This is a genomic window from Haliea sp. (assembly GCF_040222615.1).
Lineage (GTDB): Bacteria > Pseudomonadota > Gammaproteobacteria > Pseudomonadales > Halieaceae > Haliea.
In genome coordinates, this window is the sequence record NZ_JAVKCQ010000165.1 from 1 (window position 1) to 55725 (window position 55725).

General features: G+C 63.0%; 48 protein-coding genes. 12 read left to right on the top strand and 36 right to left on the bottom strand.

What is annotated here, in order from left to right; all coding sequences use genetic code 11:
• From RJQ10_RS13545 to RJQ10_RS13590, 10 genes are all read right to left on the bottom strand, one after another.
• Positions 1–797 (bottom strand): TonB-dependent receptor plug domain-containing protein (locus tag RJQ10_RS13545; protein WP_350147471.1); only part of this gene is annotated, 797 nt, incomplete at its 3' end.
• Positions 798–816: 19 nt separating this feature from the next.
• On the bottom strand, positions 817–1986 hold the full coding sequence (iadA, locus tag RJQ10_RS13550; RefSeq protein WP_350147473.1) for a beta-aspartyl-peptidase: 1170 nt from the start codon (positions 1984–1986) through the stop codon (positions 817–819).
• Positions 1987–2007: 21 nt separating this feature from the next.
• Complete coding sequence (gene yfcC / locus RJQ10_RS13555) at positions 2008–3459, bottom strand: putative basic amino acid antiporter YfcC (protein WP_350147475.1); 1452 nt, start codon at positions 3457–3459, stop codon at positions 2008–2010.
• Positions 3449–4345, bottom strand: coding sequence for a MurR/RpiR family transcriptional regulator (locus RJQ10_RS13560; protein ID WP_350147477.1), 897 nt, complete (start codon positions 4343–4345; stop codon positions 3449–3451). Before RJQ10_RS13560 ends, yfcC begins: the two co-directional genes overlap by 11 nt.
• 234 nt (positions 4346–4579) lie before the next feature.
• Positions 4580–4897, bottom strand: coding sequence for a Rieske (2Fe-2S) protein (locus tag RJQ10_RS13565; protein ID WP_350147479.1), 318 nt, complete (start codon positions 4895–4897; stop codon positions 4580–4582).
• 51 nt (positions 4898–4948) lie between these two features.
• Positions 4949–5908 carry a methylmalonyl Co-A mutase-associated GTPase MeaB gene (meaB, locus tag RJQ10_RS13570; protein WP_350147481.1) on the bottom strand — a complete coding sequence of 320 codons (960 nt, stop codon included), beginning with the start codon at positions 5906–5908 and terminating at the stop codon, positions 4949–4951.
• A gap of 4 nt (positions 5909–5912) precedes the next feature.
• Complete coding sequence (gene scpA, locus RJQ10_RS13575; RefSeq protein ID WP_350147483.1) at positions 5913–8075, bottom strand: methylmalonyl-CoA mutase; 2163 nt, start codon at positions 8073–8075, stop codon at positions 5913–5915.
• Between the two features lie 23 nt (positions 8076–8098).
• A complete protein-coding gene (mce, locus tag RJQ10_RS13580) occupies positions 8099–8509 on the bottom strand; it encodes a methylmalonyl-CoA epimerase (protein WP_350147485.1) in 411 nt (136 codons plus the stop codon).
• A 10-nt stretch (positions 8510–8519) separates the two neighbouring features.
• A complete protein-coding gene (locus RJQ10_RS13585; protein WP_350147487.1) occupies positions 8520–11333 on the bottom strand; it encodes an ATP-binding protein in 2814 nt (937 codons plus the stop codon).
• Positions 11334–11368: 35 nt separating this feature from the next.
• A complete protein-coding gene (locus RJQ10_RS13590; RefSeq protein WP_350147489.1) occupies positions 11369–13102 on the bottom strand; it encodes an acyl-CoA carboxylase subunit beta in 1734 nt (577 codons plus the stop codon).
• A gap of 318 nt (positions 13103–13420) precedes the next feature.
• Here RJQ10_RS13590 and pabB point away from each other — a divergent pair, with 318 nt between their 5' ends.
• Positions 13421–14785, top strand: a complete 1365-nt coding sequence (pabB, locus tag RJQ10_RS13595; protein ID WP_350147490.1) for an aminodeoxychorismate synthase component I — start codon at positions 13421–13423, stop codon at positions 14783–14785.
• A 366-nt stretch (positions 14786–15151) separates the two neighbouring features.
• On the opposite strand, the gene thrH is transcribed toward pabB, so the two are convergent.
• From thrH to RJQ10_RS13635, 8 genes are all read right to left on the bottom strand, one after another.
• The gene (gene thrH / locus RJQ10_RS13600; RefSeq protein ID WP_350147492.1) at positions 15152–15769 is read right to left on the bottom strand and encodes a bifunctional phosphoserine phosphatase/homoserine phosphotransferase ThrH; all 618 of its coding nucleotides are present in this window, start codon (positions 15767–15769) and stop codon (positions 15152–15154) included.
• A gap of 82 nt (positions 15770–15851) precedes the next feature.
• Positions 15852–16826, bottom strand: a complete 975-nt coding sequence (gene cysB, locus RJQ10_RS13605; protein ID WP_350147494.1) for an HTH-type transcriptional regulator CysB — start codon at positions 16824–16826, stop codon at positions 15852–15854.
• A 119-nt stretch (positions 16827–16945) separates the two neighbouring features.
• Complete coding sequence (locus tag RJQ10_RS13610; protein ID WP_350147496.1) at positions 16946–17845, bottom strand: 5'-nucleotidase; 900 nt, start codon at positions 17843–17845, stop codon at positions 16946–16948.
• Positions 17846–17899: 54 nt separating this feature from the next.
• Entirely contained in the window at positions 17900–19516 is a 1617-nt protein-coding gene (locus RJQ10_RS13615) for a BCCT family transporter (RefSeq protein ID WP_350147558.1), read from the bottom strand.
• Positions 19516–20844: an alanine/glycine:cation symporter family protein gene (locus RJQ10_RS13620; RefSeq protein ID WP_350147498.1), complete on the bottom strand. Its 1329-nt coding sequence runs from the start codon at positions 20842–20844 to the stop codon at positions 19516–19518. Before RJQ10_RS13620 ends, RJQ10_RS13615 begins: the two co-directional genes overlap by 1 nt.
• Entirely contained in the window at positions 20841–21878 is a 1038-nt protein-coding gene (locus RJQ10_RS13625) for a 1-aminocyclopropane-1-carboxylate deaminase/D-cysteine desulfhydrase (protein ID WP_350147500.1), read from the bottom strand. The genes RJQ10_RS13620 and RJQ10_RS13625 overlap by 4 nt, the downstream gene beginning before the upstream one ends.
• Entirely contained in the window at positions 21878–22213 is a 336-nt protein-coding gene (gene yajC, locus RJQ10_RS13630; RefSeq protein ID WP_350147502.1) for a preprotein translocase subunit YajC, read from the bottom strand. Before yajC ends, RJQ10_RS13625 begins: the two co-directional genes overlap by 1 nt.
• Before the next feature lie 113 nt (positions 22214–22326).
• Positions 22327–23109: an exodeoxyribonuclease III gene (locus RJQ10_RS13635; protein WP_350147504.1), complete on the bottom strand. Its 783-nt coding sequence runs from the start codon at positions 23107–23109 to the stop codon at positions 22327–22329.
• 171 nt (positions 23110–23280) lie between these two features.
• Here RJQ10_RS13635 and RJQ10_RS13640 point away from each other — a divergent pair, with 171 nt between their 5' ends.
• Entirely contained in the window at positions 23281–24987 is a 1707-nt protein-coding gene (locus RJQ10_RS13640; RefSeq protein WP_350147506.1) for a class I adenylate-forming enzyme family protein, read from the top strand.
• A gap of 45 nt (positions 24988–25032) precedes the next feature.
• Here RJQ10_RS13640 and RJQ10_RS13645 read toward each other — a convergent pair whose 3' ends face one another.
• From RJQ10_RS13645 to moaC, 13 genes are all read right to left on the bottom strand, one after another.
• On the bottom strand, positions 25033–25737 hold the full coding sequence (locus tag RJQ10_RS13645) for a glutathione S-transferase family protein (protein ID WP_350147508.1): 705 nt from the start codon (positions 25735–25737) through the stop codon (positions 25033–25035).
• Positions 25738–25747: 10 nt separating this feature from the next.
• Positions 25748–26197, bottom strand: a complete 450-nt coding sequence (locus RJQ10_RS13650; protein ID WP_350147510.1) for a nuclear transport factor 2 family protein — start codon at positions 26195–26197, stop codon at positions 25748–25750.
• A 28-nt stretch (positions 26198–26225) separates the two neighbouring features.
• Complete coding sequence (locus tag RJQ10_RS13655; RefSeq protein ID WP_350147512.1) at positions 26226–26990, bottom strand: glutathione S-transferase family protein; 765 nt, start codon at positions 26988–26990, stop codon at positions 26226–26228.
• 14 nt (positions 26991–27004) lie between these two features.
• Complete coding sequence (locus RJQ10_RS13660) at positions 27005–27877, bottom strand: amidohydrolase family protein (RefSeq protein ID WP_350147514.1); 873 nt, start codon at positions 27875–27877, stop codon at positions 27005–27007.
• A 132-nt stretch (positions 27878–28009) separates the two neighbouring features.
• On the bottom strand, positions 28010–29236 hold the full coding sequence (locus tag RJQ10_RS13665) for a cytochrome P450 (RefSeq protein ID WP_350147516.1): 1227 nt from the start codon (positions 29234–29236) through the stop codon (positions 28010–28012).
• Positions 29237–29329: 93 nt separating this feature from the next.
• On the bottom strand, positions 29330–31504 hold the full coding sequence (locus RJQ10_RS13670) for a xanthine dehydrogenase family protein molybdopterin-binding subunit (RefSeq protein ID WP_350147518.1): 2175 nt from the start codon (positions 31502–31504) through the stop codon (positions 29330–29332).
• Positions 31501–31977, bottom strand: coding sequence for a (2Fe-2S)-binding protein (locus RJQ10_RS13675; protein WP_350147520.1), 477 nt, complete (start codon positions 31975–31977; stop codon positions 31501–31503). The genes RJQ10_RS13670 and RJQ10_RS13675 overlap by 4 nt, the downstream gene beginning before the upstream one ends.
• Positions 31978–31981: 4 nt before the next feature.
• The gene (gene bcp, locus RJQ10_RS13680) at positions 31982–32458 is read right to left on the bottom strand and encodes a thioredoxin-dependent thiol peroxidase (RefSeq protein WP_350147522.1); all 477 of its coding nucleotides are present in this window, start codon (positions 32456–32458) and stop codon (positions 31982–31984) included.
• A 45-nt stretch (positions 32459–32503) separates the two neighbouring features.
• Entirely contained in the window at positions 32504–33049 is a 546-nt protein-coding gene (locus RJQ10_RS13685) for an NUDIX hydrolase (RefSeq protein WP_350147560.1), read from the bottom strand.
• 27 nt (positions 33050–33076) lie between these two features.
• The gene (locus RJQ10_RS13690) at positions 33077–33556 is read right to left on the bottom strand and encodes a flavin reductase family protein (protein ID WP_350147524.1); all 480 of its coding nucleotides are present in this window, start codon (positions 33554–33556) and stop codon (positions 33077–33079) included.
• A gap of 41 nt (positions 33557–33597) precedes the next feature.
• Positions 33598–34065 (bottom strand): molybdenum cofactor biosynthesis protein MoaE, encoded by a 468-nt coding sequence (locus tag RJQ10_RS13695; protein ID WP_502880242.1) that lies wholly within the window; start codon positions 34063–34065, stop codon positions 33598–33600.
• A 12-nt stretch (positions 34066–34077) separates the two neighbouring features.
• Positions 34078–34329 (bottom strand): molybdopterin converting factor subunit 1, encoded by a 252-nt coding sequence (gene moaD / locus RJQ10_RS13700; protein ID WP_350147526.1) that lies wholly within the window; start codon positions 34327–34329, stop codon positions 34078–34080.
• Entirely contained in the window at positions 34329–34817 is a 489-nt protein-coding gene (gene moaC, locus RJQ10_RS13705) for a cyclic pyranopterin monophosphate synthase MoaC (RefSeq protein ID WP_350147528.1), read from the bottom strand. The genes moaD and moaC overlap by 1 nt, the downstream gene beginning before the upstream one ends.
• A gap of 179 nt (positions 34818–34996) precedes the next feature.
• On the opposite strand from moaC, the gene RJQ10_RS13710 reads away from it, so the two are divergent.
• The 9 genes from RJQ10_RS13710 (at position 34997) to RJQ10_RS13750 (ending at position 48867) form a co-directional block, all read left to right on the top strand.
• On the top strand, positions 34997–36010 hold the full coding sequence (locus RJQ10_RS13710) for an LLM class F420-dependent oxidoreductase (RefSeq protein WP_350147530.1): 1014 nt from the start codon (positions 34997–34999) through the stop codon (positions 36008–36010).
• Between the two features lie 65 nt (positions 36011–36075).
• The gene (locus RJQ10_RS13715) at positions 36076–37368 is read left to right on the top strand and encodes a spinster family MFS transporter (protein ID WP_350147564.1); all 1293 of its coding nucleotides are present in this window, start codon (positions 36076–36078) and stop codon (positions 37366–37368) included.
• A gap of 75 nt (positions 37369–37443) precedes the next feature.
• Entirely contained in the window at positions 37444–38418 is a 975-nt protein-coding gene (locus RJQ10_RS13720) for a MarR family winged helix-turn-helix transcriptional regulator (protein ID WP_350147532.1), read from the top strand.
• Between the two features lie 322 nt (positions 38419–38740).
• Positions 38741–40906 carry an arylsulfatase gene (locus tag RJQ10_RS13725; protein ID WP_350147533.1) on the top strand — a complete coding sequence of 722 codons (2166 nt, stop codon included), beginning with the start codon at positions 38741–38743 and terminating at the stop codon, positions 40904–40906.
• Between the two features lie 159 nt (positions 40907–41065).
• Positions 41066–43465: a TonB-dependent receptor gene (locus RJQ10_RS13730; RefSeq protein WP_350147535.1), complete on the top strand. Its 2400-nt coding sequence runs from the start codon at positions 41066–41068 to the stop codon at positions 43463–43465.
• Positions 43466–43487: 22 nt separating this feature from the next.
• On the top strand, positions 43488–44735 hold the full coding sequence (locus RJQ10_RS13735) for a hypothetical protein (protein WP_350147537.1): 1248 nt from the start codon (positions 43488–43490) through the stop codon (positions 44733–44735).
• A gap of 1 nt (position 44736) precedes the next feature.
• On the top strand, positions 44737–45579 hold the full coding sequence (locus RJQ10_RS13740) for an oxidoreductase (RefSeq protein WP_350147539.1): 843 nt from the start codon (positions 44737–44739) through the stop codon (positions 45577–45579).
• Positions 45580–45604: 25 nt separating this feature from the next.
• Positions 45605–47467, top strand: coding sequence for a DUF3604 domain-containing protein (locus RJQ10_RS13745; RefSeq protein WP_350147542.1), 1863 nt, complete (start codon positions 45605–45607; stop codon positions 47465–47467).
• A gap of 32 nt (positions 47468–47499) precedes the next feature.
• Positions 47500–48867 carry a phosphotransferase family protein gene (locus tag RJQ10_RS13750; RefSeq protein WP_350147544.1) on the top strand — a complete coding sequence of 456 codons (1368 nt, stop codon included), beginning with the start codon at positions 47500–47502 and terminating at the stop codon, positions 48865–48867.
• Positions 48868–48900: 33 nt separating this feature from the next.
• On the opposite strand, the gene RJQ10_RS13755 is transcribed toward RJQ10_RS13750, so the two are convergent.
• Together RJQ10_RS13755 and RJQ10_RS13760 are read right to left on the bottom strand one after the other, a co-directional pair.
• The gene (locus RJQ10_RS13755; RefSeq protein WP_350147546.1) at positions 48901–49320 is read right to left on the bottom strand and encodes an SRPBCC family protein; all 420 of its coding nucleotides are present in this window, start codon (positions 49318–49320) and stop codon (positions 48901–48903) included.
• Complete coding sequence (locus RJQ10_RS13760; protein WP_350147548.1) at positions 49320–51095, bottom strand: N-acyl-D-amino-acid deacylase family protein; 1776 nt, start codon at positions 51093–51095, stop codon at positions 49320–49322. The genes RJQ10_RS13755 and RJQ10_RS13760 overlap by 1 nt, the downstream gene beginning before the upstream one ends.
• 158 nt (positions 51096–51253) lie before the next feature.
• On the opposite strand from RJQ10_RS13760, the gene RJQ10_RS13765 reads away from it, so the two are divergent.
• On the top strand, positions 51254–53206 hold the full coding sequence (locus RJQ10_RS13765; RefSeq protein ID WP_350147550.1) for a pyrroloquinoline quinone-dependent dehydrogenase: 1953 nt from the start codon (positions 51254–51256) through the stop codon (positions 53204–53206).
• Between the two features lie 11 nt (positions 53207–53217).
• Here RJQ10_RS13765 and paaE read toward each other — a convergent pair whose 3' ends face one another.
• Genes paaE through paaC form a run of 3 tightly spaced genes read right to left on the bottom strand, consistent with a single transcriptional unit; the run spans position 53218 to position 55627 of the window.
• On the bottom strand, positions 53218–54309 hold the full coding sequence (gene paaE / locus RJQ10_RS13770; protein WP_350147552.1) for a 1,2-phenylacetyl-CoA epoxidase subunit PaaE: 1092 nt from the start codon (positions 54307–54309) through the stop codon (positions 53218–53220).
• A 9-nt stretch (positions 54310–54318) separates the two neighbouring features.
• A complete protein-coding gene (gene paaD, locus RJQ10_RS13775; RefSeq protein ID WP_350147554.1) occupies positions 54319–54852 on the bottom strand; it encodes a 1,2-phenylacetyl-CoA epoxidase subunit PaaD in 534 nt (177 codons plus the stop codon).
• A gap of 7 nt (positions 54853–54859) precedes the next feature.
• Positions 54860–55627: a 1,2-phenylacetyl-CoA epoxidase subunit PaaC gene (gene paaC, locus RJQ10_RS13780; protein ID WP_350147556.1), complete on the bottom strand. Its 768-nt coding sequence runs from the start codon at positions 55625–55627 to the stop codon at positions 54860–54862.
• Positions 55628–55725: the final 98 nt, after the last annotated feature.

Here is a 55725-nt window from a genome sequence, read left to right on the forward strand (position 1 = left end):
TCTGTCTGGTCGAAGAAGGTAAAAAACAGATCATTGAATGAGGGGAAGAACCCTTGCTGGCTGGGTCGCACCGAGTCACGGCTGACCGCGCGGTCGCGGGCGAAAGTCGCGGAGCGGTCATAGTAGTCCACCAGCGCCATCAGGTGATGGCGCTCGTTGCCGGCGCCCGCCAGCAGATTGAGATTGCGCCGGCTGTCATCGGTGCTTTCCCAGGAGTCGCCGTAGGAACCGGAAATCTCGATGCCCTCGTAATCCCGACGCAGCACGTAGTTCACCACCCCCGCAACAGCGTCGGCGCCGTAGGTGGCGGAGGCGCCGTTGGGCAGGATCTCGATCCGCTCAATGGCCGCGGCGGGGATCGAGTTGATGTCGATAAACGAAGCCTGGCCGTTGGCGAAGGCGCTGACAGAGGCACGGCGGCCGTTGATCAGGGTCAGGGTTGAGCCGGTGCCGAGACCGCGCAGGGACACCGAGGAAGCACCCACCGGGGTGTCCCCGGAAAGCGCGCCCGCGGTAGAGGTGGAGAAGGTGCCGGTGCCGCCACCGGTGACGGTCAGGTCCTGCATCAGTTCACCGATACTCTCCGCCCCGGAGGTGAGAATATCCTCGCGGTTGATCTGTATGGCCTGTACCGCGCCTTTCAGGTCCAGACCCTTGATGTGGGTGCCGGTGACCAGCACCTCTTCCAGCGCTGGTGCCCCGGACTGGGCTGTGGCTGGCAGGCTCAGCGCCGCGGCGGCAAGACTGCAGGCGATGGCGAGAGGGCGCGGACTCAGGTGTCTAGGTGTGCGTTGCATGGGTAGGCTCTCCGGAAAGTCAGGATTGAACGGTAATGGGAGTCACGGTGAGGTCGTTGTCACGCAGCAACCACTGGCCCCGGCACATGACATCGTCGAGGCGCCCGGTTGCGGGGTCGAACAGCAGCAGGTCGGCGTCCGCGCCGGGGGCAATACAGCCCTTGCGCGCAAGGCCCAGAGCGCGGGCGGGATTCGAGGTCATGGCCGCCAGCACCGGCTCAGGATCAGTCACGCCACGCCGCAGCGCCTCGCGCAGCAGCGCCAGCAGTGCCCCCGGTCCAGCCTGCTGCAATCCGCACAGCTCACCGGCCCGGTACAGGGGCAGGGATCCGCCGGCGTCCGAAGACAGGGTGATGCAGGCGGGATCCACGCCGGCCTCCAGGGCCTGCAGCAGGGCGTCCAGTGCCGGCACTTCCCCGGCAGCGATAAATTCCGGGGTGGTCGACGCGGTAAAGTCGATCGTGGCCCCGTGGCGAGCAAGGTCAAACGCTTCCAGCAACAGTGCCTGATTTCGGTTGCAGTGGGTTGGAATGAAACTGTTCGCCGGCAGGGCCGAGTCCGCCAGCGCCGCACGCAGGGGGCCAAGACGCTGTTCGCCCTCGCCCACATGCACCAGTACCGCGCCCCGCTTGCCGGCAATGGTCGCGCCGAGGCGGCTTTCCGACGCCAGGCGACGCAGCTCCGCCGGGCTGGGCTGGGTGCCGCGGTGATCAGCGATGGCAACCTCGCCGACGCCGATCACCGGCTCGATCAAGACCAGGTCCCGGGCCACATCCCCGGTCAGGGTGACCGGCGGCACCCGGTAGGAACCGCTGTACATGTAGGCATCCAGTCCGCGGACGCGCAGTGCCATGACGCTGGCATACAGCACCTCCAGACTGCGGCCCAGGGCATCGGTCCCCAGCGCGCCGATGGGGCAGGTGACCCCGGCGCGGACAAAGTCCGCCAGCGACACCTCGGCGGTGCGGTTGCCAAAGCCGCCCTCACCACCGCCGCCGCAGGGGTGGGTCAGCAGGTCGACGAAGCCGGGCAGCAGCCAGCGACCGCCGGCGTCAAGGCGCCGCACCGCTGCACCCTGAAGATCAATCTGCGTGGCAACCGCGGCGATGCGCCCGTCGGCGACCAGTACCTGCTGCAGGCCCAGCGGCCGGGGTGCGTGAACCAAAGCGTTGTCAATCAGAGTAAGCATCAAATCTCCAAACCGGAATCGCTACTGGTAGCCAATGGCGCTGGCAACGAGGATTGCCACGCTCGCCAGCACTAGCAGCACCAAGAGAAACACTGCGCTCGCTCGCAGCCACTGCAACCAGTCCACGCGCGCGGCGCCGAGGCTGGCCATGAGCCCTGCCGAGGTCGGCACCGCGATGTTGGTCAGCCCGTCCCCCAGCTGGAAGGCCAGCACGGCGATCTGGCGGCTGACGCCCACCAGGTCGGCCAGCGGTGCCATCAGCGGCATGGTCAATGCCGCCTGGCCCGACCCGGAGCTGACGAAGAAATTGAACAGGCCCTGGCCGAGCAGCATCAGCCAGGCTGCTAGCATTGCCGGCAGCCCGTCGAGCGCCGAACTGGCGTGGTGTAGAAAGGTATTCAGCAGGCTCGGCGCGGTCGGGTCGTCGCCACCGAGCAAGAACACCATGCCGCGGGCAAAACCGACCACCATCGCCGCCGGCAGCAGCTCCATGGCGCCGCGGCGAAACGCCTCCACAGCGGCGTTGGCGGTGAGATCGTTGAGTCGAAAGAGACAGCCGAGTGCGCCGGCGAGAATACCCAGCACCGCGAACTGGGTTGCGATCTCGGGCAGGTAGTAGCCGGCGGCGACCACGCCCCAGATCAGCCAGGCGATGGTCAGGAACAGGGCCGCGAGAACCCAGCGATCACCACGCTGGAGGGGCACATCGACATTGTCCGCGGTCACAGCCAGCCGCAGTTCCGGTTTGGCCCGGTGGCGGGCGGCATAGCGCAGGGTCAGCAGGAGGCCACTCGCGGTAAACACGGCCCACAGACCAAGGCGGAATTCCATGCCACTGAGTAGCGGCAGATCCGCGATACCCTGGGCGATGGCAAGGCTGAACGGATTCATCCAGGAGGTGGCAAAGCCAATCTGGGTCGCGACATAGGTCACCATCACGGTGGTCACACCGCCATAGCCCAGGCGCCGCATAACCGGCAGCAGCATCAGCACAAAAGGGGCTACCTCCTCGCCCATGCCAAACACCGCACCGCTCAAGGAAAACACCAGGAACAGGCTGCTCAGGAGCAGCTTGCTGTTGTCACCACACAGTCCGGCAACCCGGCCGATGCCGCGATCTATAGCACCGGTAGCCATCACCACGCCGAAGGCACCGCCGGTAATCAGAATAAAGGCAATGATGCCCACCGCGCCGCCGCTGCGACTGCCAGACACCAGCCCCTCATACAGCGCGTTGAACAAGCCAGGCTGGCCATCGCTGGCAAACAGCGGCAGGCCGCCACCGGGGACGCTGCGAAAGCTGTCCGGTTCAATCAGGGAAACGACCCGACCATCGCGGAGCACTTCCTCAACCGCGAACACCCCGCGATCAACCAGAAAACTCAAAGCGTACACCAGCAGCGCAATGGCACCCAGAATCAGGTAGGTATCGGGCATCCGCGAGGACGCATTGCTCCCCGCATCACTCGCCATCGACGACATTGCTCCCCTGGTCGAGTATCCGATTGATACGGGACAGGGCCTCCACCGCCTCATCCTTGTGATGACTGCCGATTTCCACGATCAGGGCATTGAGCAGAACGTCTACGGCAGCAGTGGTGCTGGTAAAGGTCATGCCCTGCGCGGATACCAGCAGCGGATGGGTGGCGAGTGCAACCGCCGGCGCTGTCGCGCGGTCGGTAATCGCAACCGTTGTCACGCCACGCTGCCCGGCTTCCTGCAGCACCTCAAGAGTGTCTCGCGAGTAGGGAGGGAAAGAGAATGCCAGTACGACATCCGTTGCCCGCAGGGTAGCGAGCTGCTCCCGCGGTGATGTGTAGCGGGTTCCTAAGCTGTTGGCACGCAGGCCGTGCTCGGTGAACAGATAGGCGGCGAGATCCGCCAGATGGGCAGAGATACCCAGACCAAAGGTGAAAATATGGTCGCCGCGAAACAGGGCCGTGGCCGCGTCGCGGAATTGGGTCCGATCCAGTTCCTCCACCGTGCGCCCGATATTGTGTACCGCCAGCCGTGCAACAGCCGCCAGAGCGTCCTTGTGAATATCTTGCCCCTGCGGAGCCGCAGTACCGGGCACCTGCAGGGCCCGCTCCTCCCGCAGGGTTTCGACCAGCGCCATCTTCAGGCGCGCGTAACCGCTGTAGCCAATGCGCTGGGCAAAACGGACTACGGTCGCCTCTGATGTGCCGGTAGCTTCGGAGATCTCCAGAATCGACAGGAACGGTGCCTCCGAGAGGTGATTGAGCAAGTAATCGGCGATGACTCGCTGCTGCCGGGTCAACTCGCCGGAGTGCTCAAGGATGCGCTGGCGGAGCCCGCCACCATCCTCTTGTCGCATCTTTTTTGATGGTTTATTTTTCATAGATTGATCCTATATGTAGTTTTTATTTCAGTCAAAGAAATTATCGCTTCAGGTTAATATCTTATATTTCATTTATTTCCAATGTGTTACAGACTTTTATTAATTTATTTTGTCATTATTAAAGGCGGAAATATGCCAAAATACTGAAATTTCTATTTCAATATTGGCCGTAGAAACCGATGGAAACCGCCAAAAGCACTGATCCGGTGAATCCCGAATGGGGGACCGATGGGCTCAGTCGGGCAGCAGTAGGCCCACTTCACTACCCTCGTACACTACGGGCCAGGTCCTGAGATGTCGGCAGGGCTCCTCCGGGGCGTGCAGGAGCCGCCCGTCCGCAAGCGAGAAAAGGTAGCGGTGCAGTGGACACTCCAGCACACCGGCCTCGATGCGGGCGCTGTCGAGCGGGTGTTCGCGATGGGGGCAGCGGGGTTCGATCAGGTACAGCTCACCGTCGTGCTGCAGCAGCAACAGCGCCAGTGCGTCAAACCGAAACTGGCGCCGGTAGTTATCATGCAGGTTGATCAGTTTTTCCAGGGGCTGGAAACGCATACTGGTGAATCCGCTAGCATACTGCTGTTGAGCATAGCAGCTGGGCGCAACCTAGAGCAGGTCAATCAGCCGTCGTGCCGCCAGATAGGGGGTGGTAATGCCCTCCTCCACCGCCTGCTCCAACTCGGGCAACAGGGACCTGATGCGCGGATTCTGCTGCAGGCGCTGCAACAACAGCTCGTTCAGCAATTGCCGCATCCAGTCGCGGTTCTGGCGCGCCCGCTTGCGCTGGAACGCTTCCGCCTTCAGGGCCTGGAAATAGTAATCCACGATCATGCCCCAGACCGCATCGATTCCCTGGTTTTTCAGCGCCGAGCAGGTGACCACCTGCGGCGTCCAGAAGCTGCTGTGGCGCAGCAGGTGCATGGCGGACAGGTAGTGCTGGCGGGCCTGCTTGGCGAGCATCACGCTGTCACCGTCGGCCTTGTTGATCACCAGGGCGTCCGCCAGTTCCAGAATGCCCTTCTTGATCCCCTGCAGTTCGTCACCGCCGCCCGGCAGCATCAGCACCATGAAGAAGTCGACCATCCCGGCAACCTGGTACTCGGACTGCCCGACCCCGACAGTTTCCACCAGGATCACGTCGTAGCCTGCGGCCTCGCACAGCAGCATGGTTTCCCGGGTTTTCTGCGCCACACCGCCCAGGGCGCCGGCGGACGGCGAGGGGCGAATAAAAGCCTCATCGCGTCGCGACAGCTCTTCCATGCGGGTCTTGTCACCGAGAATGGAACCGCCTGCAATGGGCGAGCTGGGGTCTACCGCCAGTACCGCGACTTTCTTCCCCTGGCTGATCAGGTAGAGGCCGAAGGTCTCGATAAAGGTCGACTTGCCGACACCCGGCACACCGGAAATGCCCACCCGGATACTGTTGCCCGTAGCGGGCAACAGTGCCTCCAGTACTTTCTGGGCCTCCTCCCGGTGGGTTTCCAGGGAGCTTTCCACCAGCGTGATGGCTTTGGCCAGGGCGCGGCGGTTACCCCCGCGCAGCGCTTCGAGATCAATACCGGCCACGGTCTCAGGCCGCGCCCTGGGCCTCGTTGACAGCGTCCAGCACGTCCCGGGCACAGACCGGGATCGGGGTGCCGGGGCCAAAGATGCATTTGACCCCGGACTGGTACAGGAAGTCATAGTCCTGGCGCGGAATGACACCACCCGCGATGACCACGATATCTTCCGCACCCTGCTTGCGCAGTTCCTCCACCAGCTGGGGGATCAGGGTCTTGTGCCCGGCGGCAAGCGACGATGCGCCGACCACGTGGACATCGTTCTCGATCGCCTGCCGCGCCACTTCCTCCGGGGTGGAGAACATGGGCGACAGGTCAATGTCGAAGCCAACATCGGCAAATGCGGTGGCCACCACCTTGGCGCCACGATCGTGGCCGTCCTGGCCCATCTTGCACACCAGCATGCGCGGGCGGCGGCCGTATTTGGCGACAAACTCGTCGATATCCATGCTGATTCCCTGCCAGTTGTCGTCCTGCTGGAAGGCAGAGCCGTAGACGCCGGAAACGGTCTGGGCCTGGGCGTTGAAACGGCCGAACTCACGCTCCATGGCAAAGGAGATCTCCCCCACCGTGGCCCGGCGCCGGGTCGCCTCAATGGACAGTTCCAGCAGATTGCCTTCGCCGCTGACGGCGGCCTGGTAGATCTGCTCGAGGATGTCTTCTACCGCTGCCTCATCGCGATTCTCGCGGACCTGCGCCAGCCGCGCCAGCTGCGATGTACGCACTGCGTCGTTGTCGATCTGCAGCACGTCCACCTGGCTGGCGTCGTCGGTGCGGTACTTGTTGACCCCGACGATAACGTCCTCGCCCCGGTCAATACGGGCCTGCTTGCGCGCCGCCGCTTCTTCGATCCGCAGCTTCGGCATGCCGGTCTCAATCGCCTTGGCCATGCCACCAGCCTGCTCGACCTCATCAATGAGCTCCCAGGCTTTGTCGGCGATGGCCTGGGTCAGACTCTCCATCATGTAGGAGCCGCCCCAGGGGTCGACCACCTTGGTGATACCGGTCTCTTCCTGGATGATCAGCTGGGTGTTGCGGGCGATGCGCGCGGAGAACTCGGTCGGCAGTGCAATGGCCTCGTCCAGCGCGTTGGTGTGCAGCGACTGGGTGCCGCCAAAGACTGCCGCCATGGCCTCGATAGTGGTGCGCACCACGTTGTTGTAGGGATCCTGCTCGGTCAGCGACCAGCCTGAGGTCTGGCTGTGGGTGCGCAACATGGAACTCTTCGGATTTTTCGGCTCGAACTCGCTGACGATCCGCGCCCACAGCAACCGCGCCGCGCGCAGCTTGGCGATTTCCATGTAGAAGTTCATGCCGATGCCCCAGAAGAAGGACAGGCGCGGCGCAAACTGATCGATATCCAGGCCCGCCGCGAGAGCGGTACGGATGTACTCCTTGCCATCGGCCAGGGTATAGGCCAGTTCCAGCGCCGCGTTGGCACCGGCTTCCTGGATGTGGTAACCGGAGATGGAAATGGTGTTGAAGCGGGGCATGTTGCGGGAGCAGTAGGCGATGATGTCGCCGATGATCTTCATGCTCGGCGCCGGCGGGTAAATGTAGGTGTTGCGCACCATGAACTCTTTCAGGATGTCATTCTGGATGGTGCCCGCCAGCTGCTCCTGCTTCACACCCTGCTCTTCCGCCGCGACGATGTAGCCCGCCAGGATCGGCAGCACCGCGCCGTTCATGGTCATCGACACCGAGACCTGCTCCAGCGGAATGCCGTCGAACAGTATTTTCATGTCCTCCACCGAATCGATGGCGACGCCGGCCTTGCCGACATCGCCGGTCACCCGGGGGTGATCGGAGTCGTAGCCGCGGTGGGTCGCCAGGTCAAAGGCCACCGACACGCCCTGGCCGCCGGCCGCGAGGGCCTTGCGGTAAAAGGCGTTGGATTCCTCGGCGGTGGAAAAGCCTGCGTACTGCCGGATGGTCCACGGCCGGCCCGCATACATGGTGGCCTGGGGGCCGCGCAGATAGGGTGAGAGCCCCGGCATGGTGTTGGTGTACTCGAGATTTTCCAGATCCTCGGCCGTGTACAGGGGCTTGACGTCGAGGCCCTCCGGCGTGTTCCAGGTCAGCGCCTCGATGCCTTTGCCCTTCAGGCCCTTCTCCGCTTCAGCGCGCCAGCTCTCGGGGTTGGCGCTGGCCGGGTCGTAGATCTTGTCGCTCATGGTAAAGTCTCCGCGGGGCCCGCTCAGTGTTCGTCGGCGGGCTGGTTGATTTCGATCAGGACGCCGTCACAGCTCTTCGGGTGAATGAAAATTACCCTGGAGTTGTGCGCGCCGGGGGTCGGTGCATCCGACAGGAACTGGTAGCCCTTGGCCTTCAGCCGTGCCACATCCTCCTCAATGTTGTCGGACCGAAAACACAGGTGATGCAGACCGCCGCCGCGCTTTTCCAGGTAGGTGGCGATAGGCCCCTCGCCGTTGAGCGGGTGCACGAGTTCGATATTGGTCGGGGGCAGCGGAAAAAAGGCCGTGGAGGTCTTGGCCGGTGCCACATCCTCGGTGCCCTCGAAGGGCAGGCCGAAATCCTCCATGAACCGCTTGATGGCCTTGTCGAAATCCGGCACTGCAATGGCGATATGGTCCAGCGCTGTAATCATGGTCTGCCTCTCAAAGTACTTGCTGCAGGAAGCCGGCGGTGAGCTCGCGCTTGCGGGCGGCGATCTGTTCCGGGGGTACGACTTCGATTTTCTCGTCCGGGGTGATCTTGAACAGGGGCTGACCCTTGTGAATGATGACCCCGTCGGACTCCACCAACACCTTGTCGATCGTGCCGGCAAACGGTGCGTAGACCTTGTTGAACATCTTCATGACCTCAACGATATACAGCGGGTCGCCGGCCTCGAAATGCTCACCCTCGGACACATACAGTTCGTGCTGGGGCGACTCGCGGCCATAGAACATGCCGCCACTCTCGGCCAGGATCTCGTCGCCACGGGCCGCCACCGGCGGCACCAGTACCTTGGCCATGCGGGCCTGGTGTTCGGGATCCAGCAGGTCTTCCGGGATGTGGATACTGAGGTCATCGTTCACAGATAGCTCATAGTATCCGGTGGCCTCGGCGATACTGGGCAGGACCGCCATGATGTCGACACCGGCCTGGAAACCCAGGTGTGCAGAGCGCACCTGGCTCCAGCTGGCGTCGGTAAAGCCCGCGGGCGCGATGTCGTTTGCCAACAGGGATTGCAGCGCGATCCAGTCGGGCGCATCGACCCGGTTGTTGAGCTCACTGTAGAAATCCAGCGCCTGCTGCAGGATATCGTGGTCGTGGTCCCAAATCATGCTGGCGGCAGGAGCGCCCGGGATATAATCCATGTGCAGGAAATGGTAGGTGTCCGCCAGCAACTCGATGGGGTTCTCATTCCAGCTCAGCTTGCCGTCGATCACGGTGTAGCAATCGCGGTTGATACTGAGCCAGCCACTGAGCACGTGGGGTTCATCCAGCAGACGGTGCAAGGGCCGCAGCATCAGGGTCTGCTTCAACTCCATCGCGCTGTGCAGCGCCTTCGCCGCCGCTTCACCGAGACCCTTCAGCCTGGCGCGGGAGATCTCCCGCCAGGCAAAATCCAGGTCGATATTGTTGGCCTGGTCCTTGAGCTCACCGACGGCGGTCAGGTAGGGCACGATGAAACGCGTGGTTGGCCGGGCGTTGATGTTCTGGCCGATAAACCAGTTCACCAGACCGTAGTGGAATTCCAGGTTGGTGGCGAGATCCTTGCCGCGCATGCGCGTGCGGCGGATGGTTTCCGCCATTTTCTCGTAGGTTTCGAGGCGGGTTTCGCCTACCGTCAGCAGCAGGGCAATATTGGAATCGTAGGCCCCCGCCAAGGTGTATTTCATGAACACATCGGTGTCGGGGTTGTGCAGGCTGATGCCCTGGTCGTCGCGGATTTCCCCTTCCACGGCATCGCTCCAGTACTCGATCACGCCGCCGGCGGAAGGCTGCAGTGCCTGGTTGGTGGCGTTGAGGCGCGCCTCCACGCTGTCATCATGGCGCAGAACCCGGGTCGGTTTCGGCAGTTTCGGCCCGTGGGCAGCCAGCAGCACCATGGCTTCCACCAGGGACTCGACGACAAAACTGTCGTTCGCATCGTCGGGATTGCTGAAGCGCAGCGCATAGCACAGCTCGGTTACCCGGTGCTCGACCTGGATGCGGGTATTCATCTCCATGAAGAAGTGCTTGTCACCGTCGACGATGCACTCGAACGTGGACACCGAATCGAGACCGACGGCAGCGCCAAAGCGGGCGGCTTCGTCTTCCATTTCTTCCAGGGTCACCAGGTCCTGGCGCAACACCCTGGCCTCAACATCCTGGCCAGCGGCCTCGGCCTGCTCTACCGCCCGGCGCAGGGATTCCACCGTGACGGACACTTCCAGCAACTTCTGCTCGTGCATCTGTAGCGAGCAGTCGCGACCACCCATGGTGATACACCAGTCACCGTTGCCGATGACCTGGATTTCCTGGTGACGGGTCGTTTCAATATTCAGCTCCACCAGCACGTTCTTGTTGTCGCCAACGCCGGTGGTCTTTACTTCATTGAGAATCTCCCGGACCAGTTCCGCAGTGCGCTCCGCCTGACCGATGCCGAGAATGCGCTGACCTTTGCCGCCGCCACCGCTGATGGCCTTGAGCCGCACCCGATTGCGCGGATAGTCCGCCTGCATGCGGCCCACGGCCTCGGTGAGCGTTTCGCAGAGTTCATCAACCGTGTACAGGTCAATGCCCTTGCTGTAGGACGCGGCCAGCACCTTGTCGGCCTTGTCTTCAATGCTGATGGACTCATCGTCGAGAATTTCCGGGGCAACCGCCAGGCCTTCCGCCTCGCACAGGGCCGACAGCGCAGCGACGTCCGGGTATTTTTTCAACAGGGTCAGGGCCGTGCCATTGTCGATCCCGGGCGTAACCGAAACGCCGGATTTGAGCGCGGTGCGCTTGGCTTCATCCTTCAGGCCCGCGTCGTGTACCGTACGGGAGCATGGACCGATGAAGTTGAGACCGGCGCGCTCCATGGCCGCAACCATGGTCTCGTCCTCGGCCATGAAGCCATAGCCGGCGAAGATCGCATTGTAATTATTGTCGCGGGCAATGCTGATGATCTGCGCGATGCGCTGGTCGCGCTCTTCCTTGTTGGCACCGGTGTAGTCCGGTACCCGGTGCACCCGGTCAGGCTGTGTCAGGGAGCGCAGCTCTGGGGCCAGTGCGTTCTGGTAGACGATGGAATCCTTCTCGGACAGCAGGATGCCAAAATGGGAGATTCCCATTTCGCTGAAGACATCCATCGCCTCCTTGCGGATCGGGCCCCGGCAGATGATCAGCGGCCGCAGGTCGCTGCAGTCAAACTGCGCCACCCAGGGTGAAGGCTGCCGCGCGAGGCGACGGTCGCGGTGAATCAGGGGGTTGCGCAAATAATATTCGTTGGACACGCGATCTTTCCTCAGTCTGTCTTATTGGAGCGGGCTTAGTGGAACTCACGCTGCACGGACGTGAGCGGCTCCGGCGTATAGTGGCGCAGGCAGAAATCCATGTGCTCGGCAAGCACCTGACGCAGGTCCGATGGCATCACGATCTGGGAAATGGAGCCCAGGCTGAGGGCCTCATTCGGATTCATCAGTTCCTGCTCATAGCGCTGGGCCAGCAACTGTTCCTCGGAGCGCACCCAGGCATTGACCAGCTGGGTGGCGGCAGTTTTGGCCTGCTCCGGCGCCAGACCAGCACTTACCTGTGCCCTGGTCTCGGCGGCGATCTTGTCCGCCACACTGGCGCGAATCTTGCGCAGTTCATCCTTGTAGACGTACTCGACACCCGCCGGACCCATCACCGCCACCCGGGTGGTCGGCAAGGCGACAACAAAATCTGCCCCGGTGGGGTAATTGTTGTAAGAGGCGTAGGCGCCGCCGAAGGCGTTGCGGACCAGCACCAGGAAGCGCGGCGTGCGCAGATCGACGATCGCATCCAGCATGGCGCGGCCAGCCTGGACGATACCGCCGGCCTCCTGTTCCTTGCCGGGCAGGAAGCCGGTGGTGTCTTCGAGGAAGATGATGGGGATGTTGTACAGATTACAGAAGCGAATAAAGCGCGCGTTCTTGTAGGCAGCGGCAATGTCGATCTGGCCCGAGGCCACCGCCGAGTTGTTGGCCACAAAACCGACCACGTTGCCACCCAGGCGACCGAGCGCGGTGATGGTGTTGCGTGCGCGCTCGGCCTGGATTTCGATAAAATCGCCGTGATCGCACAACTGCTGGATCAGAATGCTGATGTCGATCGGCGTGTTATAGCCGGTCGGTGAATTGAAGGCCTTCTTCAGCAGGATATCGATGTCCCAGGTCTTGCGACTCACGGGATCCGACGACGCCAGAAAAGGCGCCGCGCTGCTGTTGTTGTCGGGCAGGTAGTTCAACAGGGCGCGCACCTTGCGCAGGGCCGCGACTTCGTCCGGAACCACGAAATCGGTTACGCCACTCTGGCTGTGCACGCCGGGGCCACCGAGTTCGTCCGGGGTCACGTCCTCGCCGAGCACGGATTTCACTACACCGGGGCCAGTGAGTCCGAAAAAGGTGTCATTGGGCTGGATCAGGAAGCTGCCCTGGCGCGGCAGATAGGAGCCACCACCGGCATTGAAGCCGAACATGCACATAATGCTCGGGACCACGCCGCTGATCTTGCGCAGGGCAGTAAACGCGTCGGCATAACCGTCGAGGCCGCCGACGCCCGCGGGAATGTAGGCGCCCGCCGAATCGTTCAGGCCGACCAGGGGAATTCTGCGCTTCGCCGCCAGCTCGAACAGGCGCGCCAGTTTCTTGCCATTGGTAGCGTCCATGGAGCCGGCGCGCACGGTGAAGTCATGGCCATAGATAGCGACGTCGCGGCCATTGACCTTGATCAGGGCAGTAACCAGGGAGGCGCCGTCGAGATTGGGGCCCCAGTTCTGGTACAGCACGGTGGGTGCCTCATCCGCCAGATGGTCGATCCGCTCCCAGATCGTCATCCGGTTCTTCTGGTGCTGGCGCTGGATATTGCGCACACCCGCTGCTCGCAGTGGCCGCTGCTGCAGCTCCCAGCCAGCCTTCAGCGCCTTCTCATAGAGACCGGGCTCCGACGCCAGCTGGCCCGGCACCTTGAACTCCCGCTCATCCTCGGTGGCAAACGGGTTGTTGAGAGATGCAATCAGGTCGGTATCAGTGCTTGTCTTCATTTTGTTTTCCATGCTGTTGCAGGGCCGGCTTGTGGCAAGCCGGCGACTGCCTTTACCCTCTTGTCGAGGTTCCCGGGTTTACATGTGACGGCGGCCGGGCTTAGGATGAATCCCCGGCTCAAATTCGGCGCACCACATTAATTCCAAGGCGTGGGAATGTCAATTTAACGGCCCGCTAACGCGACAGCGAAAGATACTGCATATGCCCTGCCTTTTACCCTCCCACCCCGCGGATTGCGTAGTTTTCCGGCGCTGTAATTACGCAAATAATCAGCGTCAACATTGTGCTGCGGTGACACCCCCTGCCGGTGACGGCCTGTGAGCCTGCACTTCGATGAGCTCGCCTGGCAGCCCGACAGCGCGCGCCTGTTCACTGCCCTGCGCGACCTGCCGGTTCCAGCCTGGCTGGACAGTGCCCAGCCCTGGGCCGGCAATGGCCGCTATGACATCCTGGTCGCAGACCCCGGGTCAGACACCCCGCTGGCACCGGCCGCGGCGGCCCCCGCAGCAAGCTGGCGCAGCTATTTTGACGATCTGGCCCGCTACCACCGGGAACGCTATACCGGAATCGCGCCGGCGGGCCAGCGCCTGCCCTTCTGCGGCGGCCTGCTGGGCTACCTGGGCTACGAGCCCGGCAACGCCCTGCACGGGATCGAGCACCCGCAGGCCAACAGCGTATCCACGGCTGCCGCCCACATCGGCGCCTACGACTGGTGCATCATCCAGGACCATCTGCTGCAGCGATCCGTGCTGGTTTCCCTGCCCTGGGTGAGCGCCGCGACCCGCAGGGAGCTTCGCCAGCGGCTGGCATCCGCACAGCCTTTCGGTGACGATGACACTTTCCGGCTGCAAGGGGGCTTTGTCACCGGGATCACCCGCGACGATTACCGGGCGGCGTTTGCCCGGATCCAGGCTTATATCCAGGCCGGGGACTGCTACCAGGTGAACCTGGCGCAGCGCTTCGAGGCCCCCTGCAGCGGCGATCCCTTTACCGCCTACCGGGTGCTGCGCGAAGTCGCCGCGGCGCCTTTTTCCGGCTATCTGCAATTCAACGCGCAGCAGGCTCTACTGTGCCTGTCGCCGGAACGGTTCCTGTCCCTGCAGGGCCAGCAGGTGGAAACCCGTCCCATCAAGGGCACCCGCCCACGATTCGCGGATGCGGATCGCGACCTGCGCAGCGCCCGGGAGTTGCGCGAAAGCCCCAAGGATCGCGCCGAGAACCTGATGATCGTCGATCTCCTGCGCAACGATCTCGGCCACAGCTGCGTGCCAGGCAGCATTCGCGTCGACCAGCTGTTTGCCCTGGAAAGCTACCCCACCGTGCACCACCTGGTCAGCACTATTCGCGGCGAACTGGCGCCGGATCGCAGCCCCTTCGACCTCCTGCGCGACAGCTTCCCCGGCGGCTCCATCACCGGCGCACCCAAGCGCCGCGCCATGCAGATCATTGCCGAACTGGAGCCCTACAGCCGTGAGGCCTACTGCGGCTCACTGCTCTATATCAGCGCGGACGGCCACATGGACAGCAACATCGCCATCCGCAGCCTGGTCGCCGACAACGGCAGCCTGCGCTGCTGGGGCGGCGGCGGGATTGTGGCGGACTCTGAGGCGGACCAGGAGTATCAGGAGACCTACGACAAGGTCGGGCGATTCCTCAGCACTTTGGAGCAGCGGTTCAGGTAGCTGCGGGTCGAACCCGGTAACTCCTGGTTGGTGGAAATACAATTCGACAGTCCGAAATTCAGACTCCGGATCAGGGCGCCCTGTGGGTGAGGGCCGCCCTCTATCACCGAGTACATCGAACCGGAAAAAATCGCCGTTCCGCACCGATCTCAAGGTTCGCCACCGAAAATCCTGAAGCAACTACTGTAGTGAAGCGCTGTGGCTGCTGCTGGTTCGCTGGACCGTTGAGCGCATGGATGCGCGATACGAGCCTACATGGATGTACTTGCGGCGAGTCCAGCGAACCAGCAGCAGGCATAGTGCGACTTCTGAGCGCCAGGCGCTACGCGCCGGTAACCCGGCCCGGCCCGGCCCGGTCAGGTCAGGTCAGACTGCGAGGGGCCTGTTGCTGGCATCCACGAACGCCTGCTTCAGCGCCGGAAAGTCGTGCACCGCCTGGAACTGCGGAAACTCGTCGATCACGTTCTGCGGCGCGTGGAACAGGAGGCCGACATCGGCCTCGCCCAGCATCGTGGTGTCGTTGTAGGAATCGCCGGCGGCGATGATGCGGTAGTGGAGACTGTGCAAAGCCTGCACGGAGGCGCGCTTGGGGTCTTTCTGCCGCAGCTTGTAGTCGACCACCCGGCCGCTGTCGTCCACCTCCAGCCGATGACAGAACAGGGTCGGCCAGCCAAGCTGGCGCATCAGTGGGGCGGAGAATTCGTAGAAGGTGTCGGAGAGAATGATCACCTGGAAACGCTCGCGCAGCCAGTCAAGGAAATCGGCGGCACCGGGCAGCGGTTCCAGGGTGGCGATGACCTCCTGGATGTCGTCGATCCTGAGGCCGTGCTGGTCGAGGATACGCAGGCGCTGTTTCATCAGCACGTCGTAGTCGGGAATATCCCGGGTGGTGGCGCGCAGCTCGGGGATACCGGTGCGTTCGGCGAAGGCGATCCAGATTTCCGGTATCAGTACCCCTTCGAGGTCCAGGCAGGCCAATTCCACGTGTCGTTCTCCCAACTCGGATGCGAAAGCGGGACAATCTACCCAAGGGGGCCAGCCGCCACAAGCCGGACGAGCGAAAAAATCAGTAAACCGGCAGCTCGATGTGGGAAAACAGTTCGTCGAGCTCGGTCTTGCTCGGATGGGAGAAGGCCTGCTGCACCACTTCCCGGGTCAGGTGCGGAGCAAAATCCTCAATAAAGTCATACATATAGCCCCGCAGGAAGGTGCCGCGGCGGCAGCCGATCTTGGTCACACTGCTGGCAAACAGCCTGGTCGCGTCCAGGGCCACGAGGTCGGCATCGGCGCGCTCATCGTAGGCCATGGCGGCCACGATCCCGATCCCCAGGCCGAGCCGAACATAGGTCTTGATAACATCGGCATCGGCGGCGGTGAAGACCACCCTGGGAACCAGCCCGCGGGCGACGAAAGCCTCATCGAGCTTGGAGCGACCGGTGAATCCGAATACGTAGGTCACGATCGGGTGCTCGGCGACGTCCTCCAGGGTCAGCTCCGAGAGCTGGGTCAGGGGATGGTTGCGCGGCACCAGCACACAGCGGTTCCAGCGGTAGCAGGGCATCATGATAAGGTCGCTGAACAGCTCCAGCGCCTCGGTGGCGATGGCAAAGTCGACGGTCCCATCCGCTGCCATCTCGGAAATCTGCATCGGCGTGCCCTGGTGCATGTGCAGCGACACATCGGGGTAGCGTTCGATAAAGGAGCGGATGGTCGCCGGCAGCGCGTAGCGGGCCTGGGTATGGGTCGTGGCGATGGAGAGGCTGCCCTTCTTCTCGTTGGAATACTCCTGGGCCACCTGTTTGATGCTCTCCACCTTGCGCAGCACCTCCCCAGCCGCCTGCAGGATCGCCTCTCCGGCGGGAGTAACGTGGGTCAGGTGTTTGCCACTGCGGGCAAAGATCTCCACCCCCAGCTCGTCCTCCAGCAAGCGGATCTGTTTGCTGATGCCGGGCTGGGAGGTGTACAGGCTCTGCGCGGTCGCGGAAACGTTGAGCTCATGGTGGGCGACTTCCCAGATATAGCGCAATTGCTGCAGTTTCATGGCCTGACAGTCTCCCCTGAGCGCGGCCCGCAGTTGCGGTGGGCCTGTGACGCTTATGAAGAATAGTATTTAGGAAGAAGATTTGCCAACAACAATGGAATAACGGATGGAAATTTGCCTCAGTTGTTCGCCACCCCATGGGGCACATGCCCGGTGGCGATGTGGGGACTGGCCAGCTGGCAGTGGGTTTCCTGATCATCGAAGAACACATCCGCCTGGTAAGCGCGCAGGAACTCGGTCTTGTTCAGCCCCCCCAGAAAGATGGATTCGTCGATGCGGATATCCCAGGCGCGCAGGGTGCGGATAACCCGCTCATGAGCCGGCGCTGAGCGGGCCGTCACCAGTGCCGTGCGAATCGGCGCCTCGGTGGCGGGAAAGGCCTGCTGCAGACGATGCAGCGCGGCGAGGAACGGCTTGAAAGGGCCGCCGCTCAAGGGGGTCCTGGCCGCAGCCTGCTCGCTGGCCGTGAACGCCTCCAGGCCCTCCGTCTTGAAGACCCGCTCGGCTTCATCCGAGAACACCACCGCGTCACCGTCGAAGGCGAAGCGCAGCTGGTCGGAACTGCTGTTGCCACCCTTGTTGGATACCAGGGTCGCCGCGGCCACCCCGCAGTTCAGGGCGTAGCGGACATCCTCCGCTTCATTGGACAGGAACAGTTGACAGCCAAACGCGTTGATGTAGCGCCAGGGGCTCTCCCCGCCGCAGAAAGCGGCGCGGCTGATTGGCAGCTCATAGTGCTGAATGGAATTGAATACCCGCAGGCCGGTGTCGGCACTGTTGCGCGAAAGCAGCACCACTTCGACCTGGCCGTCCTCACCAAGCAGCGTATTCAGGCGCAACAGCTTTTGCACGAGGGGAAAAGCCTCTCCCGGTTCCAGCGGCTGTTCCTCGCGGGCAATCTGGTATTCGGAGTAAGCCTGCAGGCCCTCCTCCTGATACACGCGGTGGCTCTCGCCCAGATCGAACAGCGCCCGGGAGGAGATCGCGATAACCAGCTTGTTGTGAATGTCTTTCACCATGCGCGTGAGTGTACCCCTTGCGGCATGCACAGCCTAGCCGGGGCGTCGGTGGAACTACTCGGCCGGGGGTGCTCCCGGCATACCCGTGGACGCCAGCTCCGGCGCAGCGGCCTCAGCGCGCTCGGCTTCGTGCTGCTCCAGCATGCGCTGGATGCGCTCGCGCAGCAATGCCTCGTGCAGCTCGGCCTGGCGATGCTCGTTCCGCAGCGACTTGAGCAGGGACACCGCCAAAAATATCATCAGCACCATGAAGGGGAAGGCCGCCACTATGGACATGGTCTGCAGGGCGGCAAGCCCTCCGCTGAGCAGTAGCACACCCGCCACCAGCGTCTGCACCACACCCCACGTCAGCCGCAGCCAACGCGACGGCGTCAGGACACCGTTACCAGTGAACATGCCCAGGACAAAAGTGGCGGAGTTGGCAGAGGTGATAACAAACAGCACTATCAGCACCAACACCAACAACGCCAACGCATCCGCTCCGGGGAGCAGCTGCAACATGAGAAACAGCCCTGAGCTGATCTCTTCGCTTACCGCCGCGGCAATACCCGGCACCCCGAACAGTTCCTGATACAGAGCGGTGCCGCCAAAGGTGGCGAACCATACCGCGCTCAACATTACCGGCATACCGATAACACCGAGTACAAACTCCCTGATCGTACGGCCGCGTGAAATACGGGCGATGAAACTGCCTACGAACGGCGCCCAGGACAGGCCCCATGCCCAGTAGAAAATCGTCCAGCGCTCGACCCAGTCCTCGCCGGTGTAGGGGGTCATCAGCAGACTCATCCCGATAACGTTTTCGAAGTAGTCCCCGATCGCATTGGTCAGGGCAGCAGTAATGAAATCCGTGGGACCGGCAAAGAATACGAACAGCAGCAGACCCACGGCCAGCAGCATGTTGGCATCACTGATGTAACGGACGCCACTCTCCAGCGGAGTCAGCGAACACAGCAGGAAGATCGCCGCAATGCCAGCCAGAATCGCAAGCTGGGAGCTGGTGCTGAAGTCGACACCCGCCACCGACATCAGGCCACTGTTGATCTGGATAACCCCGAGCCCAAGGGTGGTCGCCACCCCGAATACCGTCGACACCACAGCAAGGACATTGATCGCGTGCCCCCAGCCACCATCAACCCGATCCCCAAGGCTGGCGCGAAAAGCCTCGCTGATCAACCCTGGCCGCTGCTGGCGGAAGCGCACATAGGCTATTGCGAGACCCACCACCGCAAAGTTCGCCCACTGGTGAAAACCCCAGTGAAACAGCGAATAACGCATGCCAAGGCTGGCAGCTTCGGGGGTACCGCCAGGCGCCAGTCCCAGGGGTGGTGCGTTGTAGTGGGTCATCGGCTCGGCCACGCCCCAGAACACCAGGCCGACACCCATGCCGGCTGAAAAGATCATCCCCAACCAGGTGGGATAGGGAAACTCGGGCACCTCCCCATCCGCCCCCAGGCGTATACGCCCATAGTCAGACAGCGCAACCGCCAGGCAGAACACGAGAAATCCGGTGGTCGCGAACAGATACAGCCAACCAAAATGCTCGGTAGTCATTTGCAGCGCCTGCTGAGCGCGCATTGCCAGCGCCGATGGCGCGACCACACCCAGGGCGACAAATGCCAGCAGTAGCAGCAGGGAGAGGTAGAAAACCCAGCCCGGACGACGGGACATCACGATCCGGTCTTGAAGTATTCCCTGCTGATGCGGAAGACCAGCGGTCCGAGCAACAGCAGCGCGATGAGGTTGGGGATAGCCATGAAGGCGTTCAGGGTGTCGGCGATCAACCACACCATCTCCAGTTCTATGAGCGTACCGACGGGAATCGCCGCCACCCACAGCAGGCGGAACGGCAGACTCGCCCGCACCCCGAACAGGAATACCGCGCAACGCTCACCGTAGAACGACCAGCCGATCATGGTGGTGAAGGCGAACAGGCACAGGCCCACGGAGACCACGTACTGGCCACCGGGCATGCCGCCGGCAAACGCCATGGAGGTGAGACTGGCGCCACTCACACCGGAGGGCAGCACGTCCATGATCACGATCACCAGACCGGTCATGGTGCAGACCACCAGGGTATCGATGAAGGTGCCGAGCATGGCGATCATGCCCTGCTGCACCGGCTGGTCAGTGCGGGCCGCGGCATGGGCGATGGGCGCGCTGCCCAGTCCGGCCTCATTGGAGAAGACCCCGCGGGCAACACCGAAGCGGATCGCTGCCCAGACCGTGGCGCCGGCAAAACCACCAGTGGCGGCGGACCCGGTAAAGGCGGACTCCACTATCACGGCAACCGCCGCCGGCACCGCACTGAGGTGAGTGATGATGACAATCAGGCCCATGAGGATATAGCTCAGAGCCATGAAAGGGACCAGCCAGCTGGCAACCCGGGCGATGCGCTTCACCCCACCGAGAATCACCGCCGCCACCAGCACCATCAGCACCAGACCAGTGGCCAGCGGCGGCACGGCAAAGGAATCCTGCAACACCTGGGACACGGAGTTGGATTGCACGGTGTTGGCGATGCCGAAACCGGCCAGGCTACCGAAGATCGCGAAGGCCCAGGCCAGCCAGTGCCAGCGCTTGTGCAGCCCGTTGCGGATGTAGTACATGGGGCCGCCACTGTAATTGCCTTCGGCATCCTGTTCCCGGAAACGCACGGCACAGACTGCCTCGGCATACTTTGTCGCCATGCCGACCAGGGCGGTGATCCACATCCAGAACAGGGCTCCTGGACCGCCCAGCACCAGGGCAGTTGCCACCCCGGCAATGTTACCGGTGCCGATGGTGGCGGACAGGGACGTCATCAGGGCGCTGAACGGGGAAATATCACCTTTACCATGCCCTTGCCGGCCGCCGAACAGGAGCGCAAATGCCCGCGGAATATTGCGCAGGGTCAGGAAGCGCAGACCGATGCTGAGATACAGGCCTGTTCCCAGTAACAACACCAGCATCACCGGCCCCCAGGCCCAGCTGTTTACGGTTGTTATTATTTCGCTCATTGCACCCCCCCCCGGGGTTCAGCCGCGCGCGCCGGCGCTGCCAAGGTGAAATTCTGCGCCTGCGGGAAAACCCCGAAGACGCCGCCTGTGTGCAGGAAAACGATATCGCGGCAGTCGCGAAAACGCCCGGCCTCGAGTTCGGTGAGCATGCCCTGGAAGGCCTTGCCGGTGTAGACCGGATCCAGCAGCAGGCCCTCCAGAGCCGCCAGTTCCGCGATCAGCGCGAACACCGCCGGCCCGGCGACACCGTAACCCTCCCCCACGTAGCCGTCCAGTACCCGGATTTCCGGGTCTACGGCCGGTACTGCCGGGAAACGGGTACGCCAGTCAGCGCTGTCCGCCGCCACCTTGTCGAGGAAGTACTGCTCGTCGTCGCAGACATTGACGCCCCACACGGTCACGGGCAGATCATGGAGACTGGCACCGAGCGTCAAACCCGCCTGGGTACCGCCGGAACCGGATGCGGTCACCAGATGGGCGCTGGCGATTTCCGCAGAGGCCAGATCTGTCTTCAGCTCTTCACAGGCGGCGATGTAGCCCCAGGCACCGAGCCCGTCGCTGCCGCCCGTGGGGATCACCAGCGCCTTGCGCCCAAGCCCGGCATAGTGTTTCTGCCACCGGGCAAGCAGGTCAGGCAACTCGCTGACGTACTGGCGTTTGGGATAGCAGTTGATGGTTGCGCCGGCCAGCTGGTCCAGCAGGAAATTACCCTCGCTGGCAGCGGGCTCATCTCCCCGCAGCAGCAGGTGTACCGAGAGTCCCATCTGGGCGCCCGCGAACGCGGTGGCGCGGCAGTGGTTACTTTGCACACCGCCGCAGGTAATCAGGGTATCGCAGCCTTCCGCCAGGGCGTGGGCGACAATGAATTCAAGCTTGCGAACCTTGTTGCCGCTGAGCAGGCAACCACTCAGGTCGTCGCGCTTGACCCAGAGCCGGTGACCCTGCCCCCAGCGCTCGCTGGCCCGGGCCAGGTATTGCAGCGGGGTGGGCCGACGGGCCAGTTCGACCCGCGGCGGGAATTCAAGCGCGGCCATCAGCCGATGGACTTGAGCGTTCCCTTCGGCAATACGGCGTGGACATGAATACGCTGGAACTTCATTTCCACATTGTTGGCGACGTTCAGCACAATGTAGTTGTCATCCAGGCTGGTGATGCGGCCCAGAATGCCGGAGCTGGTGACCACCTCATCGCCCTTGCCCAGCGCCGACACCATTTGCGCGTGTTCCTTCTGGCGCTTGCGCTGGGGCCGGATCGCAATGAAATAGAACAGCGCAAAAAGGCCGACGAGGAAGACAATCTGGAACATTTCGCCGCCACCGGCGGCGGCACCTTCGGCCTGGGCGTGGGCGCTGGCAATGAACAAACTCATGGGAACTCCTTGTTGGCGGGCAAAGCGGGAAGGTACTTGCGCGAGCTTACAGACAGGCGCAAATGTACAGTGAATCCCCTGCCCCTGCAATGCGGGCGCTCGGCGCGCCGCGGTCAGGCACGCAGCTCGAAGTCGTACTCCATGATCTGCGGCGCGTGGTCGGAAAAGCGCTGGGCCTTGTAGATATCCGCTCTCTTTACCGCGGAGGCGAGCCCCGGCGTGATCAACTGGTAGTCCAGGCGCCAGCCCACGTTCCTGTCCCAGGCCTGGCCACGATTGGACCACCAGGTGTACTGGTCCGGCTCGGAGTTGACCAGGCGGAAGGAATCCACGTAGCCCAGCTCATCGTAGACCTGGTCCAGCCATGCGCGCTCCTCGGGGAGAAATCCAGAGTTCTTCTGGTTGGCCCTCCAGTTCTTCAGGTCGATGGGCTGGTGGCAGATATTCCAGTCGGCGCAGATGACGAACTCGCGGCGCTTGCGGCGCAGCGCCTGCAGGTGCTCATAGAACTGTGCCATGAAATCGTACTTCTTCGCCTGCGCCGCATCACTGCTGGAACCCGAAGGCAGGTACAGGGAAATAACGCTGACGCCGTCATAGTCAGCCTGCAGATAGCGGCCTTCAGTATCAGCCGACTCCCAGCCCAGACTGGTTACGACCTGCCGCGGCTTGACCCGTGAATACAGCGCGGTGCCGCTATAACCCTTCTTGACCGCATCGTTATAGAAGCAATGATAGCCCTCGGGGCTGAATACCGGGTCCGCGAGCTGTTCTTCCTGGGCCTTGGTCTCCTGGATACAGACCACATCGGCGTCCTGTTGCGCCAGCCAGGCGAAAAAACCCTTGCGGGCCGCGGCGCGAATGCCATTGGTGTTACAGGTGATAATAGTCGCCACAATCCGTCCCGATCCCTACGCAGCGGCGCAGTGTAACGGAATGGACCAGCCCGCTTCAATTCGCCGCGCCCGGCCAGCTACCCTGCCCCCGGACAGCACCCTTGTGTATCATCCGTGCAGTTCCACTGCCTGCCCTGCAACCTGACGACGACCGGGAGACCCCAGATCGCCATGAATGAAGTCGCCGCAATCACTACCCGCCTGCGTACCGCCTGTGAGCAACTGACTGCTCCGGGAGCCCCCTTCGAAATGGCGTCCCGGACAGTCAACGGCGCCGAACTGCGCTGCTACCGCAATGCGCCAGTAGACCTCCGTACCGCCCTGGATGCCGGCCGTGCGCATGGCGACAGGATCGCCATCACCTATGAGGAGGAGCGCTACAGTTTCACCGAATTCTTTACCGCGGCCGACCGCTTTGCCCACTACCTCGTCAATACCGCGGGCATCAAACCCGGGGACCGCATCGCCATCGCCATGCGCAACTACCCGGAGTGGATGTTTGCCTTCGTCGGCGCTGTGTCGGTGGGGGCGGTAGTGGTGCCCCTGAACAGCTGGGGGCGGGCAGAAGAACTGGGCTATGCCCTCGGCGATGCCGGCGCCAGCCTCGTCGTGTGCGACCCGGAGCGGTTGGACCTGATACGTTCGCGTCTGCCGGCACTGGGCTGTGCCGCCATCGTGGCCCGCAGCGCCGGCACCGACACCCGTGGCGCAGACCCCTGGGAAGTCACCCAGACAGGCCCGGCAGAGTGCCCCCAGGTGGCCATCAGTCCGGACGACCTGGTGATGATCATGTACACCTCCGGCACCACCGGCAAACCCAAGGGCGCCGCCTCTACCCACTTCGCCATCGCCCAGGCCCTGTACAACTTCGAACTGATGGCCTATATGTCGGCGATGGCCAACCCGGACATCATTGGCAAGATGATGTCCTCGGGTTTCGAGCCCTCGACCCTGCTCTCGGTGCCTCTGTTCCATGTCTCGGGCTGTTATGCCGTATTCCTGCTCAACCTGCGGGGCGGACGCAAGACCAGCATCCTGTACAAGTGGGACCCGGTGGCGGCGCTTCAGGTTATCGAACGCGAGCGTATCACCGTCTTCACCGGGGTGCCGGCCATGACCATCGCCATGCTGGAGTCGCCCGAATTCGAACGCACGGATACCAGCAGCCTGTATTCCCTTGGCGCCGGTGGCACTGCCTGCCCGCCGCACCTGAAGGACCTGATCTACGGCAAGGTTCCCCACGCCTACCCCGGCACTGGCTACGGCATGACCGAAACCAATGCCACCGGCAGCAGCTGCACCGGCGAGGCCTATCGGGTCTGCCCCACCGCCGCCGGCACCCTGTCGCCCATCGTTGACCTGCGCGCAATTGATCCCGACGGCAACATCCTGCCCCCGGGCCAGGCCGGTGAACTGATGCTGCGCAGCCCCACCAATGCGCGTGAATACTGGAACCTGCCCGCCGCAACGGCGGAAACCTTCGTCGACGGCTGGGTGCGCACCGGCGATATCGGCTACATGGACGAGTACGGCTTCGTCCATGTCGTGGACCGGATCAAGGACATGGTGATCCGCAGCGGGGAAAACATCTACCCGATTGAAGTGGAGGGCGTCCTCACCGCCCACCCGCGGGTGCGCGAGGCCTCCGTGTATGGCCTCCCACACCCCGAGCTGGGGGAAGAACTGGCAGCGACGGTGTACGGCGATCCCGGCCTGAAGCCGGAGGAGCTGACTGCCTACCTGAAGGAGCACCTGGCGGGATTCAAGGTGCCTACCCAGTGGTTGCTGACCGATGAGCCACTGGCCCGCAATGCCACCGGCAAACTGCTGAAGCAGGAAATCCGCGCCCGGCACCTGCAGCAGTGGCCGCATTCCTGAGGCCACGGTTGCCGGCAGGCGCGCTGCAGCAACAGGATCGGCGCCTCAGCCCCCGGGGCCTGCGCCGGTCACCATGGAGCGGGCCCGGCGTGAAAACGCCTCCGCATCCTCGGTTTTCCTGGCATCCATGAGTTCGGCGATATCCACCGGCACCTTGACTCCGGCGCGGGCACGGGGCCGGTCGGAAATCGCCCCCATCCAGCGGGAGAGATTGTCCAGGCCCTCTATGGAGATGCCTGACCAGCGATGTGTCCTGACCCATGCCCAGTTCGCCATGTCGGCAATGCTGTAGTCCCCGGCGAGGAATTCGCTCTCGCCCAGGCGCCTGTCCAGTACCTCGAACAGGCGCCGGCCCTCGGTCTGGTAGCGGTCGATGGCGGGCTGGATTTTTTCCGGGAAGTAGCGATAGAAGACATTGGCCTGGCCCATCATCGGGCCTACCCCGCCCATCTGGAACATCAGCCACTGCAGCACGCGAGAGCGTCCTCGCACATCCGTAGGCAGGAACCTGCCAGACTTCTCCGCCAGGTAAATCATGATGGCCCCGGACTCGAACACTGCAAAGTTGTCTTCATCGCGGTCGGTGATGGCGGGGATACGACCGTTGGGGCAGATGCGGAGAAACTCCGGAGACCTCTGCTGCCCGGCGCTGAGATCAATGGTATGCACCTCGTAGGGCATTTCCATTTCCTCCAGCGCGATGGAGGCCTTGTAGCCGTTGGGCGTCGGTGCCGTGTAGAGGTCGATCATCCGTTTGCCTTCAAAGGTTCATGAAATCCGGCGCATTGAATATCCAGCTTTTTTCCTCCACGCGGCGACTGATTCGCCAGCCAGCCGGCGTACGGCGGTATTCATCCACGTACCACAGACCGATCAGGAAAACCTGCTGGCCACCGTCCGGGAGGTTCATTTCCATTGGATTGAAACACATTACGCGACCCGTTGCGCTGTCGCCGTTTACCGTGAACTGCAGATTGGCGTTCAAATGCTGGGAATTGGGGAAGATCTCGTCGGCCACGGCCTGCTTCAGGTAGGCAATAGTCTCCTCCAGGTTACCCACCGAGCCGCCAAAGGCGGAATAGTCGATGTGGGCATCCTCTGTAAACACCTCGCGCAGCGTATCGAACGACTTGCTGTCGATCAGGTGGGAGTAGAAATACACCAGATCCTGGAGTTCCAGGCGGTCGGAGATATCCTGTTGTGACAACATGGCAGCTTCCTTTTTATAGTTGCTTGACTCAGAAAACCAGCGGCAGCTTGATGTGCTGCTGGTACATGCGGTCCCGATGCGCCAGCAGGCGCGGGGTCAACCATTGCGCCATCTCCGCGGCACCCGACTCGTACATGCCCCGCAGATAGTCGGGCATGGGGTTGACCTCATGCGGCAGGGGTTTGACCATGCCCGCGAAGTTGGCCCAGTAGAAATCCACGGCGCTGACCGCCTCGCCCACGAACCACTCGCGCCCCGCTGCTTCCTGCGCGGCGAGGCGCTGATCCAGCAAGCCGGCGATGGCAGCCAGTTTGGCGCCCGCTCCCGCGGCCGCGTCTGCGCTCCAGGCATATTTGGCTGCCATGCGCACAATCCCCAGGGGCGGCTCCGGAAGACTCATGCCCGGTATGAACAGCTGCAAGCGACGCTGCCAGCCAAATCCGTCGACCCCGGCTATCAACGCCGACAAGCCCAGCACCTCGGCCCGCAGCGCGGGATCGGCGGGCAGCAGGGCCGGTTCCGGCGCCAGGCGCTCTGCCAGATGCAACAGATCCAGCCAGTGACAGACGGGGGGCAAGTCGTTGTAGACCGCCACCGGTGCCGAAGTCTGCCCGGTCCAGGACTGCAGCGCAGCATTTTCACCACCGGCCTCCTGGCGCACGGGCAAATAGCTGAGTCCCTTGAAATCGAACAGGGACTTGGCGGTTTCGCCCCAGGGCCCGGGCACACCCGCCGTCAGTACCAGGCGCAAGCCGGGAGCATCAACCGCGTCTTCAACCTCAGCATATTCCATCACAATACTCCTTCTCAGGTATCCAGTTTAAATACGCGGATCGCGTTTTCCCGCAGGAACTTCGGCCAGACTTCATCGCGGAATGGCACCTCGGGCATCTCGCTGAAAATGCGGTCCAGGGACAGGCCCATGGGGAAGTAACCCGCATACATGACCTGATCGGATCCGCGGGTGTTGGCGAAATGCACGATATCCTTCGGGTAGTGCTTGGGCGCAAAGGCACTGGTCATGTAATGCAGGTTGGGGTACTTGAGCATGAGCTTCCAGGCCACATCTGTCCACGGCTCGCAGCCGTGCCGGGTAACCACATTGAGCTCGGGGAAAAACCACAGTACCTCGTCCAGCAGTTCCACCTTTTGCGGGCCAAAGGGCAGGCGCGGCCCCGGTATACCCATGCAGGGACAGAACGGAATGTCCAGCTCCACCAGCTTGGCGTAGATCGGGTACCATTTCTTGTCGTTCACCGGCACCGGCGGACAGATCATGGCCGGGGAGGCAGTGACCGCCTTGATATCGAACTCCTCTTTCAGCGCAACGATGGTGCGCACTTCGTCCATGCCGTTGTTGGGGTTGGCCTCATAACAGGCGAAAAAGCGGTCAGGGAACCGGCGCAGGGCCTCCTTGTGCTGTTCTGCGTAGGGACCGATGCCGATCATCGCGCGCTCGATATTGTGCTTGTCCATCTGCGCGATGGTGTAGGCGACGTAGTCCTCCTGGCCATCGATTTTGGGGATGTCCTTGAACATGTACTGGGCGGGCATCTTGAACATCTCATGGCTCTGCTTGTCCATGAGCATTGGCTTGATCCACTCGTAAAAGTGGCTGTTGTCGTCGCCGGGCACGGCCAGCATCAAATCGATGACGCCAATATCTTGCGGCATGGGCATTGCGGCACTCTCCTCGAATTACAGAGCGGTCATTGTGCTCGCAGCCGCCGGAGACACCAAGTACGCACCCCGGGGCCGGACCTAGAATTCAGCCCGGGGCACAATAGCATGAACCGCCGCCGGCGCAGCCTGCTAGGCGAGGTCGAAGGCAATCGGCATGTGCTTGATGCCGTTGATGAAGTTCGAACGCAGCCACTGAATCTCGCCGTCGAGGCGCGGGTTGCGGATGCGACGCACGATCTCATCGAAGATCGCCGTGAGCTCGAGTCGTGCCAGATGCGACCCCAGGCAGAAATGCTGGCCAACACCAAACGCGCGGTGACCGTTGCGCACATCCTCGCGCTGGTTACGCAGGATGTCAAAGCTGTCGCCGTCCACGAACACCGCCTCGTCGGCGCTGGCGGCGCCGTAGAACAACTGCACCAGGTCGCCCTTGCGAATCTGCACCCCATTCAGTTCGGTATCTTCCATGGCCGTGCGCCGGAATGCGATCACCGCCGGGTTGAAACGCAGGAACTCCTCGATCGCATCCGGTACCAGCGACGGGTCGTCCACCAGCTGCTGGAACTGCCGCGGATGCTCCAGCAGCATGCGCATGCCCTGGCTGGTCACGGTGCGTGTGGTCTCGTTGCCCGCCACGATCAACATCAGGAAAAAGTTGCAGAACTCCTCTTCCGTCAGCGGCTCGTCTTCCACTGTGCCCTCCAGCAGGGTACCGACAATCCCGGATGAGGGATTCTCCCGATGCTGGGCCGCCAGCTCCAAACCAAGCATGAACATTTCCATCATGGCGTTCATGCCATCTTCCTGCGAGGTGCTCAGGTCCGGGTCGTCCATGCCCAGCATGATATTGGTCAGTTCGAACAGGCGCTGCCGCCGTTCCAGCGGCACCCCCATCAGTTCACAGATGGCGATGAGCGGCAGTTCCGCCGCGATATCCGTGACGAAATCGCAGCGACCGTTGACCACCGCGCGATCCAGGATGTCCCGGGCGATTTCCCGAAAGCGCGGCTCATAGCTTTCCACTTTCTTCGGGGTGAAGGCGGAGCGCACCAAACGCCGGAATTTCAGGTGCTTCGGCGGGTCCATGTTGATCATCAGCATGCGCATCATTTCGATTTCTTCGGCCGTCGGGTTCTGCAACATGCAGGTCCGCTCAGCGGAGGAAAACAGCTCCGGATGCTTGGACACATAGTCCAGCTCAGCCTGTCGGGTTACCGCCCAGTAGCCCGGACTGTCGCCGTCGGCGGCGTGCCAGTAAACAGGTTCCTCACTGCGCAGCTGGCGGAAGGCCTCGCGCGGCAGCCCACCGCGAAAAGTGTCGGGATCGTTGAAGTTGATATGGGGACATGTGGCCATGCTGCTCTCCTGAACCGTCTCCGGCTCGCACTGGAACTAATGACCATTAGTCTGAGGCGCCCCGGGGGCGCCGTCAAGCGGAGAAATGACCGATCAGGAAAGCCGCAAGGGCAGGCGCCGCTGCCGTACCCCGGTCGCGGCGAACAGCGCGTTGGCCAGCGCCGGCGCCGCCGGAGGGGTGCCGGGTTCGCCGACCCCGGTGGGCGGGGCATCGCTGTCCAGGAGCACGACTGTCATGGGCGGGACCTCATTCTGGCGCAGCACCGGATAGTCGTGGTAATTGCCCTGCTCGACCGCGCCATCCTTGAGGGTGATCTCACCGTAAAGTGCGGCGCTGAGCGCAAAAACGATACCGCCGATCATCTGGTCCCTGACGATATCGGGGTTGATGACCTGGCCGCAGTCAACCGCGCAGTACACATGCTCCAGCCTGGGCTTGCCGTCCTCCAGCGATATTTCCACCACCTCGGCCACCACGGAGTGGAAGGACGCGTGCACCGCCAAGCCCTGGAAGCGTCCCGGCGCCGCCTTGCCCCAATTGGCTGCCTCGGCCACCGCATCCAGCACCCTGCGCTCCCGCGAATCCTCCGCCAGGTAGCGGAGACGGAAGGCCAGCGGGCAAAGTCCCGCACTGTGTGCCAGTTCATCGACGAAGCTCTCGACCACAAACGCCGTGTGGCTGTGCCCCACAGAGCGCCAGTACCCCAGGGGAACCGGGACCGGCAGATTGTGATATTCGACATTGATCCCGGCAAAGTTGTAGGGCAACTCTTTGGCGCCCTCCACCGAGGCGAAGTCCTTGCCTGCGGCCAGCTTGCCGGCCAGCGCAGTTGCCCCCGCCGGCACCCACTGGGGCAGCATGGTCCCGGCAAGCTTGGGAAGTACCTGCTGGTTGATACTCGGCCCCACTATGCGGTGGCGCCAGTGACTGACGTCACCCCCCGCGCCCACCCGCGCCTGAATCTGTCCGGCCATCGCCGGGCGATACCAGTCGTGACGGATGTCGTCTTCACGGCTCCACACGAGTTTTACCGGCCGCTCGAGCTCGCGTGCTATCGCCACCACTTCAGCGACGTTGTCGGCGGCTGCCCGGCGACCAAATCCGCCGCCGAGAAACTGATTGTGGATGACCACGGCCTCCCGAGGTACGCCCAGCACCCTGGACGCCGCGTCCCGGGCCACATCCGGCGCCTGGGTTCCGACCCAGACCTCGCAGCCTCCGGCCGTGAGGCGGCAGGTGGCGTTGAGCGGCTCCATCGGGGCATGTGCCAGGAAGGGCACCTCGTAGCGGGCTTGCACCAGGGTGCCATCTTCGGGGCCGGTGCCCGGCTCATCGCGCACGCTGGCAAAGTCATCCCCGTCCAGCGCCGCCGCCATGGCCGCGGTAATGGCGGCGCTGTCACGCATGCCATCAAGGGGCGGGGTGAAGCGAACATTGACCTTCGCTGCAGCCTGCCGCGCTGGCCAGTAACCGTCGGCCACTACCGCCACCCCGTGCTCGGTAGCAAACACCCCTGCGACACCGGGCATCCCGCTCGCGGCGGCGGCGTCAAAGGACTCGACCGCACCATCAAACCAGGGGCAGCGCAACAACACCGCAGTCAGGCAACCCTCCGGCGCAATATCAATACCGAATTGGGCTGTGCCGTTGCTCTTGACCTCGGCGTCCACGCGCTGCTCGTAGCGCCCGATAAGCTTCAGCTCCGAGGCTGGCTTCAACATGACTCCGGTCACCGCGGGCAAGGTGCGCGCCTCCGGCACCAGCTCACCGTAGGGAATGCGCACGCCGCCGCGGTTGCTGCTGATGACAATCCCGTTGCTGGCCTGTAGCGCGTCTCGCGCCAGCCCGGTCTGGTTCATGGCGGCCACAACCAGGGTTTCACGTGCGCTGGCGCCGACCTGGCGCAGGATGTCGTAGTAGACCCGGATAGAGGCGCTGCCACCGGTAATCTGCAGCCGCATCTCGGGGTCGGCAAAGGCGCTGTGCACCGGTGCCATCTCGTAGCGGATCGCGGCCGGGTCCAGCTCCAGCTCCTCTGCCACGAGGGTCACCATGCCGGTGACAATGCCCTGCCCCATTTCCGCCTTGGGAATCTGCAGCGTAACCGTGCCATCGGTGTCGATGCGCAGGAACGCGTTGGGCCGGAAATCGGTTTCACTGCCGAGCAGCAGCGGCTCTTCCGAGCAGCCCGTTAACTGAAAGCCAAGCGTCAGCGCCCCGCCTGCCACAGATACATTGCGAATAAACTGGCGTCGGGTAAGGTTCACGCTTCCCCCTCCACCGCTGGCTCCCAGTGCGCCACGGTGGCAACGCTGAGAATAGCCCGCTGCACTTTGTGGTAAGTGCCGCAGCGACACAGATTTCCTGCCATGGCCTGGCGTATGCTCGCCTCATCGGGTGCGGGGTTGGCCGCCAGCAGAGCGGCTGCGGACATGATCTGCCCCGATTGGCAGTACCCGCACTGGGGTACATTGTGTTCCACCCACGCGCGCTGCAAGGGATGCTCGCCGCCGAGCCCCTCGATGGTCGTCACTGCCTTGCCGGCCACTGCCGCCAGCGGCAGGGAGCAACTGCGCACAGCGGCGCCATCCAGGTGCACCGTACAGGCGCCGCAGAGTCCCATGCCACAGCCAAACTTGGTGCCGGTAAGGCGCAGGTTGTCCCGCAGCGCCCACAACAAGGGGGTTTGCGGATCGATTTCGAGACTGACGTCGCCGCCATTGAGAGTAAAGGCAATCATGAGGTTAGAGTTTCAGCTCCCTGATCAGCTGCAGGACGTCATCATGGTGGGTCTTGGTGGCAACCTTGTCCATCACATGCTTGAGACGGCCGTCCTTGCCGATGATAAAACTCGTGCGCAGTATGCCCATAAACTCCCGACCCATGAATTTCTTCAGGCCCCAGGCGCCGTATTTCTCCGCAACCGCATGATCTTCGTCTGACAACAGAGTGAAGTTGAGGTCCTGCTTGTCGATGAATTTTCCCAGACGCGCGACCGGGTCCGGACTCACGCCAAGTACTACCGTGTCCATCTTGGCCAGCGCTTTCTGGCTGTCGCGAATGCCGCAGGCCTGCACCGTGCAGCCCGGGGTCATGGCTTTGGGATAAAAATACAGCACCACGTTTTTCTTGTCCCGAAACTGCTTCAGGGTCACCGTCTTGCCGTCCTGGTCGGGCAGGAAAAACGCCGGTGCCAGGTTACCAAGCTTGGGAAATGCCATTGCCTGCTCTCCTTTTGTTCGTTTTTCAGTTGGCCCCGGGACGCCTTATTCCCGAGGGCGCCTGCGCTCGATCGCCGACACCCTGACCGGAAAGTCCCCGGTGGTGACGTCGACAAAGTACTCTTGCAGTGTTTCGCGGATGACCGGGAAGGCTATCTCGTCCCAGGGGATATCCTGTTCACCAAACAGCCCGCTGTCGCTACTCTCGGGCCCCACGCCAAAAGCGCCATCCACCAACTCGCAGCGGTAGAACATGTAGACCTGACTGATATGGGGCACATCGAAAATGCGGTAGAGCTCCATGTCGCTCACCCGGGCCCGGGCCTCTTCCCAGGTCTCCCGGGCAGCGCCCTGGACTGTGGTCTCGCCGTTCTCCATAAAGCCCGCGGGGAGGGTCCAGTAGTCGCGACGGGGCTCAATGGCGCGCTTGCACAGGAGCACCTTGCCCTCGAAGACGGGTACGCAGCCCACAATGACCCGCGGGTTTATGTAGTGGATGGTTTCGCAGGAAACGCAGACAAATCGCTGGCGGTCGTCCCCTTCCGGAATTCGCAGTCCGACCTCAGAGCCACAACTGGTACAGAATTTAATCACATCCACTATCCGTTATCGTCTTGGTCAGGCGAGCGCGCGATAGGCACCGCTGTAGAACATCAGCGGTTCACCCTCCGGGCGTACCTGCATTGCATCCACGCGACCGACAATGATCAGATGATCACCACCGGGATGGGTTGCATCCAGGCTGCACTCAAAGCTCACCAGCGCATCGTTGATCAGGGGTGCACCGCCGTTTTCACCTGGCGTGAAGTGCCCGGGCTCAAGCACGTGATCCCCCTTGCGCGCGTAACGAGAGGACAGCTCCTGCTGGTTACCTGCGAGCACGTTGATGGCATAGTGCCTGGCACCCGCATACACATCGAACACCTCCGAGTTGTTCTGCAAGCTCCACAGCACCAGCGGCGGGTCCAGCGACACTGAGCTGAAAGAATTGGCGGTCAGCGCCAGCGGCTCTCCCTGCTCATTCACCGCGGTAATCAGACACACGCCGGTGGCGAAGCGCCCCAGGGCATTGCGAAACTCACGTCCATCCAACTCCATGTCCTACTCCACTGTAGTTACTGTTGTCGATAAAAATCGGTTCACTCGCAGCTCCCCTTCGGCGGTTGCCAGCGCGCGGCGCGCTCATCATCGCTGGTGCGAGCCTCCACCCATGACGACCCTGCCGGCCCGTGCTCCTTCTTCCAGAAGGGTGCCCGGGTCTTGAGAAAGTCCATAATGAAGTCACAGGCGGCAAAGGCTTCGCCCCGGTGAGCGGCACCGACACCGACCCAGACAATGGGCTCGCCGGGCGCCAGCCGCCCCACCCGGTGGACCACCGTCGCCGCAAGCAATGGCCAGCGCGCAGCCGCGTCCTCCAGAATCAGCTGCAGGCTGCGCTCAGTCATGCCCGGGTAATGCTCCAGCTCCAGGGTGGTCACCGCTGCGCCGCCCGCCCCGGCCCGAACATAGCCGGTGAATTCAACCACGGCGCCGCAGTCGGCGACCCGTAGCGACCGGTGCAGGGCGGCGGAATCAAACGCCTGCTCCTGAACCCCTGCCTTCAACACCGCAGCCACCGCTCAGCCCCCGGTCACGGGAGGGAAAAAAGCCACCTCGTCGCCCTCCCGCAGCGAGTCTGCGGGCTCCGCGACACACTGGTTCACAGCCACCAGCAGATTGGGCTGCCCGAGCGCCGCCTGCCACTGCGGGCCGCGCTGCTGCAGCCTGGAGAGCAGTTTCTCCACCGTGGCAGAGTCTGCCGACCAGGGCAATTCGAGCCTGTCGCAGCCAAGCTGTTCGCGCACCCGGGCGAAAAACAGCAGCCTCAGCATCAGGCCTCACCGACCTCGCGCTGCCAGTCCCCCGACCGACCGCCGCGCTTTTCCGCCAGGCAGATCTCGCCGATGATCATGCCGCGATCGACGGCCTTGCACATATCGTAAATGGTCAGGGCGGCCACCGACGCGGCGGTCAAGGCCTCCATTTCCACCCCGGTTTTGCCCTCCAGTCGACAGCGCGCGGTGATATTCACGGCGCTGGCTGCGGTATCCAGGGAAAACTCGAGGTCGATACTGCTCAACATCAGGGGGTGGCAGAGGGGAATGAGCTCCGAGCATTTCTTGGCTGCCTGGATGCCGGCAATGCGGGCCACAGTGAGCACGTCACCCTTGGCATGCGCCCCGGCCTGCAGCAACCGCATGGTCTCCGGCTCCATCGACACCCGCGCGGTTGCCACCGCCTCGCGCCGTGTTTCGGGCTTGTCCCCCACATCCACCATGCGGGCCGTGCCCGACGCATCCAGATGCGTTAATTCCGCCATTACCTGTTGACCCCCGTCACCTGTCGTGGCCGCGAGTGTATCCAATCAGCTGCCAGATTAACACCGACCCTGAGCGCTTGTGCCAGCCAGCATGGCCGCTTTGGCGCCTTGTCGCTTCCCCTGAATAGGGTAGAGTAGCTGCGAGACAAACACCCGATATCCGGCAAAGGACAGAGCACATGAGCAAGCTTTCCCTGGGACTGCAACTCGGCTACTGGGGCGCACAGCCGCCACCGAACCTGGTCGCACTGGCCCAGGAGGCCGAGGGTCTGGACTTTGACTCGGTGTGGGTGGCGGAATCCTGGGGCAACGACTGCTTTACCCCGCTGGCCTGGATCGGCAGCCAGACCTCGCGCATCCGCCTGGGGACCGCCGTCGCCCAGTTGTCCGCCCGCACCCCAACGGCCTGCGCCATGGCTGCCATGGCACTGGACCACCTGTCCGGGGGGCGCATGATCCTGGGCCTGGGGGTTTCCGGCCCGCAGGTCGTGGAAGGCTGGTATGGCGCGCCCTACAGCAAGCCGGTGACCCGTACCCGGGACTACGTCGAAATCATCCGCAAAGTGCTGGCCCGGGAGGAACCGGTAACCAGCGACAGCGAATTCTATTCCCTGCCTTTCCGGGGCCCCGGGGCCTGGGGCATGGGCAAGCCGCTGAAATCGATAGTACATCCACTGCGGGCCGACCTGCCTGTCTTTATTGGCGCCGAGGGTCCCAAAAACGTCGAGCAGACGGCGGAAATCGCCGACGGCTGGCTGCCCCTGTACTACTCACCCTATCGGCAGGAGGTCTACGCCGATCAACTGCGCAATGCCAAGCCCGGCTTTGAAATCCCCGCACTGGTTCTCTGCAACATCAATGACAACCTGGAAGAGGCGCTCTACCCGGTCAAGGCCATGCTGGGCTTCTATATTGGCGGCATGGGCTCCAAAGCCCGGAACTTCCACAAGGAACTCATGGCTCGGATGGGCTTTGCGGACGAGGCAGAACAGATCCAGGAGCTGTTCTTTGCCGGTAAACGCGACCAGGCCATTGCCCTGGTGCCCGACCAGTTCGCCGACGAGATTTCCCTCTGCGGCCCCCGCGACCGGATCCGGGAAAAAATTCGCGACTGGGAAAACTCACCGGTCACCAGCCTGCTGATCAACGGTGACAGCACCTTGCTGCGCGACATGGCGGAGCTCGTCCTTTGACCTGACCTGCACAGCAGTTATATTGGCGGGACATAAAAACACAAGGAACTCCGACTGTGAGCCAGATGGCACAGGATTACTCGCCCGGTTACAAACGCTTTGTCCTGGTCATGCTCACCATCGTCTACGCCTTCAACTTCATCGACCGTCAGATCCTGGTGATCCTGCAGGAGCCCATCAAGGCTGACATGGGCCTCTCGGATGCCCAGCTGGGCTTGCTCAGCGGCTTCAGTTTTGCCCTGATCTACGTCACCGCCGGCATCCCCATCGCCTACTGGGCGGACCGCGGCAACCGCCGCAACATCGTCTCCCTGGCACTGGCGGTGTGGAGCGGCATGACCGCCCTGTCCGGCTTTGTGCAGAACTACGGTCAGCTACTGGCGGCACGCATTGGAGTCGGCCTTGGCGAAGCGGGCGGCAGCCCACCCGCACACTCCATGATCAGCGACTATTTCCCCCCGGAACAGCGTGGCCGGGCGCTGTCTTTTTACTCGACCGGCATCTATGTCGGGATTCTGTTCGGCTTTATGTTTGGCGGCGTGATTGCCGAGGCGTTTGGCTGGCGCATGGCGTTCCTGGTAGTAGGCATCCCGGGAGTGCTGTTCGCCATTGTGTTGCGGTTCACGGTACGGGAACCGATACGGGGACGCTGGGACACCGCCGCAGAAACTGCCCAGCGGCCGACGTTTGCTGAAACCCTGGCGGTGCTGAAACAGCTACCATCGTTCTGGTATATCGCTGTGGGCTGCGCGTTGACAGCCTTCGTCGGCTACGGCGTAGGCAATTTCTTTCCCTCCTTCCTGATCCGCAACCACGGACTCAGCATTGCCCAGGTGGGCGTGGTGCTGGCCCTGGTCTCCGGTGTCGGCGGCGCCCTGGGCACCTACCTCGGGGGTTACCTCGGTGACCGTTTCGGCGCACGTGACCCGCGCTGGTACCTGTGGGTACCCATGTACGGCGGCCTGATCGCCTTCGGCCCCTACCTGTATGTATTGCTGACGGACAACACGACCCATCTCCTGGCCATCCTGGTGTTTACCAATATCCTCACTGCAATGTACCTGGGTCCCTGCATCGCCATGTCCCACGCGCTGGTCCCGCCCTCCATGCGCGCCCTGACCTCGGCGATCCTGTTCTTCGTGCTGAACATGATCGGGCTGGGGCTCGGCCCGTTCCTGACCGGCCTGACCAGCGATCTGCTGGCCCCCCGCTTTGGCGACCAGAGCCTGCGCTATGCCATGGTCCTGGCCTCCATGACGGGTCTGGTGGCGATCGCTCTGTTCTACCTCGGGGCCCGCAAGCTTCCCGCTGACCTGGCCAGGCGCGAAAGTGACCGCAATGCCCTGGCAGTGGCTTGACCGAGCGTTCAATGGGCCGCGTCGCATGAACACCGGGTTCGATTTCCAGTGCAACCCGCCGTGAAGGAAACCACTGTGTTACAAGCTGCGCTGGATACCGCGCGCCGAAACAACCTCGGCCACCGGCTGATCGCACTTGCCGACGATTTCTCTGCCAGGGTACTGGCAGCCTATCGCGACCAGGGGTATGCGGACATTCGCCCGGTCCACGGCGGGGTCCTGAGGAATCTCGGGCTGGAGGGCACCAGGCTCACGGTGTTGGCCGCACGCGCTGGCGTCACCCACAGGGCCATGGCGAAGCTGGTCGAGAATGTTGAATCCATGGGACTGGTGCGGAGACACCGGGATCCAACAGATGCGCGCGCCACCCTGATCACCTATACGCCGCGCGGAATTCAGCTGTTGCAGCACTCAAGCGCAATCATTGAGAAGATCTATCGGGCCTATTCCAGGATTCTCGGCGCCGATGCCCTGCTGGCCCTGGAGGTCAATCTCTACGAGTTCCTGACCGCCCTGGACATCGAGATCGCGAGCAGTGGCCAGCAAGCCCTGCATTCCGTGCAGCCGGAAAGGCCGCGCAGCAACAGCAAAACCTACATATCACACAACATCGGCCGCTACTTGCAACTGCTGGGAGATGATTATCATCGGCGCTGCTCTGCCGTCATGGAGGCCGCCGGGTACACCGACGTACGGATCGACCACCTCGCCGTGGTCAGCCATCTGAGTGTGGCAGGCATGACCCTGTCCCGGCTTGCTGAATCTGCGGGTATTTCTCTCCAGGCGACGGGCAAGCAGGTCAGTTCACTGCAACGGCTGGGTTATCTCACCGTCACAGTAGACGCGCAGGACAAGCGGGTACGTCTGGTCACGTTCAGCCCCAGAGGCCGGGCGTTTATCGCCGCCCTGCTGGCTGCTTTCGCCGTCATTGAGAAGGACTACTGCCGCATCGTCGGGCGGCGAAAGCTCAAGCGCCTGCAACAGGACCTCGGGTACGCAGCCAAGGCGCTCAAGCTCCAGGTTCCGCTGTCGCATCCGGCAGGACAGTAAGCCACCTCGCACCATTCACCGGCAATTGCCTCAGCCGCAGTACGCAAGCGTGTGACGCAGCGGTTGCAATATTTGATACCCAGTTTACTATTTGCAGTTCCTGTACTGGCCCGAGAACTGGCGCAGGCTGAACATCCGGCAAGTCGGAGATAATAATATGCAACTGCCCACTGTCTATGTCCTCACCAGGAACCGCGCTGTTTGGCGACTGTTACTGATTGCGATCCTGGTAGCCCCTGCTGCCGCAACGCCAGCTATCAGTGCGCCAGATACGAGGCCGAAGGTTGAAGTCCGGCAGCCACCGCAAGAGGCGCCGAACATCGTGGTGGTTCTGCTGGATGACGTGGGTTTCGGTGCTGCGAGCACCTTTGGTGGCCCCATCCACACCCCGACACTTGAACAGCTCGCTGAACGCGGCTTGCGTTACAACCGATTTCACACAACAGCGCTGTGTTCGCCGACCCGGGCATCCTTGCTGACCGGACGCGATCCCCACGTTGCCAATGTGGGCGCGGTGATCAACTCCTCCAATGCCTATGAAGGCTACCAGGGTATCTTGCGACCTGAGACCGCTAGCGTCGCCGAGCTGTTACGCAGCGCCGGCTACGGCACGGCTCTATTCGGAAAGTGGCACCTGGTGCCAGACTGGGAAGCATCGCCGATTGGACCTTTCGATCGCTGGCCCAGAGGTCAGGGCTTTGAGAAATTCTACGGCTTTCTCGGCGGCGAGACCGACCAGTTCGAGCCCACTCTGTATCAGGACACTACCGCGATACGCCGCCCGCCGGGAGCGAACTATCACCTGACCGAGGATCTGGCGGAACAGGCTGAGCGCTGGATAAGACTGCAGAACTCACTGGCGCCCGGAAGGCCGTTCTTTCTCTACTTTGCTCCCGGCGCAACCCATGCACCGCTGCAGGTACCAGAGCCATGGATCAGCCGCTATCGCGGGGCCTTCAAACAGGGTTGGGACGCACTTCGCGAGGAAACGTTTCGGCGCCAGAAGGCGCTCGGAGTGATTCCCGCCGCTGCCCGGCTCACAGCGCGCCACGAGGGTATTCCAGCCTGGGACAGCCTGGGCCCGGACGAGCAGATCGTGGCGGCGCGGATGATGGAGACTTTTGCCGGTTTCCTCAGTCACACCGACTCACAGGTCGGCCGAATAGTGGATACCCTGCAGACACTCGGCCTGTTCGACAACACCCTGTTCATCTACCTCGTCGGGGACAATGGCGGCGAGGGTGCCGCCGGTGCGGACGGAAGCATCAATTACCTGGGCGCCCTGCAGGGCATGCAGGAACCGCTCTCGCGACAGCTCGACCAACTTGACGCCATTGGCGGACCCGACAGCTTTGCGCTCTATCCCGCGGGCTGGGCGTGGGCTACCAATACCCCCTTCCAGTGGGTCAAGCAGATTGCATCCCATCTCGGTGGAACCCGCACGCCGATGGTCGTCAGCTGGCCACGCCGTATCCAGGACCATGGGGGATTGCGCAGCCAGTTCTCGCATGTCAACGACATCGCTCCGACGATTCTCGATGCCGTCGGCCTGACGCTGCCTGAAACTGTGAGCGGAGCCAGGCAGCTGCCCATGGATGGCGCCAGCCTTCTGCCCAGCTTTACCGACCCCGAAGCTCCCGAGCACAAGCACACCCAGTATTTTGAAGTCCACGGCCATCGTTCGATATACCACGAGGGCTGGATGGCCTCGGCGCGCCACAGCATGCTGCCCTGGGATGTCGGGCTACCGGTAGCTCCCACCCCCTTCGCGGACGATGTCTGGGAGCTCTACCATCTGGAGCAGGATTTCAGTCAGAGCGAAGACCTGGCACAGGCAAGGCCAGACAAGTTGCGGTCACTCCAGGCGCTGTTTCACAGTGAAGCAGAGCGGGTCGGGATCCTGCCGCTGCGAAACGCCCTGGCGGTTCGCGGTGGTGCACCGCTGCCGAGTTTGCGCGGCGATCGCCAGCACTTCACTTACTACGAAGGAGCAATCGCCATTCCGGAAAGCGGCGCACCTGGCATGCTCAATCGCTCCTGGGAGCTTGCGGCCGAACTGGTCGTGGCCTCTGATCCTGGCGGCCCCCCGAGGGGCGTCATTGCCACGCTGGGCGGCAGCGGTAGCGGCTGGTCCCTGTACCTGGATGCGGAGGGTCGGCCCGTATTCGAGTACCGGGTTTTCGAGGCCGCGAGCATCCGAATAGCCGGGAAGCACTCGCTTTTGCCGGGCGAACACAGAATCACCCTCGGCTTCGACTACGACGGCGGCGGTTACGGTCAGGGGGGCTTGTTCACCCTGAAGCCGGATGACGAATCGCCGGGGCAGCAGCGCACACCTGCGACACCGCCGGGCTTTTTCTCTATCGATGAGACCTTCGATATCGGTGTCGATACCGGCTCACCTGCCGGAAGCTACCCGGCGGACTCTCCTGCTGGCTACCACCTCACTGGCGCCCGGATCGAGCGTGTAACGATCGAGCTGCGCTGACAGGCTAAACATCTGAACCATTGACAGCCACCTGCGATGCGAGCTTGCAATAAATGATACCTCACTTACTATCAGGGAGCATGTGCGATACCTGGTTTAGTATTGCCGGGGAATCCTGCAATTAGTCCCGCTTGACCCGAGCAACCGGAGATCCATGAAATGAATAAAAGAAATAACAATCACAAGCATTCCCTTTCCCTGGTGCTGGCCAGCTGCTACCTGGCTGCCGCCCCCAGTCTCGCCCAGCAGGACACAGGCGTGCGTACCCAGGCGCTGGAGGAAGTCGTTGTTACCGCACAGAAGCGAGAGGAGAGCCTGCAGGAAACACCGATAGCCGTCTCCGCCTTCGACATTGGTGCCCTGCAGCAACTGGGCGTCGGGGAACCTGGCGATGTCGCGCTGTACACCCCGAATCTGGAAATCCGCAAACCGCCGGGTAGCTCGGACAATTACGGCTACAGCATGCGCGGCATGTCTTCTACCGACCCATCGCTGCTGACCGAGCCCACGGTCGGCCTCTATGCCGACGGGGTCTATATCGCGCGCATTTCCGGTGCTTCCTTCGATACGGTAGACCTTGAGCGCATCGAGGTGCTGCGCGGTCCCCAGGGCACATTGTATGGCCGCAACGCCATAGGTGGCGCCATCAACCTGGTGACGCGCAAGCCCGGTGAGGAATTTGGCTTCAGACAGAAACTCTCTGCTGGCAACTATGACTACCTGCGCAGCGAAACCTCCGTGGATACCGGGATGTACAACGGCTTTGCCGCCACCCTGTCCTACACCCACTGGAAGCGCGAGGGCTGGCTCGATAACGCCGAGGCAGACAACAAGCTCGGAGAGACCAAGAACTCGGATGCGCTGCGGTTCGCGCTTCGCTGGAGTCCCAACGATGCGCTGACCGCGGACTACGTTTTCGACTACTCGGATCGGGACAGCAACGGGGCCATCGTGCAACTGGTCCATATTCGCCCTTTCCAGCAGGGGCTCGGCGGGCCGATCTATGCCCAGGCGGCGGCAGTGGCTTCACCCAATCGCCAGGACAGCCTGCCGATGCCGTTCTCTGATTCAGCGGCCAACTATTCAACCATCAAGGGCCACGCCCTGACCGTCGAGTGGGCCGGCGACAATTTCACCCTCAAATCCATCACCGCCCACCGTGACTGGGATTCCGGAACCACCGAGAATGAATACGGCAGTTTCCGCTCGGACGGAGTGAATGTACTCAACGGCATCGGCGGCGTGATCCCGGCGGGTGAGTTCGTCCCGCTGTTTCTCGCCAGTCGCGAAAGCCGGCAGGACCAGTTCACCCAGGAATTCCAGATGCTGGGCACGGCGCTGAATGATCGCCTGCAATATACCCTGGGCCTGTACTACTTTGAGGAGGAAACCTACGAGGACAACCCCCAGTCCTTCGTATTGCCCGCCATCTTTGCCTACGGCGGACTGGATCAGGGGACGCAATCTTTCCTGTGCCAGGACCCCACCTTCTCCAACCCGCTGGCCTGCTTCGGCAAGGACACGCTGCTGTCGACGCCGGTGTTTATCTACGGCTCGGATAACGACTCGGTAGCGGCCTACAGCCAGTTGACCTATGCGGCGACCGACGAGGTGGACGTCACCCTTGGCCTGCGCTATACCCGCGACCAGAAGACTTCCTTCCTGCGCAACTCCACCATTCAGCGCAATGAAGGTATTGAGGAAGTGATTGGCGACGACTCCTGGTCCAATGTGACCCCGGCCCTCACCGTCAGCTATGCACCCACCGACACCCTGAATACCTACTTTACCCTGGCTCGAGGCTTTCGCTCGGGGGGCTTCAACGCCCGCGCCGCAAGCGCCCGGGCCTTTTCGACACCGTTCAACGAGGAGAACGTGACCTCCTACGAGCTCGGGATCAAATCCGATCTATGGGAGCAGAAGCTGCGGGTCAATGCCGCCCTGTTCCACTATGTCTATGAAGACAAGCAGGTCACACAGTTCGAGGCCGGCTCCAGTGGCGCCTCGTCCATCATTGCCAATGCGGGCAAAACCGAAGCCCAGGGAGTGGAGCTCGAGGTTACCCTGATCCCGGTAACGGGCCTGCTCCTGAAGGCCAGCTACGGCTTTATCGACAACAACATCAAGGAGTTCGACACCACGCCCAGCAACCCCGTTACCGGCGTGGGCGGCGGCACCGAGAACGTCGATATCTCCGACATTGCCAAGACAATTCACACCCCCCGGCACAACGCCAGCCTGATCGCCGAATACACGTTCGAGCCGTTTTCTTTCGGCCAACTGGTACTGCAGGCTGATTCATCGTACAACAGTGAGCGCTACTTCCACCCCATCAACAACCTGTACGACTCCGCGGGCAAGCAGACTCTGATCAACGCCCGCGCCAGCCTGACCAATATTGACGTCGGGTCCGGCTCACTGCGTATTTCCGCCTGGGGCAAGAACCTTGCAGACAAGGAGTATCGGGAATGGGGCATCGATTTCGGCGCCCTGGGCTTTGCCACCGACTCCTTCATTCTGCCCCGGATGTACGGTCTGGATGTAATCTATGAGTACTGAAACCCTGGCCCGGAGACAAGCCATGCAACGACAACACAATCCCATCAACACGGCAGAACAGCGCGAGCATGAACTGCTGGCCTTGCGGTACTATCGCCACCCGGAGATTGTCGCCACCCGTGAGGCAGTGCGCGAGTTCTGGCTGCAGCACGCCGCACCCAGCGCCACCATGCGCAGCTGCTTCGACTGGGCGTTCGAGGAAGTGATGTTCGGCGCCACGATATGGGCCCTGAATCAGGACCCACTCTACCCGAAGGTCATCACCATCAGCCGCCTGCCCCACCGGCTGGCAGGCGAGGACATTCCCGGCAGTCGCTGGGGTATCGATAATCCGGATTCCATCTATCGGGTAATACCGATCAGCCATGACCAGCGCTATGTAATCCGCGGCCGGGTGGCGAAACAGCGCCTGGTGGAAAATTACTTCACCCTGTGGGGGCCGGAAATGCAGACCCTGGGCCTGCTGGATGGCAAGGAGCTGGATGTGGGCGCCGATGGTCGCTTCGAGGTCACTGTGGATGCCAGTGCTGCGGAGGGACGTCGCAACCACATCCAGGCTCCACCTGGCAGCCATGAGTTCTACATTCGCGATGTGATTGCCAATTGGGGCAGCGACCGGGCCAATGAGCTGGAAATCGAACGGCTGGGGCCCGCTCCGGAGCGAACCCCGTACAGCGAAAGTGAAAACCTCGAACGCATCAAGGCCTATATGCAGCGCTGGGCGGAGTCCACCACGCGCTGGAACCGGCAGGCAATGGACGGACCGGTCAATGCCTTCGAGTTCACCATCGACCGCGACAGCGATGGCGCCCTGCGCAACCAGATCTACATCATGGGCTATTTTCGCCTGCCGGACGCAGACACCTCCCTGGTACTGGATATCAACCTCGGCGGCGCGGATTACTTTATCGCGCCGATCACCAACATCTGGGGCACGACCAACTACATCACCGACCGCAGCGGCTGCCTGAACAGGCACCAGTCCCGGGCTAACCCGGACGGAACCTACACCTTTGTGCTAAGCCTGCGGGACCCGGGTGTACACAACTGGCTGGATCCCTCCGACCTCGACGAGGGCATCCTTACCCTGCGCTGGGCAGAGTTCGCCGGCGGCAAGCCGGGCGCGGACCTCGGTGTCCGCCAGCGCCTGGTACCGCTGGAGCGGTTACGGCAGGAACTGAGTGGCGACCACCACTGGCTGACCGCTGCCCAGCGACAACAACAACTAACTGAGCGGGCGCAGAGTTACGCCTGGCGCCTGGAGGAATAGCATGGCGACGCTGAAGAATTCTGTCTGGTTGATCTCGGGCTGCTCCACCGGTTTTGGCCGGGAGATCGCCCTCGCCGCCCTGGAGGGCGGCGCCCTGGTGGCCGTTACCGCGCGCAAGCCGGCGGCTGTCGCGGACATCTGCGAACGCTACCCCGAGCAGACCATCGCCCTGCAACTCGATGTCTGCTCAAGCGAGGACATCGCCGCCTGTGTCGCCGCGACCCTGGACCGTTTCGGGCGTATCGACGCCCTGGTCAACAACGCCGGCTACGGCTATGTGGCTGCGATCGAGGAAGGCGAAGAGGACGCCGTCAGGTCACTGTTCGAAGTGAACTTCTTCGGCGCCCTGGCGCTGACCCGGGCGGTCTTGCCCACAATGCGCAAGCAGGGCTGCGGGCACATCATCAACAACTCCTCCCAGGCTGGCATTATGGCCAACCCGGGCACCGGCTATTACAGTGCCTCCAAGTATGCCCTGGAAGGTTTGATGCAGGCACTGCAGAAGGAAGTTGCCCCACTGGGTATTCACGTGAGCTCAGTGCAGCCTGGGGCCTTCCGCACCGACTGGTCGGGCCGCTCCATGCAACGTTCCGGCGCAATCATTGACGACTACCAGCATGTGCACGAGCGTCTTGATATGATAGCTGCCATCGACGGTAAACAACCGGGAGATCCGGTGCGCGCCGGCAGGATTTTCGTCGACCTGTTCACCATGGCAGAACCGCCCGCGCAGCTGCTGCTTGGCGCCGGCGTGCTGGCGACCTACCGGGAAAAACTTGCGGCGGAAAACGCCAACCTGGAGCGCTGGGAAAGCTTGACCAGAGCGGCAGATTTTCCGCAATAATAATCAAAAACCAGAAGGTGACTCCATGCCAACTCCGGCACAGTATTTCCGCGCACTGGGCGCCGCCCTGCTGGCCGCGAGCGGCGCCGTCGCCGAGCCCGGTTATTCCCCCCGGCAGGGACAGGATTATCCCGACCAGGTATTCTGGGGCGATACCCACCTGCACAGCTCCGTATCGCTGGACGCCAATCTGTTCGGCGCCAGGAATATGGGGCCTGAGCACGCATACCGGTTTGCCCGTGGGGAGACCGTCACTGCCAGCAACGGCATGCAGGCCAGGATCAACCGGCCACTGGATTTCCTGGTGGTCTCCGACCACGCAGAATACCTGGGAATCATGCCCCTCATCCGTGCCGGCGAACCGGCCATTCTTGAAAACGAGACAGCGCGGGGCTGGCGCCAGGTGCTCACCGGGGGCGACCCGATCGCCTTCGGCCGGATGATGCTGGATATCGGCGCGTCCTATGCAGCGGGCAAACCCCTGGTTACCCTGCCCGACTCGCTGCCCTCCCCCTGGGAGGAAAACAACCGCATTGCGGACGAAGCCAACGTGCCCGGCCTGTTTACGGCGCTGGTGGGCTTCGAGTGGTCATCGATGCCGGATGGCGACAACCTGCACCGGGTCGTGGTCTTTCGCGATGGCGCTGACCGGGCCAACCAGGTTACGCCGTTCTCCGCCTTCGACAGCGAAGATCCCCAGGCGCTCTGGCAGTACCTCGCCGACTACGAAGCCAGGACCGGCGGCCAGGCATTGGCCATCCCCCACAACGGCAACCTCAGCGGCGGGCGGATGTTTGCCCCCACCACGTACCGGGGCGAGGCGATAAGCGAGGCTTATGCGCGGGAGCGCAGTCGCTGGGAGCCACTGATGGAAGTCACCCAGATCAAGGGCGACAGCGAGGCCCATCCCTTGCTGTCCCCTACCGATGAATTCGCTGACTACGGCACCTGGGACCAGTTCAATATCGACATGAGCGAGCCCCAGCGGGACGACATGCAACGCTACCAGTACGCGCGCCCGGCCCTGCAGCTGGGACTGAAACTGGAGCAGCAGCTGGGCGTCAACCCCTTCCAGTTCGGGATGATCGGCAGTTCCGACTCCCACACCGCGCTGTCTGCGGTGGAGGAAGACAACTACTGGGGCAAGATGGCCACCCATGAACCCTCACCGGAACGGGCGGGCAAACTCTGGGGTATCCCCGAAGCGGAGATGAACAGTGCCATGCAGCTGGCAGCGGGCTATGCCGCGGTCTGGGCAACCGAAAACACCCGGGAGGCGCTGTTCGATGCCATGCGCCGGCGGGAGGTCTACGCCACCACGGGGCCGCGGATCCGGGTACGGTTTTTCGGCGGCTGGGACTATTCGGCCGCGGACCTCGCCGGTCCCCACCCCGCCCTGCACGGCTATCAGAAAGGTGTCCCCATGGGCGGCGAACTGCCCTCGCCGCCAACCACGGACCGGGCGCCGGTGTTCATGGTCTCCGCGCTGAAGGAGGCGGACGGCGCCAACCTGGACCGGATCCAGGTCGTCAAGGGCTGGATTGACCGCTGGGGTGAAGCCCGGGAGCAGGTGTACGACGTCGCCTGGTCCGGTTCCCGCGGCCGGGATAAAGCGGGCAAACTTGAAGCGGTAGGAAACACCGTCGACCTCGACAGCGCCAGCTACGCCAACACGATCGGCGACGCGGAGCTGGCAACTGTGTGGACCGACCCGGATTTTGATCCCGCCCAGCCCGCGGTCTACTACGTGCGGGTGCTGGAGATCCCCACTCCCCGCTGGACCCTGCACGACCAGGTCAGGCTGGACGCCACTATCCCCGCGGACACCCCGCTGGTGCACCAGGAACGCGCCTACACTTCGCCCATCTGGTATCGGCCAGCACCCTGATCATAGCTCCGACAGGAGCGGGAGAAGCCAACTTGTCCGGTTCGACTCACGACCTGCCGCCCGGCCTTTTGGTCTGGCTGGAAACACTGGGCAAGGGCTCCATCAGCCGCCTGGAGCGCCATGTCGCGCGGCGCGAGGCCTGGGTGGTGGATATTGCCAGGGAAGACGGCTCCGTACTTGAGGCCTTCCTGCGACTCGACCGACAACCAGTGGCCGGCGGCAACGTGTCCCTGCAGCGAGAGGCGGGTATCTGTCGGGCACTGATGGCGACCGCCATTCCGGTACCGGCGCTGCTGGGCTGGAACGAAGAGCACCATGCGGCCCTGTTCAGCCGGGTGCCGGGCAGCGCCGACCTGCCTGGCGTTGCCGACAAGACTCAGCAGCGCCAGGTCATGGAGGACTTCATCGACGTTATCGCCCGGCTACACCGCCTGGAACCCGACGCACTCGGCCTGGACGATCTATTGGGACCACCTCCCCGCACCGCGGCGGAGGCAGCGCTCGGTGACCTGGACGCCCAGTTGCAGCAGTTCGCGAGCTTTCTCGCCGATTATGAGGATCCCTTGCTCAGCTATGGCGCAGACTGGCTGCGCCGCTTCGCGCCGCAGTCGGTGGCGCGTGTCTCCCTGGTGCAAGGCGATACCGGACCGGTGAATTTCATGTTTGCGGGCAACCGCGTTACCGCGGTGGTGGACTGGGAATGGGGCCACTGGGGCGACCCCATGGAGGACCTGGGCAACATCTGTGTACGAGAATTCTGGAATCCCAGCGGCGGCTTGCAGGGACTGTTCCGTCGGTACGAGGAGCAATCCGGCATCCCCTATACCCGTGCTGCCGCCCAGTACTACCGCATCCAGCAGAACGTCCGCGGCATGATTCCGATCCACGCCGCCTGTGCCCAGCCCGGACTCCGGGAATCGATGGCCTGGTACCTGTGCTACCGCTACATTGGCGATCGCTCGACCTGCGAGGCGCTGGCCGATGCCATGGGAATCGCGCTGGAACGGCCGGACATGCCGGAACCTGACAACAACAAGGGCTCGGTGCTGCTGCGCGCCGCTGCGAACAGCCTGCAGCGGGATGTGCTGCCAGACCTGCAAACACCTTTCGCCTGCTCGCGACTGAGGGACGCCCAGGTCTTGATCGACTGCGCGGAGCGGGAGCACCGCTATGGCAACGCCATCCGTGCCGACAATGCCGCGGAGATCGCCACACTGCTCGGGCAGCAACCCAAAGACTATGCGCATGCCACCACCCGGCTTTTGGAGGCGATGCGAGACAGGCGTATCGCCGACGAGCCGCTGTTGCAATATCTGGCGCGCAAGGCCTTCAGGGACGAATGGTTGTATCAGCCAGCCGCGTCCCTGTATCCGGCGCGCAACTGGTCGGCGCTGGACTGATCAGCGCCGTCCTGGCACGCAGATGTAGCCGGGCTATTTCTTGGCGGCAACCTCCAGCTTGGCCAGCAAATCGGCGTAAATGCCTTCCAGCATGGCCTGACCATCGGCCTCGTCGATACCTTCCGGCTTTGCCTCGCAGCGCCAATGCACCCGGGTCCGCTCGCCGTTGTCGATTGACTTCACTTCGACCGAGGCCCGGTACTCGCTGACCGGCATCGGCATCTGCGGAATCTTGTAGCTGAATGCGCGCCGCTCGGCATCCATGGTCTCCAGAATCTCGTCTATCGGATCCATGCCGGTCATGTGAATGCGCCGGGTCATGCCAACGCCGCTGCCGATGACCTCGATCCTGTCCCAGCCGGGATACCAGTCCAGGTTGCCGAAGTTCTCCAGCAAGCCCCAGACTTTACTCACGGGGGCATCCAGCTCCTTTTCTATATTGACCTTGATCATCAGGCTGCTTCCTCATTGGGATTGTTGATTTTGCGTTTGTTGGGTTGGCCAGGTTTCGACGCCTGCCCGGCGCGAATCAACCGCCCTGGCAGCGCGCCGGTGGGGACGCCGTCGGCCATGATGACTTCCCCGGATACGATGGTATAGCGGTAGCCGCTGGCGCCCTGGAACACGCGGCGGCCCCCGGCCGGCAAATCGTAGATCACGGCAGGAGTCTCAATCGCCAGGTGTTCCAGGTCGATGATGTTGATATCGGCCTTCATCCCAGTCTCCAGGGTGCCGCGATCGGCGAGGCCCATGCAGCGTGCAGTGTCCCGGGTATGCATCTGCACAGCCTGCTCGAGGCCGATGCGGGCGCCGCGCTGGCGGTCCCGCACCAGGTAACTGAGCAGCCAGGTGGGGATACTGGCATCCGACAGTACGCCGCAGTGGGCGCCGGTATCCGCCAGGCTGATCACCGCATTCTCGTCCGCCAGCATCTGCATCTGCCGGTCCAGGTTGCGGTTATCGTAGCCAAACAGCGGGCAGTACAGCATACGCTTGCCGTCATTCTCGAGCAGCGCGTCATAGGCAAACTCGGCGGGTGTCACACCCGCCTGCTGGGCCCGAAAGGCAACACTGTCCTCGGAGGCCGGCTCGTAGTCGGGCTCATCGCCCAGCACGTAGATGTTGTCGAAGCCGGTGGCGATCTTGTCCATGATATCGTGGCCGAGATGCGGCGGTGTTTCCGCCACGATAGCCTCGCGCACGGCGGGGTCGCGCAGCTGTCGCAGGCGCTCCTCCGGCTCCAGCCCCGCCAGCGGAGCGTAGGCCTGGTGAAACATGAACGGGTTGACCGTGCCTTCCCAGCCCATAAGGATATTGACCGGGCGGGCGCCGACGTGGGGAATCAGGCGCGCCCCCTCGGCCCGGGCCTCCTTGACGAATTGCAGCTGCTGCAGGACCCGCGGCCAGTCCGCCTCGGAGCGGTAAAACAGCACAAAATTGACCTGGCAGTCGTTGTCTATGGAGAGACGCTTCATCCACGCCATCTCCTCCTCCCAGTTGCTGAAGTCCGAGACCAGGCCGTAAATACCCTGGCCGGTTTCACCGATAACCCGGCCGATGCCCAGCAACTCGCTGGCATCGGCATAGGTGCCGGGCATAACCTCGCCGGTACGCGTGGTGTGCAGCTGGGTGCGGGAAGTGGTGAAGCCGACCGCGCCGGCGGCCAGGCCTTCGCGCACGATGGCCGCCATCTGCGCGATATCGGCTTCCGTAGCCGGTTCATTGTGCACACCTCGCTCACCCATCACATAGGTGCGCACCGCACAGTGCGGGACCTGGGCACCGATATCGATGGCCCGGGGCATCCGATCGAGGGCATCCAGATATTCCGGGAAGCTTTCCCACTCCCAGGTAATCCCCTCCGCCAGGGCCGCGCCGGGTATGTCCTCGACATCTTCCATGACTTCGATCATGCGCTGGCGCTCGGCGTCATCGGGCTTGCAGGGAGCGAAGCCCACGCCGCAGTTCCCCATTACCAGAGTCGTTATGCCGTGGTTCGAGGCCGGGCTGCAATAGGGGTCCCAGGTGGCCTGGCCGTCCATGTGCGAATGGGTGTCTACCCAACCGGGCGCGACCAACAGGCCGCGGGCATCAATCTCCCGGTGGGCTTGCCCGGACACCTCGCCAACGGCGACGATGCGCCCGTCAACAATGGCCAGATTGCCTTCGAAGGCCGCCCGGCCGGTGCCGTCAACGATTTTTCCATTACAAATCAACAGATCGTACAAAGGGCTATCCTCCGGCAATTGCTTATCCTTCTTGTGCTCCCCAGACTAGAGCAATCGCCCGACGGTGAAAAGTTTTCCGCCGTTGGAACAGGCTCCAGCGGTTGCAGAATCCGCCGCTGGTCCAGTCAGTTAGCCTTGCCAAAGAGGACCCTCCCATCATGCACCCGCTGCCCCGCCGTTCCAGCCACCTTACGGGCCTCGCCTGCGCTGCCCTGCTCGCCGCCTGTGGCGCTGAGGTACCACCGGCACCACCGGCGCTTCCAGCATCCCTGATGGAGACCCACCAGGGCTGGTCGCATTACGGCGGCGACCCGGGGGGTACCCGCTTCTCCGCCGGGCAGCAGATTACGCCGGCCAACGTCGACCGGCTGCAGCAGGCCTGGACCTACCACAGCGGGGACCTGGCGCCAGAATCTTTTCCCGACCCGTTCAACAGTCCGGCCATGCAGGTGACCCCCATCCTTGCCCAGGACACACTGTACCTGTGCTCGCCGCGCAACCGGATCATCGCGCTGGACCCGGCCACCGGTGCGGAGCGCTGGCACTATGCCGCCGACCCCGAACTGCGCGGCCTCTACAGCGTCACCTGCCGCGGCGTGGCCTATCACGCCAGCCCCGACATGGCCGGGCAGGCCTGTGCGGCGCGCATCGTCGCCGGCACCCTGGACGGACGCCTGCTGGCCCTGGACGCCAGCACCGGCAAACCCTGTGAGGATTTCGGCGAACACGGCGAGGTCGACCTGACGGCGGCACTGGGCGATGTAAGACCGGCGGAATACGCGCTCACCTCGCCCCCACTGGTGGTGGACGAGCTGATCGTCACCGGCGCCCACGTCGCGGACCTGCGCCGCGGCGGGGTCCCCAGCGGGGTAATCCGGGCTTTTGACGTCCGCACTGGCGCCCTGCTCTGGGACTGGGAAGCGCTGCTGCCGGAACAACGACTGGCGGACAGCTATACCCCCGGCAGCCCCAATGCCTGGGCGCCACTGTCCGCCGACCCTGAACGCGGCCTGGTCTACATACCTACCGGCAATCCGGCGGGCGACTACTATGGCGGCGAGCGGGACGGTATGGACGCTTTCGGCAGTTCGGTGGTGGCACTGGACATCCAAACCGGGAAACGGGTCTGGCACTTCCAGACGGTGCACAGCGATGTCTGGGATTACGATGTGCCCTCGCAACCGGTGCTGTTCGATTTCCCGGGGCCGGATGGCCCGATACCGGCACTGGTCCAGGCCACCAAGATGGGATTCCTGTTTGTGCTGAACCGGGAGACCGGCGAGCCCCTGTTTCCGGTCGAGGAGCGTCCCGCACCCTTGGGCGGGCCCGCGCCGGAAGCTCTGTCGCCAACGCAGCCGTGGCCGCTGCTGCCGGAGCCGCTGCATCCCACCGAGCTCAGCGAAAGCGACCTGTTCGGCTTCGCCTGGTTCGATAAACAGGCCTGTATCAAGGAGTTCCGCACGCTGAACTACGAGGGCCTCTACACCCCCATAGGGACCACCCCAACCCTGGTTTACCCCGGCTTCATGGGCGGCAGCAACTGGGGCAGCGTGAGCTGGGATCCGGTGCGCAAGCTGCTGCTGGCCAACACGTCCAGAGTGCCTGCCATCATCGAGCTGATCCCCCGCGAGGTGGTCGAATCCCCCGGCTTTGTCGGCCCGGTGGAACTGCAGCTGGATACACCCTATGCGGTGCGGCGGCGCCCATTCCTGTCGCCGCTGGGCGCTCCCTGCAACAGGCCGCCGTGGGGTGTGCTGACGGCTATCGACATGACCACCGGCAAGAAAGCCTGGGAAGTACCACTGGGCGGCACCCGCGACCTGGCACCCTTCCCCCTGTGGCTGGACCTCGGGGTACCCAACAGCGGCGGCTCCCTGGTCACCGCCAGCGGGCTGACCTTTATCGGCGCGGCCACCGACAGCTATCTGCGGGCATTTGCCACCGACACCGGCGCCGAGCTGTGGAAAGCCCGGCTGCCCGCCGGCGGCCATGCGACGCCCATGACCTACACCCTCGCCGACGGCACCCAGTACGTGGTCATTGCCGCGGGCGGCAACCGCATGCTGGGCTCCAGAACCGGCGATGCGCTGGTGGCGTTCCGCCTGCCGTAGCGGCGCGGCAGCTATTTCTGGTCGAAGTCCACCACGATCCGGTCACTGATCGGGTGCGCCTGGCAGGTCAGGATAAAGCCCTGCTCGACCTCGCCCGGTTCCAGGCCGTGGGTAATATCCATGTCAACGGCGCCTTCCACCAGCTTGGCCTTGCAGGTGGAGCAGACCCCGCCCTTGCAGGAAAACGGCAGGTCCAGGCCCTGGTTGAGGCCCGCGTCAAGGACATTCTCACCGTCCGCAGCGAGGGAAAAGGTGCTGGCACGACCATCCATGACGATGGTGACATCGCTCGCCTTGCCGGCGTAATCGCGCGCCCGGGCATGGTGCTTGGCGATCACCGCCTCGGCATCCTCGGCCGATGATGCGAACAGCTCGTAGTGAATATTGGCCTCACTGACCCCGACACTGCGCAGCCCCCGGGACACTTCTGAAATCATCGATTCGGGCCCGCAGATAAAGTATTCGTCGTAACTTTTCAGATCAATCAGGCGCCGGTTCAGCTCACCGCCCTTGCGATTGTCCAGGCGGCCGTTGAGGATATCCGCGCCCTGGTCTTCCCGGCTGAGAATATTGACCCAGTGCAGGCGGGTCAGATAGCGGTTCTTGAGGAAGCTCAGTGCCTCCCGGAACATGATGGTGTTGGTGCGCTGGTTGCCGTAAAGGAGGGTCACGCGGCTGTCGGGCTCCTCCGCCAGGATCGAGCTGATATTGGAGATCACCGGGGTAATCCCGCTGCCGGAGGCGATGAACAGGTAGTTCCGCGCCCGCCCCGCGTCCAGCGGCACATAAAAACTGCCCTGTGGCGGCATGACCTCAAGCGTATCTCCGGCTTGCAGCTGGTCGTTGGCGAAATTGGAAAACAGGCCGCCCTCGACCCGCTTGATCGCCACCTGCGGCGCCGGATCCTGGATGCCGGCGCAGATCGAGTAGGATCGCCGTACCGGCACGCCGTCCAGCGTGTGCTGCAGAGTCAGGTACTGGCCGGGCTGGAAGCGGAAACGCTCGCGCAGCTCTTCCGGTACGGCAAAACTGACCTTGATGGCGAGGTCGGTCTCGGATTCGACACGGGCGATTTTCAGGGGGAAAAACTGCATGTCTGCCATGGGCTGGTCCTAAATGGGCTTGAAGTGATCAAAGGGCTCGGCACAGCTGTTGCACTGGTACAGCGCCTTGCAGGCCGTGGAGCCGAATTCACTGAGCTCGCGCACGTCCGGCGAACCGCAGCGCGGGCAGCAGACGGCGGCGACGCCGGTACTGCCGCACCCCGGCGGGGCAATGCCCCAGGCGCGCAGCTTGTCCTGGGCAGCCGCGGCCATCCAGGCGGTGGACCAGGCCGGTGACAGCCGGGTATCCACCACCACCTGCTTATAGCCGGCGGCCTGCAGTGCAACGACGATGTCCTCCGCCATCACCGTCATCGCGGGGCAGCCGGAATAGGTCGGGGTTATGGTCACTACCACGACCTCACCGCGCTGCTCGATATCCTGCAGCACCCCGAGTTCCCACAGGCTGATCACCGGGATCTCCGGATCCTTGACCTCGTCCAGCAAGTCCCAGAGCGCCGGTACAGTCGATACCGCCCGCCGCTGCCGGCGCTCGTATTCCTCTGCCGGTAACGCAGGTATCCGGTTGTCCACCGTCACCATCGGCGCCTTACCATTCCAGGCCGGGATAGGCGCGCTGCATGAATTGCAGCTCGCTGAGCAGATGGCCCAGGGATTCCGTATGGATGCCCTGGCGCCCGCCGCGCACCGACCAGTCTCCCGCCGGCACGACGATGGTGGCCTCGTCCAGGGTGGCGCGCACCGCGGCGTCCCAGGCCGGTCGCAGGGCAGCACTGTCGACCGCAATACCCGCCGCGACCAGCGCCTGTTCCAGGTCATCGAGCTCAAACAGCTCGTGGGTATAGCCCCACAGCTCGTCCACTGCCACCTGCAGGCGACGATGGCTTTCCGCGGTGCCGTCGCCCAGGCGCAGCATCCAGTCGCGGCTGCGGCGCAAATGGTAGCGGGACTCCTTCACCGCCTTGGCGGCAATACCCGCCAACTGCGGGTCCGCTGATTCCAGCAACGCCTCCATGAAGGCCAGTGCGTACTGGTCTACCAGGTACTGGCGGGCCATGGTGAAGGCAAAGTCGCCCCGGGGCAGCTCGTGCAGCAGCAGGTTGCTGAACTCACGGCAGTCACGCAGGTAGGCAAAGCTGTCCTCGCTGCGCCCGTCGCCGCTCAGCTCTGCGGCATAGCTGTAGAACATCCGTGCGCGGCCTATATAGTCCAGGGCGACATTGGTGAGCGCCAGGTCCTCTTCCAGGAAAGGCGCGTTGCTGCACCACTCAGACAGTCGGTGCCCCAGGACCAGGGAATCGTCACCCAGGCGCACGGCATAGTGCAGAACGGCTTCGTGTGTATTCGCGGCATTCATGCCAACACCTCACATATTGTTGACTTCGTCCGGCAACTGGTAGTGCGTTGCATGACGATAGGGTTTGTCGTCCAGGGGATCGTAAAAGCTCTCGCAGT

Bases quoted from the DNA above. Each gene is read 5' to 3' on its own strand.
- RJQ10_RS13660 (WP_350147514.1), bottom strand. From the start codon at position 27,877: ATGCCCATGCCGCAAGATATTGGCGTCATCGATTTGATGCTGGCCGTG.
- RJQ10_RS13645 (WP_350147508.1), bottom strand. From the start codon at position 25,737: ATGATCGACCTCTACACGGCACCGACGCCCAACGGCTACAAGGCCTCC.
- cysB (WP_350147494.1), bottom strand. From the start codon at position 16,826: ATGAAACTGCAGCAATTGCGCTATATCTGGGAAGTCGCCCACCATGAG.
- RJQ10_RS13715 (WP_350147564.1), top strand. From the start codon at position 36,076: ATGGCACAGGATTACTCGCCCGGTTACAAACGCTTTGTCCTGGTCATG.
- moaC (WP_350147528.1), bottom strand. From the start codon at position 34,817: ATGGCGGAATTAACGCATCTGGATGCGTCGGGCACGGCCCGCATGGTG.
- scpA (WP_350147483.1), bottom strand. From the start codon at position 8,075: ATGAGCGACAAGATCTACGACCCGGCCAGCGCCAACCCCGAGAGCTGG.
- RJQ10_RS13710 (WP_350147530.1), top strand. From the start codon at position 34,997: ATGAGCAAGCTTTCCCTGGGACTGCAACTCGGCTACTGGGGCGCACAG.
- paaE (WP_350147552.1), bottom strand. From the start codon at position 54,309: ATGGCAGACATGCAGTTTTTCCCCCTGAAAATCGCCCGTGTCGAATCC.
- RJQ10_RS13765 (WP_350147550.1), top strand. From the start codon at position 51,254: ATGCACCCGCTGCCCCGCCGTTCCAGCCACCTTACGGGCCTCGCCTGC.
- RJQ10_RS13690 (WP_350147524.1), bottom strand. From the start codon at position 33,556: ATGGAGTTGGATGGACGTGAGTTTCGCAATGCCCTGGGGCGCTTCGCC.
- RJQ10_RS13590 (WP_350147489.1), bottom strand. From the start codon at position 13,102: ATGAAGACAAGCACTGATACCGACCTGATTGCATCTCTCAACAACCCG.
- RJQ10_RS13650 (WP_350147510.1), bottom strand. From the start codon at position 26,197: ATGTTGTCACAACAGGATATCTCCGACCGCCTGGAACTCCAGGATCTG.
- bcp (WP_350147522.1), bottom strand. From the start codon at position 32,458: ATGGCATTTCCCAAGCTTGGTAACCTGGCACCGGCGTTTTTCCTGCCC.
- yajC (WP_350147502.1), bottom strand. From the start codon at position 22,213: ATGAGTTTGTTCATTGCCAGCGCCCACGCCCAGGCCGAAGGTGCCGCC.
- RJQ10_RS13610 (WP_350147496.1), bottom strand. From the start codon at position 17,845: ATGGTGAAAGACATTCACAACAAGCTGGTTATCGCGATCTCCTCCCGG.
- RJQ10_RS13745 (WP_350147542.1), top strand. From the start codon at position 45,605: ATGCCAACTCCGGCACAGTATTTCCGCGCACTGGGCGCCGCCCTGCTG.
- RJQ10_RS13560 (WP_350147477.1), bottom strand. From the start codon at position 4,345: ATGAAAAATAAACCATCAAAAAAGATGCGACAAGAGGATGGTGGCGGG.
- RJQ10_RS13665 (WP_350147516.1), bottom strand. From the start codon at position 29,236: ATGGCCACATGTCCCCATATCAACTTCAACGATCCCGACACTTTTCGC.
- RJQ10_RS13735 (WP_350147537.1), top strand. From the start codon at position 43,488: ATGCAACGACAACACAATCCCATCAACACGGCAGAACAGCGCGAGCAT.
- RJQ10_RS13565 (WP_350147479.1), bottom strand. From the start codon at position 4,897: ATGCGTTTCCAGCCCCTGGAAAAACTGATCAACCTGCATGATAACTAC.
- RJQ10_RS13655 (WP_350147512.1), bottom strand. From the start codon at position 26,990: ATGGAATATGCTGAGGTTGAAGACGCGGTTGATGCTCCCGGCTTGCGC.
- RJQ10_RS13675 (WP_350147520.1), bottom strand. From the start codon at position 31,977: ATGATTGCCTTTACTCTCAATGGCGGCGACGTCAGTCTCGAAATCGAT.
- moaD (WP_350147526.1), bottom strand. From the start codon at position 34,329: ATGCTGAGGCTGCTGTTTTTCGCCCGGGTGCGCGAACAGCTTGGCTGC.
- RJQ10_RS13615 (WP_350147558.1), bottom strand. From the start codon at position 19,516: ATGTCCCGTCGTCCGGGCTGGGTTTTCTACCTCTCCCTGCTGCTACTG.
- yfcC (WP_350147475.1), bottom strand. From the start codon at position 3,459: ATGGCGAGTGATGCGGGGAGCAATGCGTCCTCGCGGATGCCCGATACC.
- RJQ10_RS13740 (WP_350147539.1), top strand. From the start codon at position 44,737: ATGGCGACGCTGAAGAATTCTGTCTGGTTGATCTCGGGCTGCTCCACC.
- RJQ10_RS13640 (WP_350147506.1), top strand. From the start codon at position 23,281: ATGAATGAAGTCGCCGCAATCACTACCCGCCTGCGTACCGCCTGTGAG.
- paaD (WP_350147554.1), bottom strand. From the start codon at position 54,852: ATGGTGACGGTGGACAACCGGATACCTGCGTTACCGGCAGAGGAATAC.
- mce (WP_350147485.1), bottom strand. From the start codon at position 8,509: ATGATTACAGCGCTGGACCATATCGCCATTGCAGTGCCGGATTTCGAC.
- paaC (WP_350147556.1), bottom strand. From the start codon at position 55,627: ATGAATGCCGCGAATACACACGAAGCCGTTCTGCACTATGCCGTGCGC.
- RJQ10_RS13620 (WP_350147498.1), bottom strand. From the start codon at position 20,844: ATGAGCGAAATAATAACAACCGTAAACAGCTGGGCCTGGGGGCCGGTG.
- RJQ10_RS13625 (WP_350147500.1), bottom strand. From the start codon at position 21,878: ATGGCCGCGCTTGAATTCCCGCCGCGGGTCGAACTGGCCCGTCGGCCC.
- iadA (WP_350147473.1), bottom strand. From the start codon at position 1,986: ATGCTTACTCTGATTGACAACGCTTTGGTTCACGCACCCCGGCCGCTG.
- RJQ10_RS13730 (WP_350147535.1), top strand. From the start codon at position 41,066: ATGAATAAAAGAAATAACAATCACAAGCATTCCCTTTCCCTGGTGCTG.
- RJQ10_RS13755 (WP_350147546.1), bottom strand. From the start codon at position 49,320: ATGATCAAGGTCAATATAGAAAAGGAGCTGGATGCCCCCGTGAGTAAA.